38 protein-coding genes and 1 tRNA gene are annotated in these 43,842 nt (G+C 60.1%); 4 read left to right on the plus strand and 35 right to left on the minus strand.

The window, feature by feature from the left end:
• Positions 1 to 268: 268 nt before the first annotated feature.
• The 9 genes from GT571_RS07960 to GT571_RS08000 form a co-directional block, all read right to left on the minus strand.
• Positions 269 to 988 (minus strand): GntR family transcriptional regulator, encoded by a 720-nt coding sequence (locus GT571_RS07960; RefSeq protein WP_161156514.1) that lies wholly within the window; start codon positions 986 to 988, stop codon positions 269 to 271.
• 219 nt (positions 989 to 1,207) lie between these two features.
• Positions 1,208 to 2,215, minus strand: coding sequence for a YitT family protein (locus tag GT571_RS07965; protein WP_161156515.1), 1,008 nt, complete (start codon positions 2,213 to 2,215; stop codon positions 1,208 to 1,210).
• 353 nt (positions 2,216 to 2,568) lie between these two features.
• Positions 2,569 to 3,198: an HAD family hydrolase gene (locus GT571_RS07970; RefSeq protein WP_161156517.1), complete on the minus strand. Its 630-nt coding sequence runs from the start codon at positions 3,196 to 3,198 to the stop codon at positions 2,569 to 2,571.
• An 86-nt stretch (positions 3,199 to 3,284) separates the two neighbouring features.
• Positions 3,285 to 4,268 (minus strand): SIS domain-containing protein, encoded by a 984-nt coding sequence (locus GT571_RS07975; protein ID WP_240136296.1) that lies wholly within the window; start codon positions 4,266 to 4,268, stop codon positions 3,285 to 3,287.
• A gap of 200 nt (positions 4,269 to 4,468) precedes the next feature.
• Positions 4,469 to 5,302: a PTS system mannose/fructose/sorbose family transporter subunit IID gene (locus GT571_RS07980; RefSeq protein WP_035136780.1), complete on the minus strand. Its 834-nt coding sequence runs from the start codon at positions 5,300 to 5,302 to the stop codon at positions 4,469 to 4,471.
• Between the two features lie 13 nt (positions 5,303 to 5,315).
• Positions 5,316 to 6,110 (minus strand): PTS mannose/fructose/sorbose/N-acetylgalactosamine transporter subunit IIC, encoded by a 795-nt coding sequence (locus GT571_RS07985; protein ID WP_006235136.1) that lies wholly within the window; start codon positions 6,108 to 6,110, stop codon positions 5,316 to 5,318.
• A 36-nt stretch (positions 6,111 to 6,146) separates the two neighbouring features.
• Complete coding sequence (locus tag GT571_RS07990; protein WP_117848822.1) at positions 6,147 to 7,070, minus strand: PTS sugar transporter subunit IIAB; 924 nt, start codon at positions 7,068 to 7,070, stop codon at positions 6,147 to 6,149.
• Positions 7,071 to 7,252: 182 nt separating this feature from the next.
• A complete protein-coding gene (locus GT571_RS07995; protein ID WP_161156521.1) occupies positions 7,253 to 8,335 on the minus strand; it encodes a DMT family transporter in 1,083 nt (360 codons plus the stop codon).
• Positions 8,336 to 8,566: 231 nt separating this feature from the next.
• Positions 8,567 to 9,559, minus strand: coding sequence for an SIS domain-containing protein (locus tag GT571_RS08000; protein WP_161156523.1), 993 nt, complete (start codon positions 9,557 to 9,559; stop codon positions 8,567 to 8,569).
• A gap of 205 nt (positions 9,560 to 9,764) precedes the next feature.
• On the opposite strand from GT571_RS08000, the gene GT571_RS08005 reads away from it, so the two are divergent.
• Entirely contained in the window at positions 9,765 to 10,487 is a 723-nt protein-coding gene (locus GT571_RS08005; protein WP_161156525.1) for a GntR family transcriptional regulator, read from the plus strand.
• A 21-nt stretch (positions 10,488 to 10,508) separates the two neighbouring features.
• Here GT571_RS08005 and GT571_RS08010 read toward each other — a convergent pair whose 3' ends face one another.
• From GT571_RS08010 to GT571_RS08125, 25 genes are all read right to left on the minus strand, one after another.
• Positions 10,509 to 11,090, minus strand: a complete 582-nt coding sequence (locus tag GT571_RS08010; RefSeq protein WP_161156556.1) for a GNAT family N-acetyltransferase — start codon at positions 11,088 to 11,090, stop codon at positions 10,509 to 10,511.
• Between the two features lie 86 nt (positions 11,091 to 11,176).
• Positions 11,177 to 12,202 carry a threonine aldolase family protein gene (locus GT571_RS08015; protein ID WP_161156527.1) on the minus strand — a complete coding sequence of 342 codons (1,026 nt, stop codon included), beginning with the start codon at positions 12,200 to 12,202 and terminating at the stop codon, positions 11,177 to 11,179.
• Between the two features lie 45 nt (positions 12,203 to 12,247).
• Positions 12,248 to 13,111, minus strand: a complete 864-nt coding sequence (locus GT571_RS08020; protein ID WP_161156529.1) for a phosphatase PAP2 family protein — start codon at positions 13,109 to 13,111, stop codon at positions 12,248 to 12,250.
• 56 nt (positions 13,112 to 13,167) lie between these two features.
• On the minus strand, positions 13,168 to 16,800 hold the full coding sequence (gene mfd / locus GT571_RS08025; protein ID WP_161156531.1) for a transcription-repair coupling factor: 3,633 nt from the start codon (positions 16,798 to 16,800) through the stop codon (positions 13,168 to 13,170).
• A gap of 223 nt (positions 16,801 to 17,023) precedes the next feature.
• Complete coding sequence (locus tag GT571_RS08030; protein ID WP_161156533.1) at positions 17,024 to 18,490, minus strand: hypothetical protein; 1,467 nt, start codon at positions 18,488 to 18,490, stop codon at positions 17,024 to 17,026.
• Between the two features lie 212 nt (positions 18,491 to 18,702).
• Positions 18,703 to 19,794 (minus strand): zinc ribbon domain-containing protein, encoded by a 1,092-nt coding sequence (locus GT571_RS08035; protein ID WP_161156535.1) that lies wholly within the window; start codon positions 19,792 to 19,794, stop codon positions 18,703 to 18,705.
• A gap of 118 nt (positions 19,795 to 19,912) precedes the next feature.
• Positions 19,913 to 20,578 (minus strand): endonuclease III, encoded by a 666-nt coding sequence (nth, locus tag GT571_RS08040; RefSeq protein ID WP_161156537.1) that lies wholly within the window; start codon positions 20,576 to 20,578, stop codon positions 19,913 to 19,915.
• A 63-nt stretch (positions 20,579 to 20,641) separates the two neighbouring features.
• Positions 20,642 to 22,444 carry an ABC transporter ATP-binding protein gene (locus GT571_RS08045; RefSeq protein WP_161156539.1) on the minus strand — a complete coding sequence of 601 codons (1,803 nt, stop codon included), beginning with the start codon at positions 22,442 to 22,444 and terminating at the stop codon, positions 20,642 to 20,644.
• Between the two features lie 125 nt (positions 22,445 to 22,569).
• A complete protein-coding gene (locus tag GT571_RS08050; RefSeq protein ID WP_161156541.1) occupies positions 22,570 to 23,925 on the minus strand; it encodes a DNA recombination protein RmuC in 1,356 nt (451 codons plus the stop codon).
• Between the two features lie 123 nt (positions 23,926 to 24,048).
• Positions 24,049 to 24,471, minus strand: coding sequence for a hypothetical protein (locus tag GT571_RS08055; RefSeq protein ID WP_192934677.1), 423 nt, complete (start codon positions 24,469 to 24,471; stop codon positions 24,049 to 24,051).
• Positions 24,472 to 24,922: 451 nt separating this feature from the next.
• Positions 24,923 to 25,462 (minus strand): rubrerythrin, encoded by a 540-nt coding sequence (gene rbr, locus GT571_RS08060; RefSeq protein ID WP_161156543.1) that lies wholly within the window; start codon positions 25,460 to 25,462, stop codon positions 24,923 to 24,925.
• 114 nt (positions 25,463 to 25,576) lie between these two features.
• Positions 25,577 to 26,482 carry an HhH-GPD family protein gene (locus GT571_RS08065; RefSeq protein WP_161156545.1) on the minus strand — a complete coding sequence of 302 codons (906 nt, stop codon included), beginning with the start codon at positions 26,480 to 26,482 and terminating at the stop codon, positions 25,577 to 25,579.
• A 21-nt stretch (positions 26,483 to 26,503) separates the two neighbouring features.
• Complete coding sequence (locus tag GT571_RS08070; protein ID WP_117629049.1) at positions 26,504 to 26,989, minus strand: RrF2 family transcriptional regulator; 486 nt, start codon at positions 26,987 to 26,989, stop codon at positions 26,504 to 26,506.
• Between the two features lie 356 nt (positions 26,990 to 27,345).
• A tRNA-Asp gene (locus GT571_RS08075) sits at positions 27,346 to 27,423 on the minus strand.
• A 408-nt stretch (positions 27,424 to 27,831) separates the two neighbouring features.
• Positions 27,832 to 28,299: a YfcE family phosphodiesterase gene (locus tag GT571_RS08080; protein ID WP_006235155.1), complete on the minus strand. Its 468-nt coding sequence runs from the start codon at positions 28,297 to 28,299 to the stop codon at positions 27,832 to 27,834.
• Between the two features lie 96 nt (positions 28,300 to 28,395).
• Positions 28,396 to 29,112, minus strand: coding sequence for a LytR/AlgR family response regulator transcription factor (locus GT571_RS08085; RefSeq protein WP_006235156.1), 717 nt, complete (start codon positions 29,110 to 29,112; stop codon positions 28,396 to 28,398).
• Between the two features lie 72 nt (positions 29,113 to 29,184).
• Positions 29,185 to 30,528, minus strand: coding sequence for a histidine kinase (locus GT571_RS08090; protein WP_117757814.1), 1,344 nt, complete (start codon positions 30,526 to 30,528; stop codon positions 29,185 to 29,187).
• A complete protein-coding gene (locus GT571_RS08095) occupies positions 30,525 to 31,712 on the minus strand; it encodes a glycosyltransferase (protein WP_117638136.1) in 1,188 nt (395 codons plus the stop codon). The genes GT571_RS08090 and GT571_RS08095 overlap by 4 nt, the downstream gene beginning before the upstream one ends.
• Before the next feature lie 171 nt (positions 31,713 to 31,883).
• Positions 31,884 to 33,143 carry an MFS transporter gene (locus GT571_RS08100; protein ID WP_055252086.1) on the minus strand — a complete coding sequence of 420 codons (1,260 nt, stop codon included), beginning with the start codon at positions 33,141 to 33,143 and terminating at the stop codon, positions 31,884 to 31,886.
• Positions 33,144 to 33,244: 101 nt separating this feature from the next.
• On the minus strand, positions 33,245 to 34,189 hold the full coding sequence (locus tag GT571_RS08105; protein ID WP_117646633.1) for a zinc dependent phospholipase C family protein: 945 nt from the start codon (positions 34,187 to 34,189) through the stop codon (positions 33,245 to 33,247).
• A 92-nt stretch (positions 34,190 to 34,281) separates the two neighbouring features.
• Positions 34,282 to 35,016 carry a LytR/AlgR family response regulator transcription factor gene (locus GT571_RS08110; RefSeq protein ID WP_161156547.1) on the minus strand — a complete coding sequence of 245 codons (735 nt, stop codon included), beginning with the start codon at positions 35,014 to 35,016 and terminating at the stop codon, positions 34,282 to 34,284.
• A gap of 41 nt (positions 35,017 to 35,057) precedes the next feature.
• Positions 35,058 to 35,333 (minus strand): sensor histidine kinase, encoded by a 276-nt coding sequence (locus GT571_RS10105; protein WP_240136302.1) that lies wholly within the window; start codon positions 35,331 to 35,333, stop codon positions 35,058 to 35,060.
• A 42-nt stretch (positions 35,334 to 35,375) separates the two neighbouring features.
• Positions 35,376 to 36,443, minus strand: coding sequence for a sensor histidine kinase (locus tag GT571_RS10225; RefSeq protein ID WP_338400666.1), 1,068 nt, complete (start codon positions 36,441 to 36,443; stop codon positions 35,376 to 35,378).
• A 117-nt stretch (positions 36,444 to 36,560) separates the two neighbouring features.
• Positions 36,561 to 37,838: a metal-dependent hydrolase family protein gene (locus GT571_RS08120; RefSeq protein WP_055310078.1), complete on the minus strand. Its 1,278-nt coding sequence runs from the start codon at positions 37,836 to 37,838 to the stop codon at positions 36,561 to 36,563.
• A gap of 131 nt (positions 37,839 to 37,969) precedes the next feature.
• Complete coding sequence (locus GT571_RS08125) at positions 37,970 to 39,421, minus strand: APC family permease (protein WP_161156549.1); 1,452 nt, start codon at positions 39,419 to 39,421, stop codon at positions 37,970 to 37,972.
• Between the two features lie 564 nt (positions 39,422 to 39,985).
• On the opposite strand from GT571_RS08125, the gene GT571_RS10115 reads away from it, so the two are divergent.
• The gene (locus tag GT571_RS10115) at positions 39,986 to 40,816 is read left to right on the plus strand and encodes a C39 family peptidase (RefSeq protein WP_240136303.1); all 831 of its coding nucleotides are present in this window, start codon (positions 39,986 to 39,988) and stop codon (positions 40,814 to 40,816) included.
• A 217-nt stretch (positions 40,817 to 41,033) separates the two neighbouring features.
• Here GT571_RS10115 and arcC read toward each other — a convergent pair whose 3' ends face one another.
• The gene (gene arcC / locus GT571_RS08135; protein ID WP_006235166.1) at positions 41,034 to 41,996 is read right to left on the minus strand and encodes a carbamate kinase; all 963 of its coding nucleotides are present in this window, start codon (positions 41,994 to 41,996) and stop codon (positions 41,034 to 41,036) included.
• A 603-nt stretch (positions 41,997 to 42,599) separates the two neighbouring features.
• Between arcC and GT571_RS08140 the strand changes: the two genes are divergently transcribed.
• Both GT571_RS08140 and GT571_RS08145 read left to right on the plus strand, forming a co-directional pair.
• On the plus strand, positions 42,600 to 43,016 hold the full coding sequence (locus GT571_RS08140; protein ID WP_161156551.1) for a DUF3830 family protein: 417 nt from the start codon (positions 42,600 to 42,602) through the stop codon (positions 43,014 to 43,016).
• Between the two features lie 5 nt (positions 43,017 to 43,021).
• On the plus strand, positions 43,022 to 43,543 hold the full coding sequence (locus tag GT571_RS08145) for a hypothetical protein (protein ID WP_204987217.1): 522 nt from the start codon (positions 43,022 to 43,024) through the stop codon (positions 43,541 to 43,543).
• Positions 43,544 to 43,842: the final 299 nt, after the last annotated feature.

A 43,842-nucleotide genomic window follows, 5' to 3' on the forward strand; every position in this document is an offset into this window, starting at 1 on the left:
CAGGCCCCGCCGACCGATTGCAAGCGGTCGGCGGGGCCATTGTGGCTCTTGACAGCGGATTGGGTCATATGAGCGAAAACCCGCCAGGGCGAGCAAGGTGCCTTGAAACGAGGCGGCATTGACCTTCTGGTCATGCCGCCGAAGTTGAAAGGCAGATTGCCGCTCTGACGGGTTTGCAGCGTCAAGCCGTTACGCGGTTTGGTAAAACCGCGTAACCAAAGGCGCAGCGTCGACCGGTCCGCCGTTCGTCAGAACGGCGGAACCAACCCTACATGACCATAACGTAGCGCGATCCCACGTAGTACTGCTTACCCATCAGGACCGGCTCGCCATTGGGGCCGATAAAGCCGGCACGCAGATTGAGCAGTGGATCGTGCAGAGCAATGCCCAACTCGGCCGCCTGCTCGGCGTTAGCGCGAACGGCCTCGACCGTGCGGTAGCCAACCGAGACAATCGGCGTTCCGCCAACACGCTCGACCTCGGCAAAAATGGACTTGTCCTCAAGATCGGCCGTCAACAGCTCGCGGTAGGCGTCAAACGGCACAAAGATGTTCTCCTCAAAGATGGGCTCGCCGTCGGCCGTACGCACGCGTTTGATATGCAGCAGCAGCGCATCCTTCTGCAAGCCAAAGAACTCCATCTCGTTTTGACGCGCCGGAACGATCTGGCGATCGACCACATGTGCGCCCGCCTTCATGCCATTGTCGGCACACAGCGCGGTAAACGTCTGCAGCGTCGAGGCGTGGAACTGGCGGTTGATGTGCGGCGTGGAGACAAAGGTGCCGCGGCCCTGCTGCTTAACCAGGTAGCCATCGGAGCACAGTTCCTCGACGGCACGGCGCACCGTAATACGGCTCACCTCGTACTGTTCGGCAAGCTCAAGTTCGGACGGAATACGCTCCTTGGGTGCATAAACACCTTTCTCAATCGCATCCTTGATCTCGTCGTAAATCTGCTGGTAAAGCGGTGCATTTTTGGTCGCGGGCATATCTGATCACTCCTATCAAAATATCGAAATTACTAATACGTATATAACGTCTAGCTCTATGTTACATCATAACGATAAAACGATACACCCTGCCTACCAAAAAGCGACAGGTCTATTTTGGTAGGTTTTATCTGGTCAAACGAGAGCCCCTCGAAAGCAACGGGGCTTTCGGGGGGCTCATTCGAATGGGCTGCGCTTGACCGGCAAAAAGCCAAAACCCTACTTGCCGTCGTCCTGCTGCAAGATGTCCTGCTCGCTAAGGCGCGCCTGACGACTCGCTATGCGCGCGGGCTTGTCGGGATCGGGAACGGCTGTGGGCATGGGCTCGTCGACATGGCCGCCCCACCATCCGCCCACAAAGTTGAGCGTGTGGAACACATTGATCACGGCGCCGGGATCAATGTCGCACACTAGCTTGATAATGTCCTGACTCTCGTAGGTCGAGACAACGGCGTGCAGCAGATACATCTTTTCGCGGCTGTATCCGCCAATGACCTCGGCGCAGCTAATGCCATGCTGAAAATGGTCAACATAGGCTGTCATGACCTCGTCTGCCTTGCGTGTCGTGATCTGCAGCGTCACACGGTCGTAGCGTCGGTAGAAACTGTCGATGGTCTTGGTCGAAATAAACTGGAACACGATGGAGTACGCCGCATTGTCCCAGCCAAACATAAAACCAAAGATCGCCAGGATAAAGCAGTTGAAACCAAAAATGACGCCCCAGATGGTCTTGCCCGTGTGGTTGGAAACCCACAGCGCGATAAAGTCGGTGCCGCCGGTAGATGCGCCGGACTTGAGCGCGATGGCAGCGCCCAGACCCGAGACCACGCCACCAAAAATGATGAGCATGATCTTGTCGCCCAAAAACGGGGCGAAATGAAAGATGTTGAGGAACAGCGATGAGAGCACAACTTGCATCATAGAGAAGATGACGAAGCGCTTGCTAATGCCGCTCCAGCATAGGAGCGCCACGGGGATGTTGAGCGCGAGCATACCGAGCGAGATGTCGATGTGAACGCCGCCGAGCGAGGTAACGCGATCGAGCAGGACCGCGACGCCGGTAAGACCGCTCGGAAGCAGGTCGGCGGGCCGAATGAACGCCTGGATCAGGAATGTCTGGAGAACGGCGGAAATTGTGACCGCCACGGCGGTAATAGCGCGGCGAACGATGGTGAGGCGGCCGAGCACGAGCACTCGGTCCGTGAGCTGATCGATGGCGTTCGCCACGTTAGCTCCTTTCGAAGGCAGATCTAGTTGTGGGGCATGCCGGCGATTGTAGCATGGAGCGAGCGGGGGCGCTTCAATTCACCCTCTCTCGACAACCAAACAGGACCGGCAACCCCACAGCCAAAGGCCCAAATTCCAAGTGAGTAGGCTTTTCGCGATCTGCCGAGCACACCCAAAACAGCCACCTCTGTGACCTGCGGTTTTACAAAGGAAGATATGCATTGTGCTCGGCCTGCGCCAAAAAGTCTACTCACTTAGCCCGAATCGAAGCTAAACGGATCCAAATTGATGACAAATTAAGCCAATCCGCAGCAAATGACGCGTAAACCAGTGCTTCTCGCGGCGGGTTGACACTACAAAGCGGCCAAAATGTCGGTCAGATTGTCGATAACAGCATCGGCTCCCGATTGGTCGAGGTTGACGCCCTCGTGCGGACGCAATGCCAGGACGCGGGCGCCGGAGCGCTTGCCGGCCTCGATGCCCAAAGGCGAGTCCTCGATAACCAGGCACTCGGCAGGCTTCACCCCCAGCGCCTCCATGGCACGCAGGTAGATCTCGGGGTCGGGCTTAAACGCACTGCACTCGTGACCGCTGATGGTGTAGTCCAGCACGTCGGCGATGCCGGCGATATCCACCAGCTCGTCAATCAGCTCACGATAGGACGAGCTCGCGATGGCACACTTCACGCCGCGCTCGTGCAGCTCACGCATCACCGGCTCCGTCTGCTCGTTGAGCAGCTCGGCATACGGAACGGGGTGGTCCGGGCTGTAGACCTGCTTGTACTCCACGCGCAGGCGCTCGCGCAGCTCAATATCGTCGGGCACCAGCGCCTCCCAAATGGCAGGCTCGTTAGACCCCGAAAGATCGGGGATCTCGTCAAAGTGAAAGCCCTTCTCTTCCATAAACGCCACGCGACGACGGTTGTAGAACCACTCGGTATCGACCAGCACGCCGTCCATGTCAAACAGCACTGCCTTGATCATACGTATCTCCTTTCGATAGCAAAAAAGGGGACGGGGCGCAAACCCCATCCCCTCTCAATCAACCCGTAAGGTCTACTTACTTGTGATTAGTAGGAAAGCTTCCACATGTAGCGACGCATGGTCAGCGGGTGCTGACGGGCCTCGGCGATCTGGTTGCCGTACTCGCGCATAACGGCGAGGTGCAGCAGCGGGTTGAAGTAGGTGACGACGCTCGCGGGCACGGCGTCGGCCAGGCCGTAGTCCTTGGAGTCGATCAGAGCGACCTTGGCGCCCATGCGCTCAAGGAAGGTGAGGGCGCGGGCGTCCATCGGACGGGTAGCGCCGTCGGACATGAAGAAGACGTAGGGCTTACCCTCGGTGGAAACCTCGAACGGGCCGTGGAAGTACTCGCCGGTGTTGTAGGCGGCGGCGTCGATCCACTGCATCTCGGTGAACAGGAAGGCGGCGTGAGAATAAGCCATCTTCTCGGAGGCACCGGAGGCCATGAAGTAGATCATCTCGTCGTCCTTGAAGTCCTCGGCGAACTTCTTGGCGAGCTTCTTGCAGTGCTGAGCGGCGTTCTCGCAGAGGTCGAAGACGTTGGTGAGGCCGGTGATCATGTCCTCGTAGTGGTCATAGCCCTCGGTCTGCTGAAGGATCTCGAGAGCAAGAGCGATGGCATAGCCGGGCTTCTCGCACTTGGCTGCGTAGTTGGCGTGGAAGCCGTGAACGATGACGTGGTCGGCGTCGACGGTCAGAGCGGAGCCAGCCTTGTTGGTGAGGGAGACGACCGGGCAGTTGTGCTTCTTGGCGGTCTTGTTGGCCTCGACGGTCTCGGGCGTGGAGCCACCGAGGGAGCAGGTGATCACGAAGGTGTGCTCGTTGACCCAGGAGGGCGTGTCGTAGTTGAACTCGTTAGCGGTGAAGATCTGAACGTTCAGCTTGTCCGTGTTGTTGGCCAGGAAATACTTGGCAGGGTAAAGGTCGGACATAGAGGCACCGCAGCCGACGAAGGCGACGCTGTGGATCTCGTGGTTGGACAGGACGTCAGCGACGATCTGCTTAGGGAGGTTAAGGTCGATCTCGTACATCTGACACATTCCTTTCGATTTTTTGCGGCGCCACATTGCCGGGCGCTCGCAGGGTTACCGTGATTTGGACCGAGTCGCCGGCCCGTTGAGGATGTGTCAAAGGAACTGTCCCTTTGACACATTTTGGGGATGGGAGCCTGCCTGGGGTATGGGATGTCAGGCAGGCCCCCGGGGGAAAGCGGTTAGACGCTTGGTCGCGACTAGGCCAGGATGCCGGCCGCGGAGAGGGCGATGCCGCCCACGATGGCGATCACGAGAAGCCAACCGGTGTTGACGTTCTTCTTGATGAGCCAGTACATAAGGCCGGTGAGGCCGAGGGAGATCATCTGAGGCATCATGCCGTCCAGGATGTCCTGGATCACGACGGTGCCCTCAGCGAACTGCAGCGGGGTGGTGGCGCCGATCAGCGTAGCGATCATGCCGCCCACGGACATAAGACCCACGATGCCGCAGACATACATGAGCTTCTCCATGAGGTCGCCGCCCTGAAGCTTGCTCAGGTACTCGTGGCCGCCCTGATAGCCCATCTTGGCTGCGAACCAAGTGATCAGCACAGAGGGGACGATGGAGATGAGCATGGCCAGGATCGGGCCCATGATGGAGCCCTGCTGAGCCAACTGAACGCCCAGACCAAAGGCGATAACGCGGATGGTGCCCTGGAAGAAGGAGTCACCGATGCCGGAAAGCGGACCCATGAGGGAGGTCTTGACCGCGTTGATCGAATCGGGATCGAAGTTCTCGGGATCCTTGGCGTACTCCTCCTCCATGGAGGCGGAGAGGCCCAGGATGAAAGCGCTCGTCTGCGGGGTGCAGTTGTAGAACGCCATGTGACGGTGGTAAGCCTCTTTCTTAGCAGCGAGCTGCTTGGGATCGGACTCATCCGGATAGAGGCGATCGAGCGTGGGAACCATGCCGTAGAGGAAGCCCATGTTCATCTGACGCTCGTAGTTCCAAGAGGCCTGGATGGCCCAGGAGCGCCAGAAGAACTGGCTGACCTTCTTGTTCAGGGACACGTCCTTGGTTGCGGTTGCCATAGTGTGTTCCTCCTTAGTCTTCGTCGTCTTCGAGCGGATCGTAGTCGGAATCGACACCGGCGGCTGCATGGGAACCGTTGAACTTGAAGCCCATGAAGACGACAGCCAGGCACACACCGATCAGAGCGACCGCGATGACGGACAGGTTGAGGTAAGCGGCGAGCAGGAAACCGATGAACAGGAACGGAGTCATACCCTTCTTGATCATCATGGTGAGCAGCAGGGCCAAGCCGTAGGCGGTCATGATCTTGGTCGAAACGTTAAGACCAGTGGACAGCCACTCGGGAACCATGTTGACGATGGCCTGAACCAGGTCGGTGCCAACAAAGACGGCGAGGAAGATCGGCAGGAAGTACATGACGGCGTACAGACCGGAGCCGGCGCAGATGTGCATACGGTAGGCGGTCTTGAACTTTCCGTTATCGATCGCGCTATCTGCCACATGCGTGAGGGCGGCGATGATGGAACGGAACACGATGCCGAGGAGCTGACCCAGGACGGCGACCGGGATGGCGATCGTCATGGCGGTCTCGGCAGAAGCATCGGTCAGGCACGCAAAGGCAGCGGCCACGATGCCGCCCAGGACCATATCGGGCGGAACGGCGGCGCCGACCTGCACCAGGCCCATGGACACGAGCTCGACGGCGGCACCGACGGCAAGGCCGGTGGGCACATCGCCCAGCAGCAGACCGACGAGCGTAGCGCCAACGAGGGGCTGCTCGAAGTTAAGACGACCGAGCAGGCGGGAGTCCCACATGCAGAACACGCCGACGAGGCCGACGAGCACCGCACTGATGAACGTATTCATACCCTTCTCCTTTCAGTCAGGCAAAAGCCTGGTTGATTACAGCTTGGCGTCGATGTCGACGCTCTGATACGTAGGGGTCTGCTGGACGTAGAGCTTGATGCCCATGTCGAGCAGCTGGTTGACGTCGGCCTTCTGGGTGGCGTCGAGGAAGACGGAGCTGTCCTTGCCGCCGACCTGATCGGCACCGTCGTGGTTGGCGGTGGCGCCCAGGTTGATGGCGTCGAGCTTGTAGCCCTGGCAGAACTGCAGCATCTCGGCCGTGTTGCCAAAGACGAACATGACACGCTCACCGAGGGTGTTGAGCTTGTCCATCTTGGCGAGGGCACGCTCGACGGTGAAGACGTTCAGGCGCACGCCCTGGGGCTTGGCCAGCTTAAGAGCGCCCTTCTTGATGTCATCGTTGGCGGCAGCGTTGTCGACGACGATGATGCGCTCGGCCTGGACCTTGGTGGTCCAGGTAAAGACGACCTGGCCGTGCAGCAGACGGTAGTCAAGACGTGCGAGGACGATCTTGGCGGGACCGGAGCTGTGACGGGACGCCTTGGCCTTCTTGGCGGGAGCCGCGGCAGCCTCGACCGGTGCGTTGGGGTTGGTCAGACCGGTGCGGGCCTCGTTGATGAGGGCCGCGAGCTCGGCGCCCTTGACGGGGACGGGGCTCATAGCGAGCGTGAGCGCCAGCGGGATGTTGAAACCGCTGACAACCGTGAACTTCGTGCCGTTCTTGGAAAGCTCGACCATGCTGTTGTTGACCGAGCTGCCGAGCATATCGGTCAGCACATAGACGGTGTCGTCCGCGTTGAACGTGGCGATCATGGCGTCCACCTTATTGGTGATGGGCTCCTTGTCGTCACGAGCAAGCGACACGACGTGGACGTTCGACACGTCGCCGAGAACCATCTCGAGCGTGTCTTTGGCGCCTGCGGCCAGGCCGCCATGAGATGCGAGAATGATCTGATTCATCTTGCCTCCTCCTTTTCGTTATGGTCATTATAACGTCTTATACGTTGCTTATATTGCTAATTAGTATAAAGACCGTTCGCGGGTGAAAATCGACCGTTGACGGGTTTAACGTACTCGAAACGTTGGTGCAGGGCAGATCGACGCTGGCTGGATAACCCCAGATCAGACGCCTCGCCAATCCCCTATCGCACGAAGTACCAGGGGCTTTCCTGCACGGTGGGCTCCAGCGCGATGCCCGTGCGCTCGCGGAACAGATCCATGTCCTGCGATTTCTCCGTCCACCACGCGTTGGGCTTAAAGGTCATGCTCTCAACGATATGGCCGACAAAGGCACTGTTGCGCAGCTTGGAAAAATTGGTGTTCATAATCAGGATGGACGCGAGCACCAGCACGATGCCCAGGACCTTGATCGCGCCGGCGGGCTCGGCGTAGATGCCAATACCGACCAGAACGGTCGCCACGGTTTCGAACGAAGCCACGACCGGCACCTTCGATGTCTCAAGATCCATCGAAAGGCCCTGCATATAGAAGATGTACGCAAGAGCCGTCGGAATAAAGCCAAAGCCTACGAACAGCAGAATGAGTTGCGGGGACATTGCCGCGGCTACATCGGACCACGGAGCCGAAAGCACCGCCATAAAGCATCCGCCAAAAACAAAGCCCCAAAACGTCACCGCCAGCGGATGCAGTGTCTTGGTGGCCATGCGGCTAAACACAGCCAGCAACGCGCCGCAAAGTCCGGCGATCACACCCGACGCGACGCCCCAAGCCGAGAAATGGAAACCAGACAGGTCGCCGCTCGTCACCGCGAGCACGCAACCCACAATGTTAAAGACGATGGCGACGAGCTTGTTGGGGGTCACGTCCTCGCGATAAAGCACGCGGCCAAGCGCGACGCCAAACACCGGCGAGGTGTAGAGCAGCACCGAGGCCGTGGACATGCCCACCTCGCCCATGCACTCGTAATAGCAGGTGTTGGCGACGGCTAAACCGACGATACCGACAAGCGCGCAGGGAACAAGCTCTTTAGGACTTGCCTTGAACAGAGCCAGGGGACCCGAGGCTTTTCCCTCACGAGCACCTCCCTGGCAACCCATAAATGCCAAGACCGGAGCCATTAAGACGGCACCCGACAACAGGCGAAAGGCCGCCATACTCTGAGACGAAACACCCAGGGCCGATATTCCGTTAACAAAGATTCCGATGGTGCCCCACATAAGCGCGGCGATCAGCACCAGCACATAGCCCAGATTGCTTTTCTTCAACGCAGCCTCCTCGGTATCGTTTCCAATATGTTTCGTACTACGTTATAGTCGTTATATACATTTTTCAAGACACAAATCGGCGAGCGGAAAAGTGATCCGTTTTCCTCCGTCCCCAGCGGATTACTTGGCGGTTGCGGTGAAATAGTTCCTAAATAGAGGCTTCAAGCCCCCAAACAGGAACTATTCCACCGCAACTTATGAGGACATCGAGCTGTTAGGCCGCTCTATCCCCTAGTAGTCCAGCTTCCACATGTAGCGGCGCGTCATGTAGTCCTTGTGGGTGACGGCAGAGAGCGCACGCATGTGCACGTTGTTGAGGATCGGCGCAAAGATCAGGTGGTTGAAGTATTCGCTCACGCTGTCCTTGATGTCGTTGAGGCCGAGCTCCTTGGCGTCGAGCTGATAGACGCGCTCGCCACCGTACTGGTTGACGAAGCGGATGCCGCGCTCATCGTTGCAGCGACTGCGGCCGACGCTGATGAGCTGGAACAGCGAGGTGCGCTTGTCCAGAATCTCGAAGGGGCCGTGGAAGAAGTCGCAAGTGTTGATGGTGCAGGAATCGATCTGCAGCATCTCCTGCACGTTGCAGATGCTAAAGACGTAGGCGGCACCAAAGAGCGGGCCCTGGGCCATGACGTTGATGCAGGGCTTGTCGGCATTCTGCTCGGCCCACTTGGCAGCGAGCGGACGGGTGTACTCGAAGGCCTTGCGGTAGATGGGATCGACCAAGTCGAAGGCGGCCATGGCGGTCTCGTACTCGGCATAGCCCTCGGTCTGCTGTGTGAGCTCCATGGCGATCATGGTCACGACGGCGGAGTTGGTGCGGCCCATGCAGGACTCGTCGATGGCAAGGCTGTCGTACTGGATCTTGTAATCGCAGACCTCGGTGAGGCCGGACTCGTCAACATAGATGGCGATGGTGCTGGCGCCGTGGTCCTTGGCGACCTGGGCGGCGACGATGGTCTCCTTGGTGCCGCGCATGGACACGACGACAGCCAGGGTGTTCTCGTTGACGTAGGCCGGGGTGGCGTGCACGAACTCGTTGCTGGTGTAGCTGGAGCTCGCGACCTGCGTGGCCTCGTGCTCCATAAAGTACTGGGCAGGATAGTTGCCGCCGTTGGATCCGCCGGCGCCAATCCACACGACGCGCTTGATGCCGCCCTTGTCTGCCTTGTCAGCCAAAACCTGGGAGACGACGTCTTTAACCTGTTCCTGAGTAGTCATCGTGCATCAGCCTTTCTTCTCGTTTGATGCTGTCGATGGCATACAAGTTACATACATGTTTTGGCGATGTCGACTAGTTGTATGCTATATTTGTCTTAGAAATTTTGCTGGTAAAGTTTTCGGCAATCCATTACCAGCGGTTTTGTTGTCATGTTGGATACATGCTTGGTTCAGTAAGCATACAAGTTAGATACAGGTTGTTCGCATGAGCACTTCGTCAAAAAGGAACTTGGCCCAATACGAGCGTCTGGCGAGTACGCTGCGTGACCGCATCGCCGCCGGCACCTACGCACGCGGAGACAAGCTGCCGTCCGAGATGGAACTCATGGGCGAATCGGGGCTTTCGCGCAGCACCGTGCGCCACGCGCTTAAGGTGTTAGTTGACGAGGGCCTGATTCGTACCGAGCGCGGGCGCGGCGCCTTTGTGGCCGAAACGCCAGCGCTCCACGAGAACAACCTGGTGTTTTCGAGCTACACGGCACAGGTCCAGGGTCAGGGCATGAAGCCCACCACGCGCACCGTGGACTCGGGCTTTGCCAAGGCGGCCGGCAGCATAGCCAAGTTCTTTGACGCCGCCGTGGGCAGCAAGCTCGTCAAACTTGTCCGCCTGCGCTATCTGGACGATGCGCCGCTGTGTCTGGAGACCACCTATCTGCCGCCGAGCTTTGGGTCGCTCATCGATCGCGACATCAACGGATCGCTCTACGCCACGCTGCGCCAGGAGTTCCATCGTGCGCCGGCACAGGGGCACAAGACCTTTGAGGTATGCTATGCATCGCAAAACGAGGCGTTTTTGCTCAACGTCGAGCGCGGGCAGGCACTGATCCTTATCACCGACTACGTCTACGACACCGACGGCCGCCCGCTCCATGTCTCCAAACGCATCCAACGCACCGACCGCGCCAAATACACCGAGCCCATCGGCTAACCTGCCAAAATAAACCTGTCCCTAAATGGTAGGTTTGAGAAGGTCGGGGAACCAGGTTGGTTTGGGTTGGTTAGGGACGCGCTCGGCTAGGATCAGCTCCATCCAGCACATGTCGTACCAGCGACCGAACTTTTGGGCGCAGCGGTCGAAGGCTCCCACCAGGCGATATCCCATATGGGCATGGAAATCCTGGCTGTTGTGCGTCAGGTACTCGTCGTCCTTGTCGTGCGGCACGGCGATGAGCGCGCACATGTTGGTGATGCCCATCGCGACCAGGCACTGCTTGAGCGCGTCGTGCAACCTGCGACCCAGTCCGCCGTGGCGCACGTCGCGCGCCAGGTAGATCGATGTCTCGACCGACCAGTCGTACGCCTCGCGGCTGTTGAGCGGACTCACATAGGCATAGCCTACCGGGCGCCCGTCCAGCTCCATCACCAGATACGGATAGCGCTTGAGCGTACGCTCGATGCGCCCGGCGAACTCCTCAACGCTCGGCACCTCGTATTCGCAGGTAATCGCCGTCTGGCGCACATATGGCTCATAGATGGCAAGCAGCGCTGGCGCATCATCGGGCGTCGCCAGGCGAATCGTCGGCTCGGACATCTCGGTCACACAACCCCTCTCCCTCAAAAGCAAAGGCCGCCCTGCGCCAAACCCAAGCGCAAGGCGGCCCTCGTCATTGCATCAAGCTACAGGACAGCCGCCAGCGCGTCGATGTCCTCCTGCGTCGTGGCCCAGCTGGTGCAAAAGCGCACCACCGTGTGGGTCTCGTCGTACTTTTCCCAGTACTCGATCGAGGCATGCTCGCGAATGCGGGCCATATCCTCGTTGGGCAGAATCACGAACTGTTGGTTCGTAGGCGTCTCCAAGAAGAACTCGTAGCCGCGCTCATGCAGCACGCGGCGCAGCGCCTGAGCCGTCTCAATCGCCTGGCGCCCGATCTCAAAATACAGGCCATTGGTAAAGAGCGCCTCAAACTGCACGCCCGTCAGGCGGCCCTTGGCCAACAGCGCGCCGTGCTGCTTAATACGCGGAATGGGATGCGCCGGGGCGTGCATGCCGCAGAACACCACAGCCTCGCCGCAGAGCGCGCCGCACTTGGTGCCGCCAATGTAGAATACGTCGCACAGCTGCGCCAGCTCGGGCAGGGTAATGTCGCACTCATCGGCCGCCAGCGCATAGGCCAGGCGGGCACCATCCACAAACAGCGGAATCTCGTGCTTCTGGCACACCGCATAAATTTCGGTCAGCTCGGCCTTGGAGTACAGCGTGCCGTACTCGGTCGATAGGCTCACGTACACGGCGCCCGGAAACACCATGTGCTCGCAGCTCTCATTTTCGTAGAACACCTGGATATAGTTCTCGAGGTCCTCGGCGTGCATCTTGCCCTCGTAGCCGGGGATAGTGAGCACCTTGTGGCCGCCAAACTCGATGGCGCCCGCCTCGTGGCAGGCAACGTGGCCGGTCTCGGCGGCAACCACGCCCTCGTACGGCGCGAGCAGCATGTCAATCACCGTCGCGTTGGTCTGCGTGCCGCCCACCAGCAAAAACACGTCGGCATCGGGAGCCTGACAGGCCTCGCGGATAAGCTGCTTGGCACGCTCGGTATGTGCATCGGTGCCGTAGCCGGGCTGCGGTTCCATATTGGTGTCGACGAGCGCTTGCAGCACCGCCGGATGTGCACCGTGGGAATAGTCATTGTTGAACGCGAGCATGGCAATCCTCTCTTACCAGGTATCGGCCAGATGATTCAGGTGGGGCTATTGTACGCCGTGAGGATAGGCAATGCGCGCGGCAAGGCACTCAAGTGCCAACACCAGGGCAAAGCCGCAACTCACGTCAGTCAAAAAGTGCGCTCCGATCACGATACGACCAAAGGCGACGAGCGCCGCAACCACAGCCGCCGCCCAAAAGACCACGCGACGGCGCGAGGGCTTTTCCTTAAAGGCCGCCGCGGGAAGCCCGGCGAGCATAAGGCCGATCGCCGCGTGCGCCGTATGTCCGCTCGCAAACGACTTGAAGCCGTCCCTGATCACGCCAGCGGCGATATAGGCCCACTTGTCGGGGTTGCCGATCACCCACCACGGCTGAAAATTGAGCCCCGGCGTGACCTCGATCACGCGCATGCGCGGGCGTGACCACAGCGGTTTGACGATCACGTTGAGGATGATGGCTTGGGCAACCCACACGGCAAGCACCATCAGCGCCCAGCGCGTGAGCTCGTCGGGGTCGGTGTCGCGCGTAAGGCGATAGACGATGAGGTTGGCGGCGATGACCAGCACAAACGTCAGCACCAGCTGAGCCGCGATGAGTTTGCCGCCAACCCGCAGGGACGAAATAATCTCGTAGCCGGCCAGACCGACATTGACAAGGATGCCGAGCACGGCGAGCCATTTGCTCCCCCTGGAGTCGGGACGCGCCGCGCGCACAAGCATGACGCCCGCGATGCTCGCCGTCAGCTCGAACGGCAGCTCGCCGGCGGCCTCGATAAAACGGCCGTACATGCTACCGATGTTGAACAGCGCACTCGAGATCTGATAATCGAAGAAGCTGCCCACGCCCAGGCAAAGGGCAAGGATAACCGCTATAGCAGCGGCGTCTTTCTTATAGATGTACCCGAACATACTTTCCTTTCGATGGAACCAGATTGCCCAAATGGGGCGTTTGCAGCGTCGACCCGCTAGTCATCGTCGGACGCGCCCAGCTGCTGCAGCAACATGAGTGCCGCGGCCACCGGGCCGGTGCCGTCGTTGGCGTCGAGACCGCGACCCAGGCCGCTGCCCGCGCCGGCGCCCGCCTTGTAGGGCACCGACAGCTTGCGGCTCTTGGGGAAGTTCACCGCGCCATAGCGGGTCTTAAGCTCATAGGCCACCTTCTTGGGCACGTCGACACCCAAAAACGTGATGCGACCGCCGCTGAGCGTGACGCTCTCGAGCCCCAGGCGCTCGCCGCGGATACGGATGCGCGCGCGGTTGAACAGGTTGAGTCCCGCCAACGGCAGCTCACCGTGCGCGGCCTCGGTCTCCTCCTGCACCTCGTCGATACTCTCCAGGTCCTCGGCGGCCGCGAGCTTGCGGTACACGAGCACGCGCTGGTCCACCGCCGGCAGGTACTCCTCGGACAAGAAGTAATCGGCCGGCAGGTTAATGCCCACGCTCGCCGCCTCCACGCCGGCGTCGTCATCGCCGCGCGCCTCGGCCACGGCCTGGCCCAGCATCTGCGTAAACAGGTCAAAGCCCACGCTCGACAGGTTGCCGTGCTGCTCGGCGCCCATGAGCGAGCCGGCACCGCGGATCTCCAGGTCGCGCATGGCGATGCGCATGCCGCTGCCCAAGTCCTGGAACTCGGAAAGTGCGGTCAGGCGCGCCGTGGCCTCCTCGGTGAGCGGCAGCTCACCCGGGAACATAAAGTACGCATAGGCCTGCGTGGCCGAGCGGCCCACACGGCCCTTAAGCTGGTAGAGCTGTGCCAGGCCCAGGCGCTGCGAATCCTCGATGATGAGCGTGTTGGCAGTCGCGTTATCGATGCCGCTCTCCACGATGGTCGTGGCGATGAGCACGTCGATCTTTTTGGTCGCGAACTCGATCATCACGTCCTCGACCTCGCGCGGGCTCATCTTGCCGTGCGCCACGCCCACGCGTGCCTCGGGCGCGGCCTCGTGCACGCGCGCCACGGCGTCGTCGATGGTTTTGACGCGGTTGGACACGTAGTACACCTGACCGCCGCGACCAACCTCCAGGCGAATCGCCGCGCTCACCACGTCGGGGTCATACTCCCCCACGTGCACGATCACGGGACGACGCCCAGTCGGCGGCGTGGTGATAAGGCTCATGTCGCGCACGCCGCTCATGGCCATCTGCATGGTTCGCGGAATCGGCGTTGCCGAAAGCGTGAGCACGTCAATCTGCTCGCGCAGGTTTTTGAGCTGCTCCTTGTGCTGCACGCCAAAGCGCTGCTCCTCGTCAATGATCACCAGGCCCAGGTTCTTGGGGTTCACGTCGGCCGAAAGCAGACGATGCGTGCCGATAAGCACGTCGATCATGCCCTCGGCAAACGCCTTGAGTGCGCGCTTTTGCTGCGCCGGCGTACGGAAGCGGCTGAGCACCTCGACCTCGAGGCCAAACGGGGCAAAGCGCTCAAAGAACGTCTCGTAGTGCTGCTGAGCCAGAATGGTCGTGGGGCAGAGCACCATGACCTGGCGGCCGGAGTCAACGCACTTAAACGCCGCGCGCAGGGCGACCTCGGTCTTGCCAAAGCCCACATCGCCGCACAGCAGGCGGTCCATAGGCTTGGGCGCCTCCATGTCGGCCTTAATGTCGGCGATGGCCTCCAGCTGGTCGCGCGTCTCGTCGTAAGGGAAGCTCTGCTCCATCTCGATCTGCTCGGGCGTGTCGGGCGGGCAGGCGATACCGGTAATCGACGAGCGGCGCGTATACAGGTCGACCAGGTCGAACGCCAGCTTTTTGGCGTTCTTGCGCGCTTTGTTGGTGGCACGCGTCCAGTCGGCGGTGTTGAGCCTGGTCAGGCGCGGCTTATCGCCGTCGGGGCCAACATAGCGTGTGATGCGGTCGACCTGCTCCAGCGGCACGTAGAGCTTGTCGCCGTCGGCATATTCCAGCAAAAAGTAGTCGCGCTCCTTGCCGCCCACTTCCTGGCGCGCGATCTCGCTAAAGAGCGCGATGCCGTGAGTGGCGTGCACCACGTAGTCACCCGGCTTAAACGGGAAGGTAATCTGCGTAATGTCCACCTTGCGACGGCTGCGCGCGCGGTTGGCGTCCATGCGGGCATTGAGGTCGGCAATGGAGAACACGGCCAGGTTGGCATCGGGCACCACCACGCCCTGCGGCAGGGCGGCATCGACAAAGGTCACGCGCCCGCGCGAGATGGTGGGCACGGCGGCACCGGCGGCAGCCTGGGCGGCACCCGCCTCGAGTGAGCGGGCGTTGAGCGCATCTGCCTTGCGCTCGCGAATGGAAGCATGGGCCTCCTGGCGGGCGGCGCGATCGGCAGAATCCGCCGCTGCAACGCGCACATGGTCGCCAATGACGCCTGCGTTTTCGGGCGCGGCCGTTAGCGATTCCTCAAAGGTAATGCCCTCGTCACCAAAGGTGAGCTCCATCGACTCGCGCGCACCGCGGTCGGGGATGGCAAACACGCAGGCGTAGCGCTTGCCCACGACTTCCTGAATGCGCGTCATAAAGCGATTGTCCGAGCCTGCGATGGCTGGCTGCTCAATCTTGAGCTCGGCCGTCACCGCACCGCCGGCACGGATGAGGCTTACGTAGTTCAGGCGCTGCTGGGCACCAAAGTCGAGCTGCTGGGCGCGCACGTACAAGCCGTCTAGACGGTCAACCCCCGCCTCGCCGGCACGGGTCTCGATATCCTCGTAGGCGCGCAGGCAGTCGTCGAACAGCGAGCGCGGCTCGGACAGCACCACGAGCGCCTTGCCACTCACGTGCGACAGCGGGCTCACGGTTTGGCCGTACATCACCGGCAAAAAGCGGTCGAGCTCGGGCGTGACGATGCGCGCATCCACCATCTCGAGCAGCGCTGCCAGTTTGCTGTCGTCCTGGCTGGCGCGATAGAGCGCCACATGCATGTTGTGGACGGCCTCGTCGGTGAGCGCCAGCTCACGGCAGGGGAAAATCTCGATACTGTCCTCGTTGCCGATGGTCTGGCCCGTTGAACTCACCATGCGGCGGATGCGGTCGATCTCGTCGCCAAAGAACTCAATGCGCACGGGCGCCTTTTCCTGCGCGGGAAACACCTCGACGGTGTCGCCGTGCGCACGGAACAGACCGGGCGCGTCGGCGGTGCCGGCATTCGTGTAGCCCATGCCCACCAGGCGCTGCGGCACCTCGTCAAAAGGGATCTCCTCGCCCACGGCGAAGATCGTGGACTCCCAGTAACGGCTCTCGACCGGCGGCACGCAGCGCAGCAGCGCGCGAGCCGAGGCGACCATGATGCAGTTGTCCCCGCGTACGATGCGTCCGAGCGCCTCGCAGCGCTGGGCCACCACGGCGTCGTCGGGCGCCTGTTCGCGCCAAGGGTAGTCCTTACGCTCGGGAAAACGGCACACGTGTGCCAGGCCCACATAAGCGGCAAGGCTGCGCGCGGCGCGATCGGCCGCGTCCTCGCCGCTCACAATGTAGACCGTGGGGCGCGGACGGCGCGCAAACTGGGCTGCCGCCATAAGCGTGCGACCCGACTGCGACACGGCCAGCGTCACGTCCTCGCCGGCATCGAGTCCGGCCTCGACGGTCTGCAGCGCCTCGGCAGTGTAGAGCTGCGCGGCTATACGGTGAATGAGCATGCTGTTCCTCCGGCATTGCAACGCCAAAAGCCCGCCGGGGCAAGCTCGGCGGGTCGTACGTCAAAAATCATTGCCTGTCATGGTAGCGCATGGAGAGGACTCCTGCTCAAGCGTACGCCCAGCCCCGCAACAAAAACGCCAGATAGAACTGGACTCACCGGCTTCGCCAAAATCTCCCCGTCACGTCGAACGCCGCAACCACGGAAGGTGCCCCAAGAAACGGCTATTCCTCAAAAAAGCTCGCAACGTTTAAACGGCTCGTCCACTCTCCTATGGTGTTGGCAAAGCCGACGCGTGTGTACACGCCCGCAAAACGGCCGCGATACAGGTACAGGCCTTCCATATTAGAAGCAGGCGCAAAACCAAGATCATCCACAAGTCCTTTGGGCGCCTCTCCTCGATGCGGCCCATCGACAAGCGTTCCGCGCAAGCAGGGAGTCTGATACTGCTGAGCATACTCCTGTACAATCGCCCCAGCGGCCGCAGCGCGAGCTAGCACCTGGGACCATTCCTGTTCCGTGGCATCCAAACCAGCGACAACGCCAACCGCATTGTAGCCGCCGCACGGCTTGACGATCCATCGGTCCTTTTCGGCAAATCTCGACAACTGGGTGCTTTCGTCCAAAATCTCGGTATAGGGCACATGCTCCCGTACAAACGATTGCTCCTCCGGGCTCAACAAGGACTGACCGGCCCGAGACCACAAAAACGCAAATACGGTCTTAGTCGCACACGGCCACGTTCTAAAACCACCGACGATGCATGCAAGCCCTTCTTGGGCAGCCTCGATTAAGGCCGAGCGTCCGTCGCACGGCTTATTCCACAGCTCGCCGGTCACCGCGCGCCGCCAGACGCAATCAATAGGACCAGCGGCATCGCACAGGCACCTAGCACCGCTTTCGCCTTCGCCAATCCGCAGGTCGCGCACATCCGCAAAGCGTGCGACTACACCCCGCCGCCTCATAAGGTCGACAAAATGAGCCGCATCTTCCAAGTCGATGCTTTCCGAATAGTCGACGATTGCCACCGAAGCGGGACATTTCTTTGATTGCGGTGCATAGAGCCCCTCGTCAACGCGGGCCCCGTCGTCCGATCGTGCGCTATCCTCGGTGCGGCGAGGATGGGCCAACTTCCACTCTGCATAGGTCTCAAACAATGCATCTATCCAACTACCGCACAAATCGTACTGCCGAAAGCCGGGGTAGTCGGATGCAAACTCCTCAAAGGAAGGCGTCATTCGCACTGCCTGACAGACCGCATCGGTTACTACCATTCCAGCACTGCCGTCGGTATTGAGCTCGCAAAACGTATACGAACCGGTGTCCTCGTCAAGAAAGATATCAACACGCGCAAGGGGAATCTGGCAATCATAGCCGGCATCCATAGCGCACAGGTCAGCAAAAGCCTGATCTATGCGAAACCACGCACGCACGGACGCATCGGAGCAAAACGCCCGCGTCACCTTGTCCATGATGCCGTACATACGCTCGGCGGCCTCTTTAAGAAGCGACGTCATGTTCTTGTCGAATATCTTTGGCGTCAGAGCCCAGGGCGCAGGATCGCCGTGGTAGAGCGCATGGGTTTGAGACAAGTGCTCGTCGCCTTTGCGACGACCAGGCAGGTCACCTTCGCGCTTGCGCACGATGCGCTCAAAATAATCTTCAAGCTCTCGCGTCTTCAATGTTGCCACGTTGCCCTCCATTGCTTGTTTTTTTGCTCATGCTACGCCAGCACGCCACGACTTCGGCACGCTTGAATAGCCTTCTAAATTAGCAACACATTTTTGCATGAGGCAGCGGGAGGCAACATATACTCCAGCTCAAGCGTACGCCCAGCCCCGCAACAAAAACGCCAGACGGACGAGCCGCCTGGCGTGATGGAGACAAATTCTAATTCCGAAATCTAGTCGTAATTAATGCTTTGCAGGGCGAAGGCAGGAGCACCGTCACCGGCGGCGACCTTTACCACGGCAGTTCCGGACATCGCAGACGTAGAGTCGACTCCAATCGTCGCCTTCAGCTGATCGGCAGGCAGCCCGTAAACGCTCTCGGGGACATCCGAGACCAGCGGGGATGGGCCACCGTTATAGCTCTGCGCAACATATGCCTCAAATGTCAGGCGGTACGTGTTGTTTCCAAGGTCCTCCGCCGCTGTAACGATTGCCGGAACGGCTATTTTCGCAACCCCGTGTTCTTCGTTGAAATACAGGTATCCGTCTTGGACCGTAGCCCTCGTCCCAAGCGCCTGAATAACTTCGTCGTACTTCCCCTCATTGTCATCAAACTGCATTTCGTCATCGGAAAGCGTCATTCCAAAAAGGCGATTCATTTCGCTATGTACGGCATCTATCGCGATTTTAAACCCGTATCTTTTCCCGCCGATGTCGCTTCCCCGCTCTACGCGCTTTGAGCCGTTGTCAAGAAAATGGTTAAAGATGAAAAACGTCATGTCGCGTTGCTCTTCTGCAGACAAGCCATCCGTTACGTCAAACAGCGAACTCGGGTCATTCTTGTTGTAGCCAAAGTCCTCCTCCGTAAAGTTCGACAGGAACAGGTTCGCGGCGGCATAGGTTGCCTGGTCGTTGAGGTCGACTTTTACGCTGCTGCCGGTCTGCTCAGGCTCATCCGCCTCATCCTCGTCGGCGGCAGGCTTCTTCTTGGCGCTTCCCTCGTCCTTGTGCTCGGCCGAACCCTCGTCGGACCCAAGCGCCGTAATCTGCGATGAGCCACCCTGCCCAAGCGGGCCCAGCACGCCGGTCAGTGCCAGCGCAGCGCCACCGGCCACCAGCACGCCTGCCACACATATGCCGATAATCACCGCTCGCTTATGCGATTTCTTTTGTACGGCACCCTGCACGGGAGGCATCCCTGCCGCCGACATCGGTGCGGGCTCAGCAGGCGCGGCCGCCGGAGAAGCGGCGCCCACACGCGCCCCGCAGTTCGTGCAAAAATCGGTTCCGTCGGGTATCTCGGAGCCACACTTGGTGCAAAACATATTCGGACATCCCCTCACAACAAACGGCATCTGTCGCCATCATATTGAGCCTTCGCAGCCCAAATGTGTTGCGCAACATTGGCCAAAGCCTTCGGACGCCGGCAAAACGTGCCGAGCCCTACCCCGTCACGCGCACGCTGGGGCACAAATCCGCCAGCGGGCACTCGTCGCACTTGGGCTTACGGGCATCGCAAATCTCGCGGCCAAAGGTGATCCACTGGTGATTGACCGACTCCCAATACTCGTGCGGCAAGATCTTGAGCAAATCCTGCTCGGTCTTGAGCGGCTCTTTGGCGTGCGTCTTGGGACTCAGCATCAGGCGGTGCGCGATGCGGTTGACGTGCGTATCGACCGCGATGCCCTCAACAATGCCAAATCCCACGTTGAGCACGATGTTCGCCGTTTTGCGTCCCACGCCCGGCAACTTGACGAGTTCCTTCATGTCGGCCGGCACCTCGCCGCCGTAATCGGCGACGATCATTTGCGCGGCCTCCACGGCGTGTTTGGCTTTGCTCTTATAGAAGCCGAGCGACTTGATGGTCTCGGCCACATCGGCCACACTTGCCCCGGCCATGGCCTCGGGCGTGGGCCACTGGGCAAACAGCCGCGGCGTCACCTTGTTGACCTGTGCATCGGTCGTTTGAGCCGAGAGTAGCACTGCAATCAGCAGGCGAAAAGGATTCTCGTGATCCAAAAAACACTCGACCGGGCCATAGCGACGGTTGAGGCGCTCGCACACCTCAACGGCGCGCTCGCGTTTGGCGGCATTGGTCTCGCGTGGCATAACGACTCCTCGCTTCGGCGGCATAACAAACCTATGGGCACAATTGTCCCACGTATGGGGTCTTTACGCCTCCAAAAATGCGCCGGTCTGGCGGCCCCACAGGCTTGCGTACTCGCCGCCTGCCTCGACAAGCTGCGCATGCGTACCGTCCTCGACAATCTCGCCGTCCGCCAGCACCACGATGCGGTCAAGCGCCGCCACGGTGGACAGGCGATGCGCTACCACAATGGAGGTGCGACCGCGCATCAGGTTCTCGAGCGCCTCCTGCACCAGCGCCTCGGACTCGCTGTCCAAGGCAGACGTCGCCTCGTCGAGCACCAGGATCGGCGCGTCAGCGAGGATAGCGCGGGCGATGGCCACGCGCTGGCGTTGGCCGCCCGAAAGCTTAACGCCGCGCTCGCCCACCATGGTGTCAAAGCCACGGGGCAGGCGGTCGATAAACTCCAGGGCATTGGCCAGACGCGCAGCCTCGCGGATCTGCTCGTCGGTGGCGTCGGGACGGCCGTAGGCGATATTCTCGCGAATGGAGCGGTGAAACAGCAGCGCCTCCTGTGGCACGTAGGCAACCTGGCGGCGCAGGCTCTGCTGCGTGCAGTGCGAGACGTCTTGGCCGTCCACGAGCACGCGGCCGCCCTGTACATCGTCCAGGCGCAGCAACAACTTGGTGAGCGTCGTCTTGCCCGAGCCCGATTTGCCCACCAGGCCCACGCGCTGGCCCGCCGGCACATGGAGCGTCAGGTCGTCGAACACGCTCTCGCCCGCCGCGGCGTCACGGTATGCAAAGCTCAGGTGCTCAAAATCAATCGCGCCCTCACGCACCTTGAGCTCTGGGGCATTCGCGTCGTCTGCCACCAGACGCGGCTCGTCCAGCACGCGCGTCATCTCGGCCGCATCGCCCAGCGCGCGGTTGATGCGCTGCATCATGGAGCTCACGTAGTTCAGACGCATGGTGAGGTTGTACGTATAGGTAAAGATCATGACGAGCGCGCCGGCAGAGATGCCAAACCACGCGTTGCCGCCCGCCACGAACACACTCACCACGGCCATGGTGATGACGATAAGGCCCGAGGTCGTAAAGTTGCGCTGCATCATGGCGTGCATCGATACCGTTTCGGCATCGCGCGCGGCGCGGTCGGCGGTATCGAATAGGTCGCGCTCAAAGTCCTCGCGCCCGCAGGTCTTGACGGCCAGAATGTTCGTAACCGCGTCGGACAGTACGCCCGACAGCTTGTTCTGCGCGGCGGACGTCGCGGCCGAAAGCGGCATAATGCGCTTGTACATAAGCCAGACAAACGCGATGTAGACGGCCATGATACCCACCAGGATCACGGTAAATGTGGGCACCACCGGGGCGAGCGCCGCCACCGTGCAGATGATCGAGGTGATGGTGGGGATGAGCGAATACACCGTCACGTCCACCAAGCCCGTGTAGCCGCTCATAAAACGGCTCGTCTGACTCACGAGCGATCCACCAAAGCGGCTGGTGTGGAACGTCATGGACTGGTTGGAGAGCGTGTCAAAGCACAGGCGCGCCAGATGGTAGTTGCCCGCGATCTCGAGCTTGTAGACGGTGTAGTCTTGCAGTTTGGAGAGGATCTGACCCATCAGGTTCACAAGCACGAGCGCCAGGATGTAAGGGCCAAAGACTTCGAATACTTGATCGCCCGCCACGGGGCCCGCTTGGACGCGATCGACGATGAGGGCCATCACATAGGTGTTGGCAAACGTGAGCAAAAAGATGTAGCCCGCCGACGAGAACACCGAAAGAAAGACGATCAGCGGCTGCGTGCGCGTGACATCCCAAAAACGCCGCAGCGTGCGGCGCACGGTGGAGCGCTTGAGCGGGCTGGTGCTTCTCTGAGACATGGGCTTCCTTTCGCATCTGATAGGGCGAAACGCCATTGTTGCACATTGAAGCGCACTCCAGGCAAGCACGATGCGAAAAGCGTCCGCGCCCCGCGTTTACGCCGGCACCCCGCCGTCCGTTGCGGCTAGTCCTCGTCTTCCTGGCCTGCGAGGAAGTCTGCGGACTCCAAGTCCAAAATCTCGTCGGCTTCCCGCGCGTCTTCCAGCGCATCGATATCCTTGAGCTTGCGCTCCATAACGTTGGTGCGCGTGGTGATAATGCCCTCGACCGTTTTACCCGCGGTCTCGATCTGCTGCTGGGCGCGGCGCAGTGCCTTTTGATAGCGTGGCAGTTCGGCCTTGACGGCGGAAAGCACGCGCAGCACGTCATCGGTGCGTTTTTGCAACTTAAACGTCTGGTAGCTCATCTGCAGGCTGTTGAGAATGGCCGCCATGGTGCTGGGGCCGGCAACGTTGACGTGATAGTCGCGGCCCAGGGTCTCGATAAGCCCGGGGCGGCTGACGACCTCGGCATACAGGCCCTCAAACGGCACGAACATAATGCCAAAATTGGTCGTCGCGGGCACGCTCAGGTACTTTTCGCAGATATCCTTGGCCTCGCGCTTTACCATGGCGTCAAGCGTCTTGCGCGCGGTGGCCACAGCCTCGGCATCACCCGACTCTTGCGCGTCGAGCAGGTGCTCGTACGCATCTCCGGGAAACTTGGAGTCGATCGGCAACAGCACGGGGTCGCCCTCGTCCACCGGCAGCTTGACGGCAAACTCAACCCGCTCCGAGGCACCGGGCTTGGTGGCGACGTTTTCCAGATACTGATCGGGTGTGAGGATATCCGCCAGAATCGCGCCCAACTGCACCTCGCCCAAAATGCCGCGCGCTTTTACATTGCCCAGCACGCGTTTGAGGTCGCCTACGCCGGTGGCAATGGATTGCATATCGCCCAAACCCTTGTACACAGCCTCGAGCTGGTCGCTCACCTGTTTAAACGATGCCGACAGGCGATCGTTGAGCGTGCGGGAGAGCTTCTCGTCCACCGTCGCGCGCATCTGATCGAGCTGCACGTTGTTGTCCTTGCGGATGGCGCCCAGCTGGGCATCGACTGTCTCGCGTACTTTGTCCAGGCGGTGTTCAATGCCTTCGCGGTTGGCGCCCAGCTGCTGGGCCGTCTCGCGACGCAGGTCGTCCATGCGGTCGCCGGCCTGTGTGAACTCGCGCGCAATGGCCAGATAGCGTTGCTGCTCAACGGCCGCATCGGTTGTCTGCTGCTGCGCGATGGCATTTGCCGTGCGGCGGGTTTCGGACAGCGCGACGTTCAGGGTGTCGAGCGCGTTGTTGGCCTGCTCGAGCGCAGCCAACATCTCTGCCCCGCCATCGCCGCGCTCCCGCAGCTCGGCGCGAAGGCCCTTAAGCTGCAGGGCACAAGCCACAGCAACCCCCACCGCCACCAAGGCGATCACAACAAGCACGATATCAATAGCAGACATAGACTCCGCCCAACAAACTCAATCGACCACCGATCAAAACCGCGATCAATCTTACCCCGCCGCACGCACCGGGCGCTCCACGGCAATCGGGCAAATGGATTTTGGGCCACAGGCATCAAAACGTTAACTCTCCCAGCCGGCGCGGATGGTTGTTATGACATCGCCTAGGCGCTGGCCGAGGGCTGACAGATGTTGGAGGACTTCGTTGGGCGAGGCACCGTTGAGGATGCAGGTGAGCGCATACGAGACCAAGAAAATCGCCGCAAGTCCTAACGGAATGAGCACGATCATCGCTAACGCGCGCAGGCGCTGGCCCACGCGGCGACGACGCGTGCGGCGTTTGTCGAACGCAAGCTCCTGCGCATATGAATCTTGTTGTACGGAATAGTTCTCTGGCGCCGATTCGCCCGCAGGCGAAACCGCGGTCGCGGCATTTTGCGCAGGGGGTTGGGCGGCTACCCCTTGCATTTGCATCTCCATGAGCCGTTGCTGCTGACGCAACATACGCTCAGCTTGTTGCTGCGGAGTCTCAAGAAACAGGTCCATGCTGGCCTCCTCAATCGGAGCATTCGGCGCTTACGCCCAGCATCCCGCACCGCCAAGGCCACGGCAACGCAATCCGTAGCAATAGCTGCAAAGTTTCTTGTTGACAAAAGCTGTCGAAAACCTCAACAACTCTCCTACCAGCACTTTCTCTGAGCTTTTTTCGCCAGCAATCTTTTGCCTTTCTGCCCTTTCGCCAACCGACCAAAACCTAACCAAAAGCTTGACGGAAATTGTGAAGACCGGGACCCCACACAAAAACGTGCCGCCCCTAAAGGGGCGGCACACAAACTTCTAATCAGCTTTTCAGTAACGAGCACGCGACGACCCAACGCCGGGGCGCGGGGCGGGAGGCCGGATTGCCTTCCCTCAACGCGACCCTGCGGAGCCGTGAGCGGGGAGGGAAGGCAATCCGGCCTCCCGCCCCGCGCCCCGCAGCAACCAGCGCCACGCGCTAGTAGTTCACCACCTGCTCCTCAAAGTACGCCTTCGGGTGGTTGCACACCGGGCACACCTCGGGCGCCTCGGCGCCAACATGCAGGTGCCCGCAGTTCAGGCACTTCCACACCTTTACGCCCTCACGCTCAAACACCTCGCCCGACTCGATGCGCTCGACGAGCTTGTTGTAGCGCTCCTCGTGGGCCTTCTCGACGGCGGCGACACCACGGAACTTTGCGGCAATCTCGGCAAAGCCCTCTTCCTTGGCGGTCTTGGCAAACTCGTCGTACATCGTGGTCCACTCGTAGTTCTCACCCGCGGCGGCATCGCGCAGATTGTCCAGGGTATCGGGGACGGCGCCATCGTGCAGATACTTAAACCACAGTTTGGCGTGCTCGGACTCGTTGCCAGCCGTCTCGGCAAAGATGTTCGAGATTTGAACGTAGCCGTCCTTCTTGGCCTTGGAGGCATAGTAGCGATACTTGGTGTGTGCCTGGGACTCACCGGCAAAAGCGGTCTCGAGGTTCTTCTTGGTTTGAGAATTCTCAAAATCCATAGGTGTACTTCCCTTCAACGCATGCCGCCCGTAGGCTTCGAGCGGCCTCGTCTTTAGGATGCCCTCATGCCGAAAATCTAAACCTTACAATCCTGTTCTTCAGATTTGCACGGGCTAGATGCTCAGCCAGCGATCGCCCTCGGCTCGGCAAAAGCCCTCACGCTCCAGGTCGGCCAGAATGCCCGCGACAAGCTCGCGCTCGACCGGTCCACGCCCAGCCGCCGCTTCCATCTCGTTAACGCCCACCACGGCATCAGCAAGCGTCATCCCCGCCGGCTGGCCATCGCGCGCTGCCAGCAACATGCGCACGATATGCGCGCGCTTTTGGCGACGTGAGCCCTCAAACTTTGATTGACGGCTATAGCCCGCCGAGCGCCTGGACGGATTGGGCAACGTCTTTTTTAGATATGCGCCGTAATCTAGCAACGCGTAATACCACGCGCGCGGCGTATCGGCATCATCGAGCGGCACGGCAAAGGGAGCGATCTCGTCGGTCGCCGCACCGGGGGCCGCCGGACAGGCCGCCTGAATCAGCGGCACCAGCTCGCGATCGGGAACAGCCGGTACATCGGGAAAGAAGTGATGCAGAAAGACCGTGCGCACGTTGGTCTCCAGATACACGCCCGGAAGATCAAACGCAAACGACCGGATACCTTGCGCCGTTGCCGGGCCAATACCAGGCAGAGCGACCAAGTCACGCGTCTCGTGCGGAAACTCCCCACCCCAATCCTCTACGACCCGTTGAGCGGCCCCGTGAAGCGCCAGAGCGCGTCGGTTGTAGCCCATGCCCTGCCAAGCGTCCAAAACATCGGAAGGCGCGGCCTGGGCAAGCGCCTGCACGGTCGGAAAGCGATCGAGCCACGCCGGCATACGCGTCTCCACGCGTGGTACCTGTGTTTGCTGCAGCATGACCTCAGAAAGCCAAATGATGTACGGATCGCGCGTGCGGCGCCACGGAAGGTCGCGATAACGCAGAACCCCTTCCGAACGAATCATCGAACGAAAGGGGTCCTGAATCATGGCTATGCTCCTTATGCGGCGCTATTCCTCCCGGCAAGCGCACGCGCAGGTGGCGTACTCGGGAAACGCTTCGCGGTCGGCGAACTTGGGATCGACGGCCGGGAACTGGCGGTGAGCGACGATGTCGCCGAGCGAAACGGAATCGAGGTAATCGCGCATCAACGCCTGGGCTCCGGCCCACAGGGGATGATAGCAGCACGTGCCCATGCGCGCACAGTCACCATCGGGCGCGGTGCAATCATTCATAACCATAGGGCCTTGAACGGCCTCGACGACCTGGCGGATAGTGACGTCGTCCGGACTGACCTTGAGACGCATGCCACCGTGGACGCCACGCAGGCTCTCCACAATACCGGCCTGGACCAAACCGTGCTGAATCGAGCGGGCAAACGAATACGGAACATTGACCTCTTCGGCAGCGGTGCGAACAGAAAGCAAACGCTCCGGATCCTCGGCAAGCATCGCCAACATACGAAGGGCGTAATCAGTCTTCCTCGATATGTCCATTTTTCCCTTTCAAGGAATACGAACAGCTCGAACGAGCTCCGGGGCCGAGCTTGTGTCGAGACGCTAAATGACCGCAGGACGTCCAAATGGTAAATCGGATATCCACTGAGTGCCGCGCTTGGAGCGAAATGCATCAGATGCGGCCTACAGTGCAATTTAGTATAACCTAACCCCCTGTTCGTTGAACAGGTGTTGCGCAACAAAGCTGTTGTTTAGACAGATATGCTTATTAGATTTTACTTGCGTTCCCGAAGGGGCGGGGATTCTGGGCGAAGATGCGCCAGGGCGATCGTTCTATCGAAACAAAGTGCATCAAACGCAAAAAGCCACGTCCGAAGACGTGGCTTTAATTGCATTGGCGGGAAGTACGGGGCTCGAACCCGCGACCTCCGACGTGACAGGCCGGCGCTCTAACCAAACTGAGCTAACTCCCCAGGCAGGCGTTCGCGTTTGTTTCCGCTCGCGTGCGCTGCGGGGATTAGTATACACAGAAGTCTGTCCGGCGCGCAACAACTTTTTTGAAAAAATTTTTCGGTCCCTCCGGGAGGGTCTCCGGGGCTGGGGGCGGGGGTTAAGTTTGCTGCTCTACAGTCCTGCGCAAGACGGAAAGCACATTAAGTGCTTTCCTTTGCGTGCGGAACTCGCGACAAACTTAACCCCCGCCCCCAGCCCCGGAGACCCTCCCTGCCGTCACTTTGTTCGAGTCGTTGTTGTTCCTCGCCGCTTCGCGGCTCGGCGGCCCCGTTCTCCGCGGCAGGGTTTGTCTAAGGATCTTGCTGAAGCTCTGCCTTTGGCTCAAATGGAAACGGGGGACGCATCTGCATCCCCCGTTTTTGTTGCGGTTACTCCAAGTCAATAAACTTGGTGCTCAGGATCTTGCCGTCCTTTACGAGCATTCTGGCCATGGTGGGGCCTCTGGTACCTCTGGGATAGCTGGCGCTGCCGGGATTGAGGACCAGGCAGCGGCCTACTTGGGCTTCTTTGGTTACGTGGGTGTGACCGTTGATGGCTACGTCTACGGATCCCACGGGCAGGTCTTCGCGGTAGTGGGCTACGGCAAATTTGAGGCCTTCGTAGGTAAAGAGCGCAAGACGGTCTACATCGGGGCCGTAGTCGCGGTAGTAATCGTTGTTGCCCAGTACGGCCCGCACGGGGGCGATGGTGCATAGGTGCTCGTAGTCCATCTCTGACGTGAGGTCGCCGGCGTGGATGATCAGGTCTGCGCCCTCAAGCTCATCCAAGAGCGCAGGCGATAAATAGCCGTGGGTGTCCGAGATGATGTCGATGCGCTTGGCGCTTGCACTGTTCATGGGATCCCTTCCGCAAAAAACGATTCGGCAGATACATACAAAAAAGGCCCCACGGCTCCGCAGACGATGGGTCTACAGGGCTGCGGGGCCAGCGTGCTAGAGACTCAGGGCCTTCTTGAGCGGCACGACGCGGCGGCGAGAAACCGGCACGCGTTCGTCGACGCCCGTAATGCCCAGCTGGATGGCGCCCGAGGGCACCGTCTCGACGTCCGTGACGCACGCTAGGTTGACGATATAGCGGCGGTGAACACGGAAGAAGCCAAAGTCGCAGAGCTTGGCCTCAAACTGCGCCAGCGAGGTCGTCGACAAAAAGCGATCATCGACGGTATAGATGCAGGAGTAATCGTCCTTTGCCATGATAAAGCGGATGTCATCCACGGGAATGAGCACCTTGCGGCCGCCCTTTTCCACCGGAATACGCTCGATGGTCACTTTGCTGTCCGTAACCGGCTTGGCGCGTTGCATGACCTTCTCGATCGCGCGATCCAAGCGAGCTTCCTCGACAGGCTTCATCAGATAATCGACGGCATCGACGTCGAATGCCTCGACCGCATGGTCGCTATACGCAGTCACAAACACGATCGCCGGCGGATTTTTGAGCTTATGCAGCGCCTCGGCAAGTTGCAGGCCCGAGGCACCGGGCATCGAGATATCGAGAAACACGACATCCACGCGACTTTCCATAAGCATCTCGATGGCGGAGCGGACGCTCGACGCCTCCGTGATCGTGCCGATCTTGCCCGTTTGCTCGAGCAAGAAGCGAAGCTCCGAGCGAGCCGGCGCTTCATCATCCACAATCATCGCACGCAGCATAGGGATAAAACCTTTCGTCAACCAACTACGCCGGGCATCCGTCGCATGACGTTGAGCCCGTAGCCTTTTATTTTACTCTTGAATGTCAAAGATGCTCTCTGACAAATCAAGATGAAGAAGCACTTTGGTGCCCTTGCCCGGCGCCGATTCGACACGCGTATAGGAGTGCGGCCCAAAAAAGCGATGGATGCGCTCCGAAATATTGTGCATGGCCACACCGGCGCCGCCACCCTGGGGAGAGCTGGCGTCGGGACGGGCAGAGCGCTCGTCAAACAGTCTGGCGGCGGTACCCTCATCCATGCCCACGCCATTATCGGCCACGGCAATCAAGATTGCATCCTCGCCGTCTTGGTGAACGGTCACGTCGATCCTCAGGGCGTCGTCATCGCCCATACCATGACGCACGGCGTTCTCGACAATCGGCTGGATCACGAACGCCGGCACCAGCGTATCTTCCACGTCCTCGGACACATCGAACGTCGCAAGCACGCGGTCCTCGCCAAAGCGGGCCTTCTCAAAGGTAAGGTAGCGCTTGGTCTGTGCGACCTCGCGCGAGACCGGAATAAGCGATCCCGAGTTGTCGAGCGTGGCACGATAGAACGATGAGAACTCACGAAGCAGTTCGCGGGCCCGCAGCGGGTCGGTGCGCGTAAACGATGCAATGGTGTTCAGCGTGTTGAACAGGAAGTGCGGGTTAATCTGCGCCTGCAGCGCACGCACCTCGGCGCGCGCTGTGAGTTCCTTTTGCACCTCGAGCTCGTGGATGGCGAGCTGCGTGGACAAGATCTCGGCAAAGCCCGAGGCAAGCGCATACTGGGTACGGTCGACGGCGCGCGGGGTCTTGTAGTAGAACTTGAGCGTGCCGACGGTACGATCGCCCACCTTGATGGGGGCGATAATGCCGGCGGGAACTTGGTTGTGCGAGCCGTCCGAGCCCACGACATCCACCATACGGTTGAACGACTGCACGATGCCATGTTCGATAACGTAGCGTGTGGCAAGCGTGTGGATGGGAGTATCGGGCAGCAGTTTTTCCTCAAACTCGCCCGCGCAGGCAAGCACGTTGTCCTCGTCGGTGATGGCCACCGTCATGGCGCGCGTCTCGGGCAAAATGCGCCGGCACACCAAACGCGCCGACTCCTGCGTCAGACCGCCCTTAATGTCCTCGAGCATGGCCGAGGCCACCGAGAGCGTCTCCTCGGTGTACTGGGAGCGCACCGAATCGGGATTGAGCGTCAAAAAGATAAAGATGCACAGAAAGATGCACAGCAGCGCGCAGGCAATCACCGTGGCGATCGGCTCGATACCGGTCACCAAGGCAAAAATAAAGTACACCAGCACGCAAATGGCGCATGCAACGGCAATGATGCGAAAGATTGATATTGAACTATCGCGCTGGGCGCGGCGGTCGATCATTCGGCCCCCTCCAGGATACTGATCAGTTGTGCGTCACGCCAAAGCCCGTCCATGATCTTGGGCCAAAAGCTCTGGAAACGCAGGTAGCTTGCAGCGTTTTGGCGCGCATAGGCCTTTGCCTCGTCGATACCATGGCGCCAGATGCGCAGGTAGCCCTCATGCTCGCGGGTAAACACGCTGCGGACCATAGCGGTCTTGCGCACGCGGTCGTCGAGCTCGCGCGAAATCCACGGGCCCGGGTAGGGCATGAGCGATGCCGCCGTAACGGGGATGAGCTCCTTTTGATGCGCGGCGAACGTCAACTTGGCCCGTTCGTAGTACCAACGGTATACATCCTGCATAAAGCGCGGTGAGCGCTTTTCGGACTCCGGAGGCAGATGGCGCACGGTCCACTCGTTATCAAACCACACGTCGTAGCCAAACATACGCATGTTAAAGAGGTAATCCAAGTCCTCGCCGCGGGTGATAAACGGGTCAAAGGCCACACGCGTAAAGGCGCGGGCGTGCAGGGCCATCAGGCCGCCGCACACGTAGTTGGAGCGCGAGATGCGGGTGCCCGAGAGCGCCTTTTTCATCCAACGGTTGAACTCGATGCGCTTGGTCCACCAACGATGGCAGATGCCCGCCTTGTCCGTGGGAGCCAGCGGCGAGCCGTCGCGATCGTAGAAATAGCCGCTCTTGACCAAGATCGGCAAGCCCTGACGCGTCTGCTGCCCCAACGCATAGGTCGCGCGCTTCATAAAGTCGGCGTCGATGACAGTCTCATCGTCATCCAAAAAGATAACCGCGTCATGCCCCAGCACAGCGGCACAGGCTAGCCCCATGTTGCGGATGGCACCGTAGCCTCGCAGGCTCACGCACTCGCCCGAACCCTTGGGCGCGATCTGAGCAACCCGGTCTGCGATGCGCGAGGCCTGGGTGTTGGTGACAACGGTGACCTTGAGCGTGGGATGCGCGTCGACAATCTCGTGCACGCGCAGCGACACATCGGCTGTGGCAGAAACAGGACAGACCACCAAAAGGATGATGCGCGGGATGTCGCACACCTGCTCAAGCGAGGCCAGGCAGCGGTCGAGTTCGGGATTGTCGGCGTTGAGTCGCGTCGAATGGTCATAGGTGCCAGGGGCGTTTGCGCAAGCGTCATCGCCCGCCCAATACGTTGGAATCACGACCGTGGCGTTCATGCCTTACCCTCCCTGCAACACAAAAACGGGACGCCGCCAAACACAGGCGACGCCCCGCGACCTAGCTGATTCCATCATACCCACTTGGGCAAATCATTGCTCGCAAGTCGCAATGTTTATTGCGGATAACCCCAAAAGAGTACCGTGGACAGGCACAATAGCCGCTCGCTCCTATGCGGCATGCTCTGCCGCCCGAGTCATGCGGGACAGGCGGACCAGTAGCATAAAGCCAACGACCAGCAGCACGCCAATGGAAAGGACGCCCAGCGACGGGTTGCCGGTCAGCGAGGTGACGACCGACACCAGGAAGGTGCCCATAACGCTTGCATAACGACCAAAGATGTCAAAGAAGCCGTAGTACTCGTTGGACTTTTCCTTGGGAATAATGCGGCCAAAGTAGCTGCGGCTCAGCGCCTGCACACCGCCCTGGAACAGGCCGACCATAATGGCAAGCACCCAGAATTCAAAGGCGGTCTTTAGGAAGAACGCGGCGAACAGCACAATCCCCATGTAGGCGGCGACCGCCACCAGGATCATGTTGAGCGTGCCCACGCGTCCGGCGAGCTTGCCGTAGATGATGGCGGACGGAAAGGCCACGAACTGCGTAACGAGCAGCGCCAGCACCAGCTGCGTCGAATCGATGCCCAAGGCCGATCCGTAACTGGTGGCCATGGAAATGACCGTGTGCACACCGTCGATATAGAAGAAGAACGCGATCATGTAGACCAGCACGGTCTTATTGTGGGCAATCTCGCGCATGGTGTGTCCGACCTCGGAGAACACACCGCCCACGATGTGGCCGATGGTGTCCTCGGGACCGCGCTCGCGACCGTACTTTTGCTTATAGGTGCGAATGAGCGGCAGGGTAAAGATGAGCCACCAGGCACCAGTGATGATAAACGACAGACGCGTTGCCAGCATGGTGGGGATGCCAAGAGCGGGGCCACCCATGATGAGCGCCAGGCAGATGACGAACGGCACGGTGGAACCGATGTAGCCCCAGGCATAACCCGAGCTGGACACGGCGTCCATGCGCTCGTCGGTGGTAATGTCAGGCAGCATGGCGTCGTAGAACGTCATAGAAGAGTTAAGGCCGATGGTGCACAGCACGTACACGGTCAAAAATGCCATGGCGGACATTGGGATAGCCTGCGCCAGGCAAAGCACCAGGCCCGTGAGGAAGAAGCCCAAGAAGAACTTGATCTTGTTGCCGGCGTAGTCGGCAAGTGCGCCCAGAATGGGCATGAGCATGGCGATGACCAGCGAGGCGATCGTCTGCGCATTGCCCCATGCGACCACCAGGTCGGCCGAGGAAGCGCCGGTATTGATGGCGTTAAAGTAAATGGGCACCACCGAGGTATTGAGCAGCACGAGGGCCGAATTGCCCACATCGTACATAACCCAGTTACGCTCGAGCTTGGTGTATTTCATGGACAGGGACCCTTCGTATTTGCCCGATATGCAGTTAGTTCATCGTACCCCAATTGTCCAGAAGCACCGGTAAGGATTCGGCAAAGGGGCACGCATGAGCCCTATTCCTCGCGGTCGAACTCCTCATCGGCATTGAGCACGCGACCGCTGTAATTGACATGGTTGGTCACGGCTTCCATATCGCCGGTCTCGATAAAGCGGGCAACCGTGCACTCGTAATCGAGCAGCGCGCGGTCAAAGACCTCGGGGAAGCTCTCGGTCGAGACTTCATCGGTAAAGGGGTTCTTCCATGCCAAGTGGCCCAGGTTGCCGGTACGCTCGGGCAGCTCGGTCGTCACGCGGTGCGCAAGGCCGTCGAGCAGCGAGTAGTCGTGCACCAAGCCCTCAACCAGCGAGATCGCGCGCGTCTTTGCGGAGCCGGCCGGCTCAATCGCGCGGTAAAGTCGCTGCATATTGGCAACGGCAGCACCGTACTCCCCCGCCGGAATGTCAATGCCGTACACGCGTCCGGCAACATAGCTCATCAGCACGCCGGCCACGCGATTGATGCGATCGGTGGTGACGATCTCGCCCGCCGGCGGGTAATCGTCGACCGTAGCGCCATCGCGTTTAAGCTGCAGCATCAGTACATCCAGGTCGCTCTCGATCACGGCATGGACCTGACTGCTCGAATCCTCAAGCTCTGAATCGGACTCCACGATGCCAAACTGTTGCTCATAGACAAAGGGATGGGCGTTGCGGTCGAGCACGTAATGAGACAGCAGGCCCAGCGCAAACGCACGGCCCAGGTTGGCATCGCGCGGCAGCAGGTGCGACACGCCGTCGCGCAGACACGAGAACTGACGCGACATGCGCGACCGATGCATGACCTGCGCCAGCAGCGTGCAGTCGGAAACACGCGGTGTCAGAATGTGAAAGAAAAACGGGTCGGGGCCTTGGTTGCCCAAGATAAAGGCAATGCGCTCTTCATCGGACGTGATGACGCCCTGCGGAAGACGGTCGATGCTTTCCTCGCCAAACAGATGATGGGTGATAAGCGCGGGCATAATGATCCTTTCGATTTCATTCGATGCCACCCATTATGCCCACCGCGCGCCCATGCCAAACCTGCGATGGTAAACGACGGCACGCAAGCCTCTTACGCAAGCCCCAGGTGCGACTTGACCTCGGCGGCACGACGACGGGACACCGGCACCGTCGAGCTCACGCGGTCGAGCCTGAGCTCCATCAACCCCGTGGAGCCAATCTCAACATTGTGCACGTCTTCCAAATTGACCAGATAGCTGCGATGAACGCGAATAAAGCCCTCGGAGCCCAAGCGACGTTCGAGCGAAGAGATCGACTCATTGATCAGATATGTTCCCTCGGCGCAGACGGCGTTGCAAAAATCGGCACGCGCCTCAAAGTAGCAGACATCCGCCACGGGGATGAACACCTTTTTGCCCCCGCGATCCACCGTCAGGCGCAAGGGCTGGCGCGGAGTATGGACGACACGACGAACGCCCAGGGCGGCCTCGATCTTATCGAGCGCCTTTGACAGGCGGGCATCCTCGACCGGCTTGACGACGTAATCAATGGCATCGAGGTTATAGGCATCGGCCGCATACTCGGCAAATGCCGTCACAAACACCACGACCGGCGGCGTTTTTAGGTTTTGCAGGGTCTCGGCTAGCTCAATTCCCGAGCGGCCGGGCATCGTGATATCCAAAAACAGCACGTCGGGCTTGTTCGACAGAATCGACTCCACGGCCTCGGTGACATTGCCCGCCTCGGCAATCTGTCCCACACGTGCATCCTTTTCCAGCAGATAACGTAGCTCAGCCCTAATAGGAGGCTCGTCATCAACCACCAAGATGTTCCATCCCTCGGACATATGCGCTTCCCCTCTTTTTTCTCTCTCAATCCAACCGCGCGCTACACCTTCATCGGCGCCGGCTCATGCGGCTCGCCGTTCAGCTCGACGATGACCTGCGTTCCCACGCCCTCCTGGGACTTCACGCGCATGCCAGAATCTTCCCCGTAAAAGAAATGGATGCGCTGAAGCACGTTGAAGAGCGCCAGGCCGCAGCCTCGCTTGATGGAGCCGTCGGCGGTAATGCTCTCGGGCTCCTCTCGGCGATGCTGCTCAAACAGGTGCGCGCAGACTTCTTCGCTCATACCGATGCCGTCATCTTCGACGATGATCTCCAAGCCGTCATCGGTCTCAAAAGCCCTAACACGAATAGAAAGCGGCTAGGTCTCGCGCTGCGCATGCTTGATGCAGTTTTCGAGCAGCGGCTGCAAGATAAACGGCGGCACCATGCTGTCGCGCACCTCAAAGTCGATATCGACCGAGACGCGCAGACGGCCGTCGCCATACCGGGCCTGCATAAGGTTGATGTAACGAGTGCCCTGTTCCACCTCGTGCTCGAGCGTTGTGAGGGTATCGGAATCAGAAAGCGTCTGACGGTAGTAATTGGAAAAGTCGATGAGCAGCGACCTGGCCTTGTCCGGCTCGGTACGTACGAGCGACACAATGGTGCTGATGGTGTTAAACAGAAAATGAGGATCGACCTGCGATTGCAAGGCGCGCAGCTCCACGCGGGCCGTAAGCTCGTCCTGGCGCTCGAGCTCAAAGCTCGCAAGCTGCGTGGAAATGAGGTCGGCAAAGCCCGAGGCAAGCGCCGTCTGGCGCATATCGATGCTGCTCAGACGGGGATAATACAGCTCGAGCGTGCCCACGCAATGCCCGCGCACAGTAAGCGGTGCGACAATACCGGCGCGCAGGCGCGGAAAGTAGCCACCTGTCTCGGTCGAGGCATCGCGCGAGAAAACGCTTTGCTCACCGCTGTTGATCACGTTGAGCGTAGTCCGCAGTACCACCGGGGTGCCCGCGGGGCATTTTGCCGAGTCCTCGCCCCAGCTTGCCAACACCTGCTTGCCGTCGGTAAAGCAGATGGCAGAGGCGATAGTTTCGGACAGGATGATCTTAGAGGCGCCCAGGGCAGCTTCGGGCGTAAGGCCGCGCGACGTGTAGGCGAATATTTTTGAAGCGATGGCGAGCGTGCGGTCGGTTGCGCTCGATGTGAGGTCGTCGGGAACGACAAAGACGTACGAGAAGAAGAAACACAGCATGACCAAGCCGGCAATGACGACAACGGCCGGAACAGGATTGGGATTATCGGTTAGATCCCAAATGAGCAGCAGGATAAGCAGCGGAACGACAATACCGAGCAAGATGGCTTGAACCACATGCTGAGCGGTACGAAAGACCTTGGTAGAGTTGTAGCTCTTGCCCAGAATCAGCCTGTTTAAATCCACCGTCATCCCCTCTTGTCCGTAGCACCCATAGCAATAAAGAGGGCCGCAAGCGACCCTCTCCATTGCATTATGCAATCAAAAACTGTGTTTTACATCCAGCCATCGACAAACGGTATCTTAGGCGCTGTATTTGTTGGCCTCGCCAAAGGTGCCAGCCTCGACGATCCAGCCGTCCTTCATGATGACGTCCATGTTGTCGGTGTTGAGCACGTGGATGTCGGCGGCGACGTCACCGTTGACGACCAGCAGGTCGGCGCACTTGCCGGCCTCGATGGAACCGGTCTCGTCCTCGATGTGGCACATCTTGGCACCGTTGAGGGTGGCGCAGGTGATGGTCTCGACCGGGGTGAAGCCAATCTTGTCGACGAACTCGTACATCTCCTCGATGGAGCAGGTGCCGTACGGGGTGACGAAGGAGAAGGAGTCGGAGCCGATCGTCATGACGACGCCGCGCTTCTTGGCCTCGCGCAGGCAGTCGTAGTTGCGCTGCAGCTCCTTCTCGACCAGGGTGCCCTCGTACTTGTCGTGCAGCTCGGGGACGTAGACGGGCGGATAGGTGGCGTACCAGGTGGGCAGGAAGGCGATCGTCGGGGTGAAGAAGGTGCCCTGCTCGGCCATGAGGTCCATGGTGCGCTCATCGATATCGAAGCCGTGAATCAGCTGCTCGCAGCCAAAGCGAACGGAATCGTAGGCGGCGGCGTGGTTGTTGTAGCAGTGGCTCCACACGGGGATGCCGACCATCTTTGCCTCTTCGACCACGGCCTGGATCTCCTCGGAGCAATAGTGCTGGTCGCGACCGGAGTCCCAGCGCCAGATGCCGCCACCGGTAGCCCAGATCTTGATGGCATCGGGGTTCTCGCGCAGGCGACGACGGACGGCCTTGCGCAGATCCCAAGGACCGTCGACCTGGTCGCCCCACGGATGGGATTCCTTGTTGAGCTCCTGGGTGCAGTGGTGGGAGTCACCGTGGCCGGCAACGCGGCAGAAGCCGAGGCCGGTGGCCAGAACGCGCGGGCCCTTAAAGACGCCCTTGTCGATGCAGTCACGGATCTGGATACCAAAGCGGCCGATCTCGCAGACGGTGGTGAGGCCGTGGGTGAGGCAGTCGTAGGCCTGCTTGACGGCGACGGCCTGCTTCTCGAGGAGCGGCTGCATGACCCAATCGGTGTCATCGTCGGTCAGGTTGCCCGAGAAGTGCAGGTGGGTGTCGATCAGGCCGGGAAGGACGGTCTTGCCGGCGGCGTCGATAACCTCAACGCCCTCGGGAAGGTCCTGCATAGTGCCGGCGTACTCAATCTTGCCGTTGTCGTCGACGAGGACGAGGGAGTTCTCGACCGGCTCGGCACCGGTACCGTCGATGAGCTTGCCGCCAACGATTGCATACTTAGTGGACATGGTTCCTCCTTATGGATCCATATAGTGGGCGAGGCCGTGTTGGGTTAAGGCCTCACAAAGCTACCCAAGTGATGCCGGGTTCGGTGCGCGGGAGAGAGGATTCCGCGCACCCGATCCGCCCCGGCTAGGCGTTACTTTTTGCGGGAATTGGTGAAAGCCATGAGGGCCAGGCCAATAGCCAACCAGCCGATCACGATGCTCCACTCCACCATGTTGAGGGAGGCGGGAGAGAACGGAATCACAAGCAGGCCGATGATGATGGCGCAGGCAGCGATAGCGAGGCTGATGCCAAACTTGCCGCCGGGTACCTCGTAGGGACGAGGCAGGTCGGGCTCGGTGAAGCGCATGCGCAGGCAAGCGAGGGCGACCATGCCGCAGGAGAAGATGAAGGCGAGAGCCGACACGTTGGTCAGAGGAATGAGCATGTTCTTGCCCAGGAACGGACCGATGACGGTGATGACGCCCAGCACGACGCAGGCGAGCTTGGGAGCGCCGGACTTGGGATCGACCTCGGCGAATTTCTCGGGCAGCTGGCCCTTGCGGCCCATGGCAAGCATGATGCGGCTCGTGGCGCCGTAGAAGGAGTTCATCGGGCCCATGGGTCCAAGCGTGGCGATAACGAGCATGGCCAGGTACAGGAGCATGTTGATGCCCTTGAGGCAGGCAAGCGCGGGAACCGGGCTCTTAACAAACTCATGCCAGTCGAGGATGGTGCCGAACGAGTAGATGCAGACCATGTAGAAGCCGCCGGCGGCCAGCAGGGCCAGGGAGATGATCTTGCCGAACTTGTTCCAGTTGAGGCCCTCGGCCGCTTCCTCAGCCTGCTGAGGAATGGTGTCGAAACCGGCGTAGAAGAACGGGGTCAGAACCAGGACCGACACGATGCCGGCGAACAGGCTGGTGCTCTCGGTAGCGGCCTTGCCGCCGCCAGCACCGGTGACCTGGGAGAACACGGGCATGGCGTTGTCCGGCGAGCCGGTGAACAGCGAGACGCCCATGGCGAGCAGCATGCCGCAGAGCAGGGCCTTGGTCAGGAAGGCTTGGAGCTTGGCGGCCGAGCTGGCGCCGCGGAAGTTGAGGAAGATGACGTAGACTGCAAAGCCGAGCGCGATCAGCGTCGGGAACAGGTAAACGTCGGCGCCCAGGATGGTATAGAGCTTGACGGCACGCAGCCACTCAAGACCGGGCAGGCTGCCGAACATCTCGGACACGAGGGTCGAGATGGCGATTGCCTCCCACGGGCACAGGATGCCGTTGCCCAGGGCCAGGAGCCAACCGGTGATGTAGCTCAGCGTACGGCCAAAGCTACGATCGACATACTCGACGATGCCGCCCGAGATGGGGATAGCAGCCGTGAGCTCACCGAAAACAGCTCCGACGGGCACGAGGAAGATTGCACCCAAGAGGAATGCGATCATAGCGGGAACGGGACCGCCGCCCACGACCATCCAGTCGCCGACCTGCAGAACCCAACCGGTACCGATGATGGCACCGAAACCGATGGTGAAGAAGTTCCAGAGCGAAAGCGTTTTCTTCATGCCGCCGTTACCTTCGACTGCAACTTCTGCGTTCTTGTCCGCCATTGTTCCCCTCCTTTCCTTATTGACGCCCCTTGACGTCACCCCTTGCGCGGTCTGTTTTGCCGCGCGCTTTTATTTCGTGGCTTTACAATACGGCCTTGGCACAGCGTGGCCGCCCATGGCTCGACCGAAGGCAGAACTGTAAAACGAGCGGCGCCTTTTTTGGGACGAACGGCACGGTTTGCCACTCATTGTTGCCGCCCGTCCGACGGGCGTACGCTCATCGGACGCATGTAGAGATGTTTTTAAGGCCGTGTGTTTTGCGCCTTTCGTACCGTTTACCGAGCTTTTGACGCGCAGGCCCATTTGTTGCACATCTTTTTTGTAGGATGGACAGGTTATACATGAGACAAGGCGGTACGAATGGCATACGGATACAACGACGGTGATCAACGGCGGCAAAGCGTTCGCCTTGCTGGCCGTACCACGCCGACGCCCAGAAGTGCCACGAGCAGCAATCCGCAACGCCCTCAAGAGCAACCCAGGCCTTCGTCTCGGCAGCAGACAAGCAGAACACGGCAGAGTGGCCGTCCGAGCACGGGCACAAGCGCACAGCAAGACAGCCGCTTGGGCGCGCGCACTCGACAGCGCCAGGCCGAGGTTCCGCAGCTGTGCCGCAACGGCGCACGTCAGCCCGGCATCCATATCAACCGTTTCTTTTCGCATCCCCAAGGCGGACGCGACGGCAAGCCTTACCGCTCGACATCGTACGTGAACGCCCCCGCCCTGCCGGCTCGTCGGCTTCGCCTCGCGCTGTGCTCTATCCTCACCTGTCTGGTCTTTGTGCTTATGAGCTCCTGTATGTCCCACGGCTCGGCCGGTCTCGAGCCCACCGCCGAGGACAAGCTGCTCAAGGCCCCCGTCGCGCCCGGTTATTCTTTCGCCTTTTCGACCCCGCGCTCGCAATGGCAAGCCGGCACGATGCCCCATATCTATCAGATCGACCCTGCGTGGTCGGAGCTGCCTTACGCCGGCGGCACCATCCGCCAAAATGCCTGCGGGCCTACGTGCCTCACCATGGTCTATATCTTTAAGACGGGACGCATCGATATGACCCCCGTCGATATGTGCGCGCTTTCCGAGGCGGGCAATTACGCCCCCACCGGTGCAACCGAATGGTCGTTTATGACGAGCGGCGCGTGGCAGTTGGGACTTAACGGAACGGAGCTCCATAACGATCGTGACTCGATGACTCAGGCACTGCGTTCGGGAGCGCCCGTCATCGCCGCCGTTCGGCCGGGCACCTTTACCAACGTGGGCCACTACATTGTGCTTTACGGTATTGACGACGCCGACCAGATTGAAGTCTTCGATCCCAACTCGGCCAGCCGCAGCGCCCGCCGCTGGGGCGTCGTAGAGGTCCTTAACGAAGTCGAAGCCATGTGGGCCTACTACTAGTCATTGGGGACAGACTTAAATGAGTGGTCGTTGGGGACAGCCTTTAAGGACTGTCCCAAGCTGCCGGCAGGAAAGGAACGTCCCCAAGTGCCGGGTTGCTCAATGACTAGGTGAATAGCAAAAGCCCCGCAGTCGGAGCGGACTGCGGGGCTCATGAAGAGAGGCTAGTTTGTGGGCGCTTTGTCTGGCGCCCACGAGAGAGGCAACAGAGTAGAGGCTACTCGTGGATGCGGGTACCGGAGAGGCCGGCCATGGTCTCGGCGGCCTTATCCAGAGCACCGATGATGCAGGTGCGGCCCTTGCGGGAACGGGCGAACTTGATGGCAGCGCGGACCTTGGGCTCCATGGAACCCTTGCCGAACTGGCCCTCGTCGGCCAGGCGCTCGGCCTCGTCGGCGGTGAGGTCCTCGAGCTCCTCCTGGTTGGGCTTGCCAAAGTTGATGGCGACATGCTCAACGGCGGTCAGCAGGAACAGAACGTCGGCGTCGCAGTCCTCAGCCAGCAGCTCGCCGCCCAGGTCCTTGTCGATGACGGCGGGAACGCCCTTGTAGCAGCCCTTGTTCTCGTAGTCGCGGACGACGGGGATGCCGCCGCCACCGCAGGCGATGACGATGAACTCGTTATCGAGCAGGTTGAGGATGGAGTCAGCCTCGACGATCTTCTTGGGATCGGGGGAAGCGACAACGCGACGCCAACCGCGGCCGGAATCCTCGACGAAGACCTTGGAAGGATCCTCGGCCATGAACTCCTTGGCCTGCTCCTCGGTGTAGAAGGGGCCGATCGGCTTGGTCGGGTTCTTGAACGCGGGATCGTCCGGGTCGCACTCGATCTGGGTGACGACGGTTGCGGCGTGCCAACGCTTATAGCGCTTGTGCATCTCGCGGCCAATGCCCTGCTGCAGGTGATAGCCAATGTAGCCCTGGGACATGGCGCCGCACTCGGGCAGCGGCATCTCGGGGGTGCCGATGGCGTCGTGGGCGGCGGCGAAGGCGTTCTGGATCATGCCGACCTGCGGGCCGTTGCCGTGGGTGATGATGATCTCGTTGCCCTGCTCGATGAGGCCGAGGAGGGCGTGGGCGGTGTTGCTCACGGCCTCGATCTGCTCGACGGGGTTGTTGCCGAGGGCGTTGCCGCCGAGGGCGACGACAATACGATCGGGCTTGCCAAGAGGCTTAGACATTGCTGGAATCCTTTCCGTAAAAGGCCTACAACCCATTAATAACCCGCGTCCGTGCAATACGCGAGTTTATTAAGGTTTATATTCTCTTTATCGCTCATTTTATTCATTTTGAAAATAGTTGAACGGTGAACGGTCGTTTTTATCCGCTCAGCGTACAGAACCCCAGCTCAGATATGTTTACGCCATTTACGTGCGACTTTATTTAAATGGAGCGAGTATTAGGCTGGATTATGCAAACTATATCTTTGCTAAACACAAATCAGATAGCGCAAAATCTTACTCGCACTATACGAGATTCTATGCACTTATTGAACGAGTATGCAACCCTGCAATAACATGGCGTTTTTCATCCAACTTAAAGAATAGACGAGCGCCTATGCCCGCGCGTCGACCGGCAGCTGGCGAGCCGTCTCGTCGATTGCCGCTTCCAGAAAATCAAAAACTGATATTGCGCGCGCAATTGCGGCATGGTACTTTAGCGAAGAACAGCGCGGGCTGGGGCGACAGAGATCTGTCGTGAAGTTTGGGTTCGGCGACCCCGCTGCTGTCTTCTCCTTATCCGCCAGCGAGCCCCTTGAGCGACGGATTGAGGAGGTCCTTACTATGACAAAAATGCTCAAGATCACGTTGAATGGCGAGACGTTTCTCGCCGACATGCTCTGGGATGAAGCGCCCAAGACATGCAAGCTGTTCGAATCGTCCTGTCCGGTCGAGTCGCGTATCTTTTCGGCAAAGATTTGTGATGCCGAAGTAACGTATCCTGTCTCGGGCCCCATCGCCAACTATGAGCACATCGAGAACCCCGTCTTTCACGAGCCGGCGGGCGCCGTGAGCTGGTATGGCGGCTGGTCGTCAATTTGCATCTTCTTTGACGTATGCGAGCCCTTTGGCACCTGCAACATGTTCGCCCGCATCTGCGAAGCCGACCGCGAGCGCTTTGCCGCCGCCTGCCGCAATGTCTGGGACAACCAGGGCATGTACATCAAAAACGAAATCGTCGAGATCGAAGCGAAGGCCTAAAGATGATGGATATCAACACCCTGCTCACGCTCGACCTTGCTGAGTACACCACTGCACTTGAAGCCCTCGCCGACCAAATGATGCTCGAGGAGCCCCGCGACATCGACTACATGCGCCGCCGCAAGCTCGACACCGGCCGCGAATTCGCCGTCTGGAACTTCACCGTCGGCTACTGCATGAATGCCACCGACGCCCTCTCCCTCCTGCGAGCCCAGGCCAACGAAAACGCCAACGACGGCACCGCCGACCTCGCAACGATCAACAACAGCGCCGCGCGCCTGTGCGACTGGTTCTCGGGTGCCTTCGACGTCACCGGCAAAATGGATGACACCACGGCAATCCTCGCCCACAGCCGCGACCTCTACGCCCAGGTAGAGACTCACGAACAGTTTGCGGCCCTCACCCGCGCCACCGAGCGCTATCTGGTCCAGCTCCAATTTTGGGTTGACCGCCAGATTCCCTGGCCCGCCATCAGCGACCTCGTCCACGGCTACCGCCTACGCACAGAGAGCGGCGAGACAAGGTAAAACAACCATGTAGCACCAACAAAGTCCCACCACGGGACCCAAAGTAGCAATCAGAGGGCTGGAGACGCCAACAACAGCGTCCCCAGCCCTCTCCAAAGTGCTGCGCGTTCCGCGGCAAAGCCGCGAAAAAGCAAAGGAATAAGGCGTTGCAACAGCCACGCCCCTCATCCATCCCCAAAGTGACGCGAGGTTTCGCGGCAAAGCCGCGAAACAGCGACCGGGACAGACGATATGAGCAGGACATAAAAACATTGAGAGCCCCTGCTGCATGAAAGACCGCGGATTAGGCCGACAATGGT

Source organism: Collinsella aerofaciens (assembly GCF_009876115.1).
In the GTDB taxonomy this organism is placed as follows: domain Bacteria; phylum Actinomycetota; class Coriobacteriia; order Coriobacteriales; family Coriobacteriaceae; genus Collinsella; species Collinsella aerofaciens_N.

Bases quoted from the DNA above. Each gene is read 5' to 3' on its own strand.
- GT571_RS07960 (WP_161156514.1), bottom strand. From the start codon at position 988: ATGCCCGCGACCAAAAATGCACCGCTTTACCAGCAGATTTACGACGAG.
- GT571_RS07970 (WP_161156517.1), bottom strand. From the start codon at position 3,198: ATGATCAAGGCAGTGCTGTTTGACATGGACGGCGTGCTGGTCGATACC.
- GT571_RS07975 (WP_240136296.1), bottom strand. From the start codon at position 4,268: ATGTACGAGATCGACCTTAACCTCCCTAAGCAGATCGTCGCTGACGTC.
- GT571_RS07980 (WP_035136780.1), bottom strand. From the start codon at position 5,302: ATGGCAACCGCAACCAAGGACGTGTCCCTGAACAAGAAGGTCAGCCAG.
- GT571_RS07985 (WP_006235136.1), bottom strand. From the start codon at position 6,110: ATGAATACGTTCATCAGTGCGGTGCTCGTCGGCCTCGTCGGCGTGTTC.
- GT571_RS07990 (WP_117848822.1), bottom strand. From the start codon at position 7,070: ATGAATCAGATCATTCTCGCATCTCATGGCGGCCTGGCCGCAGGCGCC.
- GT571_RS08000 (WP_161156523.1), bottom strand. From the start codon at position 9,559: ATGACTACTCAGGAACAGGTTAAAGACGTCGTCTCCCAGGTTTTGGCT.
- GT571_RS08005 (WP_161156525.1), top strand. From the start codon at position 9,765: ATGAGCACTTCGTCAAAAAGGAACTTGGCCCAATACGAGCGTCTGGCG.
- GT571_RS08010 (WP_161156556.1), bottom strand. From the start codon at position 11,090: ATGTCCGAGCCGACGATTCGCCTGGCGACGCCCGATGATGCGCCAGCG.
- GT571_RS08015 (WP_161156527.1), bottom strand. From the start codon at position 12,202: ATGCTCGCGTTCAACAATGACTATTCCCACGGTGCACATCCGGCGGTG.
- GT571_RS08020 (WP_161156529.1), bottom strand. From the start codon at position 13,111: ATGTTCGGGTACATCTATAAGAAAGACGCCGCTGCTATAGCGGTTATC.
- mfd (WP_161156531.1), bottom strand. From the start codon at position 16,800: ATGCTCATTCACCGTATAGCCGCGCAGCTCTACACTGCCGAGGCGCTG.
- GT571_RS08035 (WP_161156535.1), bottom strand. From the start codon at position 19,794: ATGTTTTGCACCAAGTGTGGCTCCGAGATACCCGACGGAACCGATTTT.
- nth (WP_161156537.1), bottom strand. From the start codon at position 20,578: ATGCCACGCGAGACCAATGCCGCCAAACGCGAGCGCGCCGTTGAGGTG.
- GT571_RS08045 (WP_161156539.1), bottom strand. From the start codon at position 22,444: ATGTCTCAGAGAAGCACCAGCCCGCTCAAGCGCTCCACCGTGCGCCGC.
- GT571_RS08050 (WP_161156541.1), bottom strand. From the start codon at position 23,925: ATGTCTGCTATTGATATCGTGCTTGTTGTGATCGCCTTGGTGGCGGTG.
- GT571_RS08055 (WP_192934677.1), bottom strand. From the start codon at position 24,471: ATGGACCTGTTTCTTGAGACTCCGCAGCAACAAGCTGAGCGTATGTTG.
- rbr (WP_161156543.1), bottom strand. From the start codon at position 25,462: ATGGATTTTGAGAATTCTCAAACCAAGAAGAACCTCGAGACCGCTTTT.
- GT571_RS08065 (WP_161156545.1), bottom strand. From the start codon at position 26,482: ATGATTCAGGACCCCTTTCGTTCGATGATTCGTTCGGAAGGGGTTCTG.
- GT571_RS08070 (WP_117629049.1), bottom strand. From the start codon at position 26,989: ATGGACATATCGAGGAAGACTGATTACGCCCTTCGTATGTTGGCGATG.
- GT571_RS08080 (WP_006235155.1), bottom strand. From the start codon at position 28,299: ATGAACAGTGCAAGCGCCAAGCGCATCGACATCATCTCGGACACCCAC.
- GT571_RS08085 (WP_006235156.1), bottom strand. From the start codon at position 29,112: ATGCTGCGTGCGATGATTGTGGATGATGAAGCGCCGGCTCGCTCGGAG.
- GT571_RS08090 (WP_117757814.1), bottom strand. From the start codon at position 30,528: ATGATCGACCGCCGCGCCCAGCGCGATAGTTCAATATCAATCTTTCGC.
- GT571_RS08095 (WP_117638136.1), bottom strand. From the start codon at position 31,712: ATGAACGCCACGGTCGTGATTCCAACGTATTGGGCGGGCGATGACGCT.
- GT571_RS08100 (WP_055252086.1), bottom strand. From the start codon at position 33,143: ATGAAATACACCAAGCTCGAGCGTAACTGGGTTATGTACGATGTGGGC.
- GT571_RS08105 (WP_117646633.1), bottom strand. From the start codon at position 34,189: ATGCCCGCGCTTATCACCCATCATCTGTTTGGCGAGGAAAGCATCGAC.
- GT571_RS08110 (WP_161156547.1), bottom strand. From the start codon at position 35,016: ATGTCCGAGGGATGGAACATCTTGGTGGTTGATGACGAGCCTCCTATT.
- GT571_RS08120 (WP_055310078.1), bottom strand. From the start codon at position 37,838: ATGTCCACTAAGTATGCAATCGTTGGCGGCAAGCTCATCGACGGTACC.
- GT571_RS08125 (WP_161156549.1), bottom strand. From the start codon at position 39,421: ATGGCGGACAAGAACGCAGAAGTTGCAGTCGAAGGTAACGGCGGCATG.
- arcC (WP_006235166.1), bottom strand. From the start codon at position 41,996: ATGTCTAAGCCTCTTGGCAAGCCCGATCGTATTGTCGTCGCCCTCGGC.
- GT571_RS08140 (WP_161156551.1), top strand. From the start codon at position 42,600: ATGACAAAAATGCTCAAGATCACGTTGAATGGCGAGACGTTTCTCGCC.
- GT571_RS08145 (WP_204987217.1), top strand. From the start codon at position 43,022: ATGGATATCAACACCCTGCTCACGCTCGACCTTGCTGAGTACACCACT.